Origin of the sequence: Pelomonas nitida (genome assembly GCF_043555975.1) — a bacterium.
Taxonomy (GTDB): Bacteria; Pseudomonadota; Gammaproteobacteria; order Burkholderiales; family Burkholderiaceae_C; genus Pelomonas; species Pelomonas nitida.
In genome coordinates, this window is record NZ_JBIGIA010000024.1 from 1 (window position 1) to 56,045 (window position 56,045).

Here is a 56,045-nt window from a genome sequence, read left to right on the forward strand (position 1 = left end):
TGCAAGGGGGCTGATCCGTCGTTGCAAATGCTCGCTGGACATCGAGTCCAGCTCCGCTTTGCGCCTCGGCTGAGCCCCCTTGCAGGCCCAACGCGCTCCAGGCTCAAAGCCCGACAGCCTCCTAGAATTCGCGCGCTTTCCTGACTCCCTCCAAGCGCGCCATGCCCGTCAATCTTTCCGCCCCCGATCCCGCCTCCCTGTTGCCCGTGCCGGGCGTGCGCCTCGGCGTGACGATGGCTGGCGTGCGCAAGGCCAACCGGCGCGATCTCAGCGTCATTGCGCTGGACGAGGGCGCGGCCGTGGCCGGCGTGTTCACGACCAACCGCTTCTGCGCCGCGCCGGTGCAGGTCTGCCGTGAGCACCTGGCCGCCGGCGCCGGCATCCGCGCGCTGCTGATCAACACCGGCAATGCCAACGCGGGCACCGGCGCCGACGGCCTGGCGCGTGCGCGCCAGACCTGCCAGGCGCTGGCCACGCTGATCGGCTGCACGCCGCAGCAGGTGTTGCCGTTCTCCACCGGCGTCATCATGGAGACGCTGCCGGTGGACCGCATCACTGCCGGCCTGCCCGCCGCGCTGGCGGCCCTGAAGGCCGACAACTGGGCCGAGGCCGCGGCCGGCATCATGACGACGGACACGCTGCCCAAGGCGGCGTCGCGTCGCGTCACGCTGGGCGGCGTGCCGGTCACGCTGTCGGGCATCTCCAAGGGGGCCGGCATGATCCGCCCCAACATGGCCACGATGCTGGGCTTCGTCGCGACCGATGCCAACATCGCCCCCGCGTTGCTGCAGCCGCTGGCGAAGGCCGCGGCCGACGCGTCGTTCAACCGCATCACCATCGACGGCGATACGTCCACGAACGACTGTTTCATGCTCATCGCTTCGCGCCGCGCGGCGCATGCCGAGATCACGACGCTGGACAGCGCGGACGCGAAGACGCTGAGCGACGCGCTGATCTCGCTGGCGCAGGAGCTGGCCCAGGCCATCGTGCGCGACGGCGAAGGGGCGACCAAGTTCATCGCCATCACGGTGGAAGGCGGCCGCGACGAGGCCGAGTGCAAGCTGGCGGCCTACGCCATCGCGCACTCGCCGCTGGTCAAGACGGCGTTCTTCGCCAGCGACCCGAATCTCGGCCGCATCCTGGCCGCCGTCGGCTACGCCGGCATCACCGACCTGGACCAGGGCCTGATCGACCTGCATCTGGACGACGTGCACGTCGTCACCCGCGGGGGCCGGCGCCCCGAGTACCGCGAGGAGGACGGCCAGCGCGTCATGAAGCAGAGCGAGATCACGATCCGTGTCGGGCTCAACCGCGGCACGGCCCAGGCGACGGTCTGGACCTGCGACCTCAGCCACGACTACGTGTCCATCAACGCGGACTACAGAAGCTAGCCAGGCCACGCCCGGCGGCACTGCAGGTGCTGCTGGGTGAAACCCGGGGTGACCATCGGCGAGCTTCGCGGGGGCGTCGAGAATCGGCCGCTTCTTCGACCCCGGGACACGCCCTGATGAAGCTCCCCCTGACCACCCTTGCCGTGGCCGCCGTGCTCGCCACCGGCGCGCAGGCCCAAGGCCTCGACTACCCCGCCACGCGCAAGGTCGAACAGACCGACAGCTACCACGGCACCGCCGTGGCCGACCCCTACCGCTGGCTGGAAGACGACAACAGCGCCGAAACCAAGGCCTGGGTCACGGCGCAGAACGCGGTCACGGACAAGTTCCTCGACGCCATGCCGCAGCGCCTGCCGGCGCGCCGCATCTACACCGAGCTCTACAACTTCGAGCGCTATGGCGTGCCCTTCAAGGAAGGCGGGCGCTATTTCTGGACGCGCAATGACGGCCTGCAGCAGCAGAACGTGCTCTACACGGCGAAGTCGCTGAAGGACACCCCCGTCGTCGCGCTGGACCCCAACGGCTTCTCCAAGGACGGTACCGTCGCGCTCAGCGGCATGGCGCCGTCGCGCGACGGCCGCCTGCTGGCCTACGGCGTGGCGGGCTCGGGCTCCGACTGGCAGACCTGGAAGGTGCGCGACCTCGCCACCGGCCAGGACCTGGAAGACCGGATCGAGTGGGTCAAGTTCAGCAGCGCCTCCTGGACGGCTGACGGCAAGGGCTTCTTCTACGCCCGCTACGACGCGCCGAAGGAAGGCGCCGCGCTGACCGGCGCCAACTACTTCCAGAAGCTCTACTACCACCGCCTGGGCACCCCGCAGTCCGACGACGTGCTGGTGCTCGAGAACCGCGACGACAAGGAATGGGGCTTCGGCACCGAGGTGTCGGACGACGGCCAGCTGCTGCTGATCTCGGTCTGGAAGAGCGCCGGCAGCCGCAACGGCCTGATGGTGCTGCCGCTGCCCAAGGGTGGTTTTGCCGGTGGCAAGCCCCAGGCCATCACGCTGGACTTCGACGCCCAGTACAGCCCCGTGGCCGCGCACGCCGGGCAGCTCATCGTCAAGACCGACCAGGGCGCGCCGCGCGGCAAGCTCATCGCCATCGACCTGAAGAACCCGGCGCCCGCGCGCTGGAAGACGCTGGTGGCCGAAGGCCCCGACGCGATGACCGCCGCCTCGGCCGTGGGCGGCCGGCTGCTGCTGAGCTATCTGCACGACGCCGCGACGCTGGTGCGCGTGCACGCCGCCGATGGCAAGCGGCTGAGCGAGGTGAAGCTGCCGGGCGTCGGCACGGCCAGCGGCTTCGGCGGCCGCTGGGACGAGTCGGAAACCTTCTTCAGCTACACCAGCCTGACGACGCCGGCCGAAGTCCACCGCCTCGACGTGAAGACCGGTCGCATCGAGCTCTTCAAGAAGCCCAAAACCGCATTCGATGCCGATGCCTACGAGACGCGCCGCGAGTTCGTCACCAGCAAGGACGGCACGCGCTTCCCCATCTTCATCGCCGCGAAGAAGGGCCTGAAGCTGGACGGCAGCAACCCCACGCTGCTGTACGGCTATGGCGGCTTCAACATCGCCATCACGCCCAGCTACGGCGTCACCGCAGCCACCTGGCTGAAGATGGGCGGGGTCTACGTCATCGCGTCCATCCGTGGCGGCGGCGAGTACGGCTCGGCCTGGCATGACGCCGGCACCAAGCTGCACAAGCAGAACGTGTTCGACGACTTCATCGCCGCCGGCGAGTGGCTGGTGAAGAACAAGGTGGCGAGCCCCGCGACGCTGGCCATCAACGGCGGCAGCAACGGCGGCCTGCTGGTGGGCGCCGTGACCAACCAGCGCCCCGACCTGTTCGCCGCCGCCGTGCCGCAGGTCGGCGTGATGGACATGCTGCGCTACCAGAACTTCACGATCGGCTGGGCCTGGGCAACCGACTACGGCAAGAGCAGCGACAGCCCGGAGATGTTCAAGGCGCTGTATGCCTACTCGCCCCTGCACAACATCAAGAGCGGCACCCGCTACCCGGCCGTGCTCGTCACGACGGGCGACCACGACGACCGCGTCGTGCCGGCGCACAGCTTCAAGTACGCCGCCACGCTGCAGGCGGCGGCCGACACCGGCCCCGCACCCAAGCTGATCCGCATCGAGACGCAGGCCGGGCACGGTGCCGGCAAGCCGACGTCCAAGATCATCGAGGAGCGCAGCGACATCCTGGCCTTCATCGCCCACACGATGAAGCTCGAGGTGAAGTGAAGTGAAGCGAGGGCCCGGGTCGCGATGCGCGACCGGGGCGTCGGCAGGCCGGCCGATCGATCAGCCGGCGAGTTGCGCCTGCAGCCACCGGCGCCAGTCGTCCACGCGGCCCAGGAAGGGGCCGACGTCGATCAACTGCCAGGGCTCGCCCTGCGCCAACGCCAGCGTCGGAAAGCCCCGGCCGCCCAGGCGGCGCATCAGCGCGCGCGTGTCGGCGACGTGAGCGCGCGTCGTGTCGCCGCTGCAGGCCGCCAGTTCGCGGGCGAAGGCCTCGCCATCCAGCCCGAGGGCTTGGGCCAGGTCGCGCAGCACGTCGGCCTGCGCGACCTGCCGGCCGTCCACGTAATGCGCGCGCTGGATGCTGGCGAGCAGGTCGAGCCCGCGGCCGGCCAGCCGGTCTGCCGCCAGCACGGCGGCAATCGGCGGCTCGGAGTCCAGCCAGGCCGTCGTGTCGTTCAGCAGGCCGTTCTGGTAGGCCGCACCGAAGGGTTGGCCGCTGAGCTGGGCGATGCGCTGGTCGTGCGGCAGCACATAGGCGCGCCATTCGGCGCCCATGGTGCGGCGCCCATCGTCCATGAACAGCCCGCCGCCGTGGGCCCGCACCGGCAGCAGCTCGCGCGCGGCCTGGATCAGCGGCGCCGCCGCCCAGCACCAGCCGCACAGCGGGTCATGGAGGTAGTGCAGTTCGCTCACCACTTCATCTCACCCTTGTTGACCTTGGCGCCGAGTTCCAGCGAGATCGGCAGCCCCGCGTCCGGGTAGGCCTGCTGCATGGTGCGGATCAGCGCGGCGCTGTCAGCCGCCTTGGGCAGTTCGGCTTCGAAGCGGGCCAGGTAGTCCTGCGTCCAGCGCAGCTGGGCTGCATCTTGCGGTGCGCCAGCGCGGCTGTGGCCGGGAATCACGCGCACCGGCTGCAGCGCGGCCATGCTGCCGAGCTTGCTGCGCCAGTCGGCGCGCTCCTTCGCGCTGGGCGTGTCGGCCGTCCACACATGCAGGCCGGCGAACACGTTGACGCCGCCGGCGATGGTGCGCAGCGACGGGATCCAGACGTAGCTGCGGCCCGGCTCGTTGTCGTCCAAGCCGCGCACTTCCAGCTTCTCGCCTTCGAGCGCAATGACCGGCGCGCCGAGCACCTCGGGCAGCGGCACGCCCTGCGGTGCGTTCGCACCGAGCCGGGGGCCCCAGAACTGCAGCTTGCCCGCGAGCTTGGCCTTGATCTCCTTCAGCGTGGGGGCCGTCGCGACGACTTGGGCCTGCGGGAAATACTGCTTCAGCACGCCGATGCCGAAGTAGTAGTCGGGGTCGGCGTGGCTGATGTAGATGGTCTTCAGTGTCTTGCCGCTGTCCAGCACCATGGCGGCAATGCGCAGCGCGTCGGCGCGCGTGAAGCCGGTGTCCAGCAGCACGGCGTCGGTCTTGCCGGCCACGAGCACGGCGTTGACGTGGAAGCTGCCGGCGTCGGCGTTGTAGACCTGCAGCGTCAGCGGTGCCGGCGCGGCGGGCTGGGCACCGGCGTCGGAGAGGTGCAGGCAGAGCGCGGCCAGCGGCAACGCAAGGCGGCGCAGGGTCTTGAGGGCGTTCATGTGGGCGGTCTCGGTGAAGTGGTTGACGATGGGTTCACTCTATTTGCGCCGATTCGATGGATAAACCTCGGTAGAGTGGACTGTTTGTCAACTGGATCGATCAAGTCATGGACCGCCTGATCGCGATGCAAGTCTTCGTCGAGGTGGCCGAGCGCGGCAGCCTCACGCAGGCGGCCGACGTGCTGGACATGTCGCGCGCCATGGTCTCGCGCTATCTGGAGAGCGTGGAGCGCTGGCTGGGCGCGCGGCTGCTGCAGCGCACGACGCGGCGCGTGAGCCTGACCGAAGCCGGCGCCGGCGCGCTGCTGCGCTGCCGCCAGATGCTGGAGCTGGCCCGCGAGGCCGAGGCCGCCGCCGGCGAGCAGCGCCTGGCACCGCGCGGCCGGCTGCGCGTGACGGCCAGCGCCTCGCTGGCCCAGGCCCGCCTCGCGTCGGCGGTGGTGGACTTTCTCGCCCAGCACCCCGACTGCGAGATCGAGCTGGTGGTGCTGGAGCGCGCGGTCAACCTCGTCGAGGAGCGCATCGACCTGGCCGTGCGCATCAGCAACCAGCTCGACGCCAATCTCGTCGCGCGGCCGCTGGGCCGCTTCGGTTCGGTGCTGTGCGCGGCGCCCGCCTACCTGGCCGCCGCTGCGCCGCTGGCAACGCCCGACGACCTGCGCCAGCACCGCTGCGTGACGCACGCCTACGTCAACCGCAACGACTACGCGCTGCAGCAGGGCGGCGAGTGGCTGCGGGTGCCGGTGCGCTCCGTGCTGCAGAGCAACGACGCGGGCGTCATGCACCGCGCGGTGCTGGCCGGCGCGGGCCTGGCCATCCTGCCGGACTACCTCGTCGACGACGACCTGCGCACGGGCCGGCTCGTGCGCGTGCTGCCGGGCTGCGAGCCCGAGTCGCACGCCATCCACGGCGTCTACCTGTCGCGCCAGTACCAGCCGCTGGCGTTGCGGCTGCTGCTGGACTTCCTCGCCGAACGGCTGACGCCTTGATGGCACGGTTCGGCCGCGCAGATCTCCTCGGTGCGCAGGCTGCCGCGCATCAGGCGCAGCCGCTCGCGCAAACGGCCAAGGCCCCGTGTGGCCCACAGCGGCACCCGGTCGATGGCGGGCCGTGGCGTCGGTATTTGCGAGGGCGCTGACCAGACGCCCGGACTGGCATCATGGGCGCCGCCCTGGCGTCAGCGAGCCCTCCTCGAGGACTCATCAGCGCGTGCCGCTTTTGCCAGAAATTCAATGCTGTGTAGAACGACAGCAACGGGAGGGATTTGGATGGTCAATCAAAGGCTTACCGGGGTCCGGACGCGCCGCTCTGGGGCGCGGCTTGACTGCCTAGGTGGCTTTGGCGGTCTCCCGAGAACACGGTAGCCAGCATGCGCCAGAGCCGCTCCTCCATCTCGCGCTCGAAGAAGGCGCTCATCGCCATCGCCGCAGTTGTGGCATTGGCAGCCTCGTATCTGTTCGCGTTCTCACTGATTTCGACGTCTCACCCGATCTCCAAAGCGGCAATTGCGCAATCCCCAGACGTCGCCGCGTCGGTCGGAAAGCTCGCAGGAGTGATCCTCATCGGTAGTCGTCAGAAGCATGTCCCTGGCGGGCTCAGTTGCGGAACCAACACCTACCTAGTGTTTGGCAATGCGGGTTGGGCAGTAGTGACTTCAGCACTGTCTATGCCAGCGCGTCAGCACAATTGGCAGGTCAGCAACTTGTCTCTGGGCTGGTTCAACGGTACTCACTGGAGTTGCTGACCATGAAGCTGGCTAACCGGGCACTGCAGCGGACCTGCGCCAGCTACGCTGGCTGGTCCGCTAAACGTCAACGTTGAGGTACCAAGTGACTGCCTCCCGAATATTCCGAGTGCTCGCCATACTTGTCGCAGCGACCACCGTTGCTGTGGCGAAGGACGAGGTCGCCTATACCGGCGAGTATTTCTACAACTTCGAGTCCGCATACCTGACGCCTGACGGGGTGGGCGAGCAGTGGTGCATCAAGGGCGACATGTCTCGCGCGGAGCGTCCAGATCGTTGGGGAACATCGCGTGTGGTGGTCGAGGGCACGCTCGGGCCAGAAGGGCGTTACGGGAATCTGGGCGTCTGCAAGCGCATCTTGACGGTCACACGGCTGGTTCAGGTGGTCAACATGCGGGGGCGGGAGTAGGTGACCGAGCCCCGGAATCCGGAATCCAGGGGATCTCAGAGCGGACGCGGCGTAGCGGGATCCGGGCTGGCAAGGCGACCGTAGACAGGAAGCCGCGCCGGCTCCGGATTTGCCGTGCCTCGGGCCTGCCCAGCCCGGCCACGAGCGGCTCAGAAGTTCACAGCTTTCGTCTTGAGGCCTCGGGCCACCAGCGTCGCGTTGATGAGCTGGGCCTGCTCGCGGCTGGGGAAGGGCCAGACGGTGGCGCGCCAGCCGTCGGGGGTCTGGATGACGTCGGCCTGCAAGGCTTCGGGGCTGCTGTGCACGCCCTGCAGGCCCTCCTTCATCTTCTTCAACAGCGCTTCGGCGTCGGCCTTGCTGCCCGGCGGGCCGACCAGGGCCACGGCCACGCGGTCCGGCGCGCCGGCCAGGCGAGCCAGCCGCGGGTCAGCGGGGGCCAGCTTGTCGGCCGGGGTGTCGGGCGAGCCGGCGCCGGCCGCCTGCGGGCGTGGGTGCTCTGCGTCGGGCGCTGGCTTGGCGGCAGCGCCAGGGTCGGCGGGAGGCGGCTTGCCGCTGCTGAGCAGCGGCGGGCGCTTGACGCCGTCGCTGCGCTCCACCAGGCGGGGGCGGATGTCCGGTGGCTCGTCGGTGCTAGCACTGGCGGCGTCCTCCGGGGCGGATGCGGGCGCGTCAGCGGAGCCGGATGCCGCGGCCGATGCCGGCATGGCGGCTGACGCCGCCTCCACTGGCGCTGCTGCCGAGGCCGCCGACGCCGGCTCGCTGGGCGCGGAGGCGGCCGTGCCCGGTGCCGGGGCGGTGGGGTCGGCGGCATGGCGAGGCCACAGCAGCCAGGCGGCCAGCGCCAGCAGCAGCGCCAGGGCCGCTGCGGCGCCGCCGGCACGCAGCGGATCCCACAGCCGACGGCCGATGATTTGCGATGGGATGCCTCGTCCACACAGCACGCGCGTGCGCGCGTCGCCCACCTCGATGCCGGCGCTCAGCAGGTAGAGCTCGAACGGCCAGCCGCTGCGGGCGCTGGCGAGCTTGTCGTCGATGAGGATGACGCGCCAGGGGTGTGACTCGGGCGTGCCGGGCGCTTCCGCATAGCCATGGTCCAGCGCGAAGCGCTCGATGCCTGCGGGGCTCAGGCCGGGCAGGAACTTTTCGCTGAACGTCCGCCATTGCTGGGCCGGCGCGCGGCCACGCAGGCCCGGCGGGAGCAGCGCCTTGAGCTGTTGCAGCCAGCCGGCGGCGCGGGAGGTGGCGGGCGTGCCAGGCTGCCCGTCGAAGGTGCTGACCGTGTCTGTCAGCACGGGCTCCACCGCTGCCGACGCCTGCGCCGTGGCCCGCACGAAGGGCAGGGCCACCACGCCGACGGTGTGCACGTCATCCACGCGGATGCGGCGCGCGAGCGGGTGGCGGTTGTGCCAGTCGACGATCTGTTCGGGCAGGCGCTCCATGACTGCTTGATCTTGCATCAGGCGCTGCCGGCCTGGCGGCCGGAACAGCGCCCCGAACTCAGCCCAGTTGCTTCAGCAGCCAGGCATTGATGTGCTGGATCTCTTCGGCGCACACCGAGTGCGGCATCGGGTAGTCGTGCCATTCCACCTTGTGGCCCAGCGCCACCAGCGCGTCGCGGCTGGCAGTGCCGCGCGGCAGCACGACGATGGGGTCTTGCGTGCCGTGGGCCAGGAAGATGGGCAGGTCGGCGTTGGCGGGCGAGCGCTCGGCGGCCGTTGTCGCGGCCAGCGGCAGATAGCCCGACATGCCGATGGCGCCACCCAGCCGCTCGGGGTAGCGCAGCGCCGTCATCAGCGTCAGCGCGCAGCCCTGGCTGAAGCCCATGACGACGATGCGCTCGGCTGGCACGCCGCGCGCGCGTTCGCTGTCGATGAGTTCATTGATCAGCTGCTGCGACTCGCGCAGCCCGGCTTCGTCTTCGCGGCGCACGAGGTCGGTCACGAGGATGTCGTACCAGGCCCGCATGACGTAGCCGTTGTTGATGGTGACCGGCCGTTGCGGCGCATGAGGGAACACATAGCGCACGGGGCCGATGGCGCTCAGGTCCAGCTCGCCGCAGATGGGCACGAAGTCGTAGCCGTCGGCGCCCAGGCCGTGCAGCACGATGACCGTGGTGCGTGGGTTGGGGCCGGTCTCGATGACGTGGGTGTCAAGCATGCGGGTTCCAGTCTTTCTTCAGCAGTTCAAAAAGCTTGTCGCCATGGGCGTCGAGGCCGGCGCTGGTGGGGCGCCAGCCGGCGCGGCGGTAGAAGGCCTCGGCGCGTGAGTCGGGCTGCGTGCCGAGATCCAGGCGTTCATGGCCTTGGTCGAACAGCCAGGCCACCATCACGTCATGCAACCGCCGGCCATGGCCCTGGCCGTGCAGCGACGGGTCGACGAACAGGGCCCAGATGTGGCCGTCGCGGGCGTCGCCGATGGCGAAGCCGGCAATCTTCAGGTTCGGCGCCGGCGCCAGTTCGATGACCCAGCCCCGGCCATGGTCCTCCAGGTAGGCGTGCAGTTCGGCATCGCCGATGCGGCCGGGCGTGAGCCGGTTCTCGGTCACGGCATAGCGCACGCGCCAGAGTTCGGCGGTGTCGGCCCGGGTGGCTTGTCGCAGCAGCATGGGCGTCATTGTCGCGACAGTCGTGGGCGCCGCGCCGGTCGATGATGAGGGCATGGGAAGCCTCTATCTTGTGCGCCACGGCCAGGCCAGTTTTGGCGCGGCCGACTATGACCAGCTCAGCGCCAACGGCCACGAGCAGTGCCGTCTGCTGGGCGCCTACTGGCGCGAGCGTGGCGAGCGATTCGATGCGGTGTTCACCGGCACGCTGCGGCGGCACGGCCAGTCATGGGCCGGCATCAGCGAAGGCCTGGGCGACGCGTTGCCGGCCACGGCGCTGCCGGGCCTGGACGAATACGACAGTGAGGCCGTCGTGCGCGCCATCCATCCGGCGCCGCTGCCGCCACCCACCGACGCCGAGGCGGTGCGCCAGCATTTCCGGCTGCTGCGCGAGGGCCTGCTGGCCTGGATGCGCGGCGAGGTGGCGCCCGAGGGCATGCCGCCGCATGCAGACTTCGCGGCCGGCGTGGCCGATGCGCTGGCCCGCGTGCGCGCGCTGGACGCTGCGAGCCGGGTGCTCATCGTGTCCAGCGGCGGCCCGATCTCGACCGCCATCGGCCAGGTGTTGGCCTGCCCGGCGGAAACGGTCGTCGCGCTGAACCTGCAGCTGCGCAACTCGTCGGTGACGGAGTTCGGCTTCAACCCCAAGCGCCATCACCTCGTCACGTTCAACACGCTGCCGCATCTGGACACGGCCGAGGCGCGTGGCCTCGTCACCCACGCCTGAACCGCGTCTGCGGCAGGCGGGGCGGGCGTTCAGCGGCGATTGGGTTGCAGGCGTCGGGCCTGCGAGGCCGACAGCAGCGCCAGGGCGAAGAGACCCAGCGTGGCCGGTTCGGGCACCGTGCCGCCGCTGCCGCCACCACCCGCGCCACCGCCGCCGCCGCCCCCGCCATTGCCGCCATTGCAGTCGGTCGAGGACGTGCAGGAGGTGTAGATCATGTTCTGCGACAGCAAGTCGCCGCCGATTTCGTAGTGGCCGGGTACGAAGTTCCTCTTTGTCGGGTCGCCCTTGTCAGGCACCCAGTAGGTGAAGCCGATCTTCAGGTGCGGGCCGGTTGCGGGGTCGATCGCCAACGTCGTGCCCAGCAGATCGATCTGGAACATCATGATGTTGGCCAACGCGATGTCGGGGTTCGCGTCCAGGCAGATGCCGCCGGAGTTACCGCCCAGGCAGCCGTTGCCGTTCAGCTCTTGCGTGGAGTACGACCAGACGCTGGCGGAGGCCGGCAGCATGTTGGTGACCGTCGCGTTGGAAATGCCGGTCAGCGGCCCGAGATCTTTGAACCCGAGGAAGCTCAGGTGGGTGTCGCTGGCCCAGTTGCCTGTGGCGTTGTCAGCGTTGGTGATTTTGAACGTGAACGAGTCCGCGTCGAGCTGGTTGAACTCGAAGCTCACGCCCTGTGACGACAACACGTAGCCGGCCTGCGCGGAGGCACAGGCCAGTGAAAGTGCGGCAACGCAGAGCCGGCTGATCAAGGGTTGCGACATGGTGGCCTCCGGATATTGTTGGGTTGGGGTCATTCAAACGGGGTGGAGTCAGCGCCGCACGGTGGCGACGCTGGAAGAGGTGTTGCCCTGTGCGTCGACGGCTCGGGCTTCCAGCGTGTAGGTGCCGCTGGCCAGCTTGGTGGTGTTCCACTTGTAGGTCAGGGTGGCGCCGTTGCTGCTGGCGACCTGGCTGCCGTTGATGCGCAGTTGCAGCTTCAGGCCCGACGTCCCGGCGTTGTCGCTGGCGGCGACGTTGACCGTCACGTTGCCCGACACGCTGACGCCGTTGGCGGGCGCGCTGATGCCGACGACCGGCGGTGTGGTGTCTGGCGCCAGCGCCACGGTATTGCTGACGGTGACTGAGACTGCCGACGAGCTGCCCGCGTTGCCGGCCGCGTCGTAGGCCACCGCTACCAGCGAGGCGCTGCCGTTGGCCAGCTGCGTCGTGTCCACGCTGAAGCTGTAGGGCGACGACGTGTCCGACGCGATCACGACGCCGTTGAGCTTCAACTCCACACGGGTGACGCCGACGTTGTCGCTGGCGGTGACATTGACCGACAGCAGGCCACTGACCGTGCTGCCGCTCGCCGGCGCACCGATGCTGGCGCTGGGCGCCTGCGTGTCGGTCAGCGCGCTGCTGGCGGCGGCTTGTACGGCGGCTGAAGCATTCACGCGACCCCAGCCGTAGTAGCTGTCGCGGCCCGTCGTGCCCAGATCCAGGGCGGTGCCGTAGAGCAGGCTCTCGATCTGCGCGTTGCTCATGGCCGGCCGGGCCGACATCATGAGGCCGACGATGCCGGCCACCACGGGGCTGGCCAGTGACGTGCCCCACCAGGCCTGATAGCCACCACCGCGGGTCGTGGTCCAGATGTCCAGGCCCGGCGCCGCGATGGTGACGAAACTGCCGTAGCTGGACCAGGACGTCTTGGTGTCGGTGGCGTCGGTGGCCGACACGACGGTCATGGTGGTGGTGGGCGTGAGGCCCTCGTCGATGCCGTTGTTGCCGGCCGAGACGACGACCAGACCGCCGCGTGATCGCATGTACTGGGCCGCCGATTGCACCGTGGCGCTGCCGGCCACGCCGACGTAGGAAATGTTGGCCACGCGGGCGCCCATGTCCGAGGCCCAGGTGACGCCCTGCGCCACCGTACTCCAGTAGGCGTAGGCGTTCGCATCGGCGATGCGCACCGGCATGATGGACGACTGCCCGGCCGTGCCCGCAACGCCGGTGCCGTTGTTCGTGGTGGCGGCTGCGGCGCCCGCAACGGCAGTGCCGTGGCCATGCACGTCGGCCGTGTTGTTGTTGTTGTCGTAGAAGTTCCAGCCCGGCACCATGCGGGTGCTCAGGTCGGGGTGGGTACCGTCGACGCCGGTGTCCAGAATGGCGATCGTCACGCCGGCGCCCTGCGCGGTGTCCCAGGCACTGGGCAGGCCCAGCTTGGGGAGGTGCCACTCGCTGCCGACATAGGGATCGTTGGGCGCCATCGCCGGAATGACGAGTTGGTCGAGCTCGGCGAACTTCAGCTGCGGATGCCTGGCCAGCGTGACGGCAACGGCTTTTTCGGACGCCGTGGCCGGCAGGTCCAGCACGTAGACGTCAGGCGGGCCCACGCGGCGCGACGTGCCGCCGTGCACCGAGGCGATCTTGGCTACTTCCTTGGCGTTCAACCCGGCGCGGGCGCCGACCAGCACGCGCCGTGGTGCCCAGACGCTTTGCGGACCGGCGCCCGTCGGCGTGCGCGCCAGCTCGGCGATGGCCAGCCCGACCGGGTCGGTGGGCAGCGGCCGCACGCGGGCGAGATGGCGGCCCCAGGTGGTGACGAGCACGCAATCGTCCTGCTCGCAGAACACCAGCGCGCGTTCGGTGTCGTCCTGGGCCCAACTGCTGCGCGCCACGGTCGCGCACAGCTGCCGACCGAGCCGCATGTCGCGCAGCGTGGACTCGTAGGCCTGGTGGCCGGTGATGCCGTCACGCGCGATGACCACCGTGTCATCGAAGCGCAGTGTCCTCACCTTGCGAGCCAGCGCGGCGCGCCGTGCAGGAGCCATATCCTCAATGCGCTCGACTTGCACCCCCAGGTCGCCATGGTGCGCCGCCGGCTTGCCGCGCTGCCACTCGCAGCTTGCCGGCGGTGCCAGGGCCGCCGAAAGGGCGATAACAGCAAGTGCGGTCATAAATGATTTTGAATGCAATTAAATGACTGAACTTCAGTCTAGGGATGCCGTACCCCGGCGTCACGCCGCGAGTGCGCTAACCCATTCGGGGGGGATCGGGGCGGTTCGTCAGCGTTGTCAAGGTTTAAGGGGGCTGGAAAGCCTTGTTCGACAATCCGGTCCATGTCCGTGCCGCTTTTCACCTCGCTGATCACCCCACCACCCGCCGCCACGGCCGCTGCCGCCGAGCGTTTCCTGCACCTCGTCCGCTTGGCGCTGGCCGGCGGACAGTTCGGCAAGCTGTTGCTGTCCGGCCCGGTGGCGGGTGACGGCGATGACGCCGACGTCGAGCGGCTGACCGTGCGTGCCATCGAACTGCGTGGTGAGCCGGCGCTGAGCTTCCTGTGGAAGCACCGCACCAAGGACATCACGAAGAACCACGCGCCCGAGGCGGGCCTGGCCGAGATCGCCACGCTGCTGGGCGCACGCTTTCGCAATGCTCACCTGCACACGGCGACGGAGGAGGTGCAGTTCGCCGTCAGCCGCAAGGGCCGCGAGACGCTGCGCGTGACGCGCGTCGATGGCGCGGACGCATCGGCGCCGCCTGCCGCCCACGACAAGGCCAAGCACCGGCCGCTGGAGATGGCGCACCCGGTCTGGTCGGCGCTGGGGCTGACGCATCGGGTCAAGGGCGAGCCGGCGCTGGTGCCGGCCATGGCGCGCAAGTGGAAGCAGATCAACCGCTTCGTCGAGATCCTGTCGGCCGCGGTCGACGAGGCGCAGCTCCAAGGCGCGGTGCGCGTGGCCGACTTCGGCTCGGGCAAGGGCTATCTGACCTTTGCCGTGCATGACTGGCTGCAGGCCCACGGCCACTCGCCGCGCGTGACTGGCATCGAGCTGCGCGACGACATGGTCAAGCTGTGCAACGCCGTCATCGACGGCGAGCAGCTCCGTGGCATCCGCTTCGACCAGGGCGACGTGCGCACGCAGGCCGTGCAGCCGCTGGACGTCATGATCGCGCTGCACGCCTGCGACATCGCGACCGACCATGCGCTGCACGTCGGGTTGCAGTCGGGCGCCCGCATCATCATGAGCTCGCCCTGCTGCCACAAGGAGCTGCGCCCGCAGATGACGCTGCCGGCGGTGCTGCGGCCCATGTTGCAGCATGGCATCCACCTGGGCCAGGAGGCCGAGATGGTGACCGACTCGCTGCGCGCATTGCTGCTGGAGAGCCAGGGCTATCGCACGCAGGTGTTCGAGTTCATCGCGCTGGAGCACACCAGCAAGAACAAGATGATCCTGGCCGTGAAGGCCCAGGGGCAGGCGGCCGAGGCGCTGGCGGCGCGCCGGCCGGAACTGCTGGCGCAGATCGCCGAGATCAAGCGCTTCTACGGCCTGCGCGAGCAGCGGCTGGAGCAGCTGCTCGCCGCCTGAGCGCCGGCGGCGTCAGCGTTCGCCGCGACGCAGCAGCTGCTGGATGGCGCGCAGCAGCAGGTGCGGCCGCAGCGGCTTGTTCTGGTGGTCGTCGAAGCCGGCGGCCAGGGCCTGCTGGCGGTCCTCGGCGCGGCCGAAGGCGGTCAGTGCGATGGCGGGCACCGGCCGGGCGTCGCCCCGCCGTGATTCGCGCTGGCGCAACTCGCGGATGAGTTCGTAGCCGTCGCGGTCGGGCATGCCGATGTCGCTGATGACGATGTCGAACCGGCCGGCGGCGAACGCCTGCACGGCCTCGTCGTAGCTGCGGGCCAGCACGACCCGGCCCCCGCGCTCCTGCAGCACGAGGCGCAGCATGGCGGCGGCGTCCGCGTCGTCTTCGACGACGAGGATGCGCACGCCCTCGATGCGCTCGCCACCCGCATCGGCCTGCGCGTCGCCGGCCAGGGGCGGCGCGGAATCGGCGTCGGTCGGCGGGGCCTCGGTGGGCAGCCAGACCTCGAAGGTGGCACCGCGCGCCAGCCCTTCGCTCGCCACGCTTACGCGGCCGCCATGGGCTTCGACGAGGTTCTTCACGATCGCCAGGCCCAGGCCCAGGCCGCCGTGGCGGCGGTTGCTGGCGATGTCACCTTGGGCGAAGCGGTCGAACACCTCGTGGATGAACTCCGGCGCGATGCCCTGGCCCTGGTCCTGGATCTGCAGCGTCACGCCCTCGGCGTGCGGGCGGGCGCGCAGCGTGATTTCGCTGCCCGGGGGCGAGAACTTGGCGGCGTTGCCGAGCAGGTTCCACAACACCTGCTGGATGCGCGCGCCGTCGGCCTGCAGCGGCAGGCGGTCGGGCTCGACGTCGAGCGTCAGGCGCTGCTGGCGGTCGCTGAAGGTGCCGTGCATGGCCTGCACGGTCGCGTCGATGATGTCGCGCAGTTCGACCGCCTCGACGTGCAGCGGCAGCTTGCCGAGGTTCAGCCGCGACATGTCGAGGATGTCGGAAATCATGCGCGCCTGCAGCGTGACGTTGCGGTCGATGGCAGAGGCCGCGCGGGCGATGAGTTCCTCGGAGGGCTGGCGCTGCAGCACGTTGGCCCAGCCCATGATGGCGTTCAGCGGCGTCCGCAGCTCGTGCGACAGCACGGCGATGAGGTCGTCCTTCGGCCGGCTCACGCGCTCGGCCGCGCCGCGTGCGTCGCGCTCGCGGTCCAGCAGCGCCTGGCGTTGGCGGGCCAGCTCGATGCGGGGGCGCACATCCGCGGCCATGGCCAGGCAGATACCGGGCTCGATGTCTGGCACGGTGGACCACTGCAGCATGATCTCCTCGCCCGCAGCGCCCTGCATCGGCAGCTCGGCCGTGGCCTCGCCGGCGGCCAGCGACGCGACGAAGGCCTGCACGTCGGCGCGATCGTGCGGCGCGGCCCAGTCCGCCAGGGCCTGGCCCAGTACCTCGGCCTCGGCGCGCTGCAGCAGGCGCAGCATGGCGGGGTTGGCGTCCAGGATGCGGCCGCTGGCGCTGTCCAGCAGGCACACGCCCACCGGTGCACGGGCGTAGATGGCGCGGAACCGGGCCTCGCTGCGCCGCATGCCGTCCTCGGCCGCGCGCGTTCGCACCAGCGCCTGGATGGTGGACACCAGCACGGCGGGCTCCACCGGATGGGTCAGGTAGGCGTCGGCGCCGGCATCCAGGCCGCGCACCTTGTCTTCGTCGGTCAGGTAGGCCGCCGTGACGTGGACGATGGGCACGCGGCGCGTGTCGTTGCGCGCGCGCAGCCGGCGGCAGACCTCGAAGCCGTCGATGTCGGGCAGGTGGATGTCGAGCACGATGGCGCTCACCGACTCGTCGGCGCGGGCCAGCGCTTCGGCGCCCGAGGCGGCCTCCAGCGTCGGGAAGCCCGCCGCGCTGAGCTGGCGCACGGTGGTGTAGCGGCCCACCGGGTCGTCGTTGACGACCAGCAGCAGGTGCTTGGCGCGCTCGATGGACCGCTGCCCGCCATCCAGTACGTTGAGCACGCTCACGGCGCCGGCTCCGCTTCAAGCCGCAGCGGCAGCGTGACCGAGAAGGTCGAGCCCACGCCGACCTCGCTGGTCAGCGCCACGCTGCCGCCTAACAGCTCGGCCAGCCGGCGGCTGAGCGACAGGCCCAGCCCGGTGCCGCGCAGGCGCTTCTGGATGGGGGAGTTGACCTGCACGAAGTCCTGGAAGATGGCGTCGTGGAACTCCGGCGCGATGCCGATGCCGGTGTCGCTGACGGAGAAGGTGATCGACTCATCGCCGTTGCGCACGGCCGTCACGCGCACCTCGCCACGCGTCGTGAACTTGAGCGCGTTGGAGATGAAGTTGCGCAGGATCTGCGAGAGCTTGGCGTCGTCGGTGAACAACTGCGGCGTGCCCTGCGGGTCTTCGAAGATCAGCTGCACGTCGGGGTTGACGAGCACGGGCTTGAACATGCCGCGCAGCGCCGCGAAGAGGTCGACGAGTTCGAACCACTCGGGCGAGATGTCGATGCGGCCGGCCTCGACCTTGGCCAGGTCCAGCAGGTCGTTGACCATCTCCGCGAACTCTTCGGACGTCGTGCGGATGAAGTTGATCTGCTTTTCCTGCTCGGGCGTCAGCGGGCCGTCCACGCGGTCCAGCAGCAGCCGCGTGAGGCTGCGGATGGACGAGATGGGCGTGCGGAACTCGTGGCTCATGTAGGCCAGGAAGCGGCTCTTCAGCTCGGTGGCCTGGCGCAGTTGCTGCGCCTGCGTGTCGAGCTCGGCGTACAGCGCCAGCACGCCCCGGTTGGTCTCGTCCAGTTCCTCTTGCAGGCTGGCCAGCTGCGCGCGCGCGGTGGCCAGTTCCTGTTCGACGCTACTCATGTCGATTCATCCTCAGTGTTCGCGCCGCTTGACCACCACCACCGTGGCGTCGTCGCGCCCACGGCAATGCTCGCGCAGGATCCACGCGGCGATGACGGTCGGGTCGCATTGCAGCAGGCCGGGGGCGTCGTCCAGCGTCCAGCGCGTGGCGATGCCGTCGGAATGCATGACGAGGATGCCATGGGCCGGCCAGTCGTAGGCCATGTCCTGCAGCCGCCGGATCTGCACGCCCAGCGTGCCGTGCTGGGACATCAGGCTGCGGTCCGACACGCCGGAGATCAGCCGGCCGCAGATGTTGCCCGCGCCCGCGTAGCGCAGGCCCGTGTCGGTGGCGCTGAAGCTGGCCAGCGCGGCGGCGGCGCCGCGAGTGGGGCGCAGCGCGTCGTGCAGTGTCGTCAGTGTGGCGGCAGGGCTGTCGCCGCGCAGGCCGGCGAGGCCCGTCACGGCGGTTTCGGCCGCCACGGCGGCGTCGGGGCCGTGGCCCAGGCCATCGGCGACGAGCAGGCTGACGCGCCCGCCGGCCTCATGCCAGCACCAGCCGTCACCGCTGACCTGCTCGCCGGGCGCGGGCAGGCCGACCATGCCGACCTCGAAGGGCGAGGGCGACACGGTTGGCGCGCGTTGCACGCGCAGCGCGATGACCGAGCCGCGGCCCGGCAGCGAATAGGCCGAGAAGCGGTCCGACGCGCGTTGCACGGCGCCGAGGCCCTCGCCGGCGGTGCCGGCGGTGGAGTAGCCGTCGCGCAGGCAGCGTGCCAGGTCCATGCCGGGGCCGTGGTCCCATGCGACGAGCTCGACGGCGTCGGGCGCGCAGGCGCGCAGCAGCAGGCTGCCGTCCCGCGCGTGGCGAACGAGGTTGGTGCCCAGCTCGGTCGCCGCCAGGCCCAGGCGGCCGCAGGCCACCTCGTCGAAACCCAGCTCGCGGCCGAGCGCCTGCGCGGTGCGGCGTGCTTCACCGACCTGGCTGGTTTCCACGATGCTCAGACGTTGGTGAGCTTGCACGCGGTCACTTCCAGCGCGTCACGGTCACGCGCGTGCCCTGGCCGACCGCGGACACGATGTCGAATTCGTTGACCAGCCGCTTGCTGCCCGACAGGCCCATGCCCATGCCCTTGCCCGAGGTCCAGCCGTCCTTGAGCGCCAGGTCCATGTCCGGGATGCCGGGGCCCTGGTCGACGAAGGCGAGGCGCAGGCCCGTGCGCACACCGGCGCTGACGATCTGCCACTCCATGGCGCCGCCGCCGCCGTAGATCAGCGTGTTGCGGGCCAGTTCGCTGGCGGCCGTGATCATCTTGGTCTGGTCGACGAGCGAGAACTTCAGCTCCTGCGTGAGCTTGCGCACCTGCTGGCGGGCCAGCACGATGTCCTGCTCCAGCAGGATGGGCAGCAGCCCCTCAGTCGGCGTCGTCATGAGGGGCGATCTCTGCGTGGGCGGCGCGCAGCAGGTGCATGCCGCGCTCGACGTTGAGGGCGGTGCGCACACCGTCCAGGGTCAGGCCGAGCTCCACCAGCGTGATGGCCACGGCCGGCTGCATGCCGACGACGACGGTGGTCGCGTCGAGCACGCGTGCGATGCCCGAGATGCCCGCGAGCATGCGGCCGATGAAGGAGTCGACGATCTCCAGCGCGGAGATGTCGATCAGCACGCCACGCGCGCCGGTGGTCTCGATCTTGGCGGCGAGGTCGTCCTGCAGCGCGAGCGCGACCTGGTCCTGCAGGTCGACCTGGATCGTCACCAGCAGGCATGCGCCCATCTGGAGAATCGGGATGCGCTGCATCATGGTCAGGCCGCCGTCTTCGCGGCCCGCGCGACCGTGAAGCCGGCGCGCTTCATCGCCAGCGACAGCGCGTCGGCCAGCGAGGCCTTGGTGGTGATGCCTTGCAGGTCGATGCCCAGGTGCACGATGGTCTGCGCGATCTGCGGGCGGATGCCGCTGATGATGCAGTCCGCGCCCATGAGGCGGATGGCGGTGACGGTCTTCAGCAGATGCTGCGCGACCAGCGTGTCCACGGTGGGCACGCCGGTGATGTCGATGATGGCGATTTCCGAGCCGGTGTCGACGATGCGCTGCAGCAGCGTCTCCATGACCAGCTGCGTGCGCGCGCTGTCCAGCGTGCCGATCATCGGCACGGCCAGCACGCCCTCCCACAGCTTGACCACCGGCGTCGACAGCTCCAGCAGCTCCTGCTGCTGGCGCACGATGATCTCCTCACGCGTGCGCTGGTAGGTCGTGATCGTCAGCAGCGCCATCTTGTCGATGAGCTTGGAGACCTCCCAGACGGCATCCACCATCGTCGTCGGGTCGTCGCGCAGGCGCTCCTGCAGGCCGCTGAACAGCGACTTCTTCAGGGCCTGCACGAAGCGGCTGGTTTCCGCCGCCGTCGAGCCCTGGGCGGCGCGGGTGCGCGACAGACCTTCCAGCACGGCATGCACGGCAGCCCAGCGGCCATCGAGAAAGTTCTCGGCGTCACCGCCGCCGGCGAGGCAGGCAGGCAGCGCGTTCAGCAGGTCGCCAGCGTCCTTGGCGTCGGAACCCAGCGCGCGGGCGCTGTTGCCGGCCTGCAGTTCGGTCAGCCATTCCTTCAGGATTTGCTCGCGGGATTCGCTCAGCAGCGCGGCAAGCGCTGCGATATGCCTGTTCATGCAATTCCTCCGTGGTGGCTGATGCCGACCACATAGCTTGTCAGTGGGGTGTCCGGGGCGGCAATGCTACCTGCCGTCACTCGAGCGACCCGGGGCAAACGGGGTGCCTGACGCGCTGCGTCGAATCACAAAACGAGAGTGATTCTCATTTGCAAATAAAATGGCGAGATCCCAGAGACGCAAGCCCTGACGGTCTTGCCCTCGTTGCCGTCCCGCCGCGCGTTGGCGATGGGCGAATTCCCCCATCTTTGTCAGACCTTTCATGCATTCGCGTCTTCATGCGCTGGCCTGGGCCAGCGTTTGCCTGTTCGGCGGCGCCGCCGTCCGTGCGGAACCTGCGGCTCCCGCCGCGCCGCTGCCCACCGAAGTGCCCGCCGACGGGCGCCAGTCCCTGGAGCAGGTGGTGGTGACCGCCACGCGAGGCGCCAAGGCGCTGGAAAAGATCCCCGGCGCGGTCAGCGTCATCAGCGCCGCCGAGATCGAGGTGCAGGGGCTGGTCAGCGAGGACCCGAGCGCGCTGCTGGCCGTGCAGATCCCCGGTTATGCCCCCGCGCGCCAGAAGCTCAGCAACTTCGGCGAGGGCCTGCGCGGCCGCAATGCGCTGCTGCTGCTGGACGGCATTCCGCAGACCAACCCGCTGCGGCTGGGCGGCCGCGAGGGCTACTTTGCCGACCCGATGATCGTGTCGCGCATCGAGGTCGTCTCGGGCGCGTCGGCGGCGCAGGGGCTGGGCGCTACGGGCGGCATCATCAACACGCTGACGCGCCGCCCGACACAGCCGGGCACGCGCCAGACGGTGGAGATGCGCTACGGCAGCCAGCTCCACGGCGACAGCGACAGCTGGAAGACGGGCTACATGGTCGAGCACAAGAGCGACTTCGACGTGCTGGCCTATGTGGGCGTGCGCAACCAGGACATCGGCGTCGACGGGGCCGGCCGGCCGCTGGCGACGGAGTCGTTGCACCAGGCGGCCGACGGCTTCCTCAAGATCGGCAAGGACTTCGGCGCGCAGCGCGTGCAGCTGATGGTCAACCGCTTCCAGGCCGATGGCTTCGACGATCGCGTCGATGTGCCGGGCAACCGCGCCACGGGCCAGCCGACGACGTCGGCCCCTGGCACGCTGCCCTACGACGCACCGCGCAACGAGGTGCGCTCCGCCAGCCTGGAGTGGACGCATGCGGATCTGGCCCAAGGCGCTGCGTCGGTGCAGCTCTACAAGCAGGACTTCACGGCCAACTACAGCGGCGGTGTCATCGCCACCTTCCAGGACGCCAGCCTCGCGCCGGTGGGCACGCTGGTGGACCAGAGCGAGATCAAGGCCGACAAATGGGGCCTGCGCGCCAGCTGGGTGAGGCCCGACCTGGGCACGCCGGGCCTGGAGCTGACGCTCGGCGCCGACTACCTGAACGACGAGTCGCAGCAGCGGCTCACGCAGACCGGGCGCGTCTGGGTGCCGCCCATGACCTACCGCAGCCTCGCCCCGTTCGCGCAGCTGGAATACGAGCGCGGCCCGTTCACCCTGCGCGGCGGCCTGCGCGACGAGCGCAGCCGCCTGCAGGTCGACGACTTCCGCACGCTGGCCTATTACGGCAACCAATCGGTGCAGGGCGGCGAGCGCACGGCCAGCAAGCTCGTGAAGAGCCTGGGCGGCGTGTGGCGCTTCGGCAGCAGCGGCTGGTCCAGCTTCGTGGCCTACAGCGAGGGCTTTGGCTCGCCCGACGTGGGGCTCATCCTGCGCGCGGTCAACACACCGGGCCGTTCGGTGAACACGCTGGTGGACCTGCAGCCCATCCTGATCGACAACCGTGAACTCGGCATCGCCTGGCGCGGCGCCAAGGGCAGCGTCTCGGCCTCCGTCTACCGCTCGCACTCCGACCTGGGCAGCCAACTGGTGGTGAGCAACGGCATCGGCTCGGTGCAGCGTGTGCCGATCACGGTGCGCGGCTTCGAGATCAGCGGCGAATGGCGCCCGAGCGCCGACTGGCATTTCAACGGCAGCTATGCGCTGACGCGCGGCCGCACGGCCAGCGCGGCCGGTGGCAACCTCGACCTGGACCTGGGCGCGCGCTCGCAGGGGCCGGACAAGCTCGTGCTCGGCGCGCGCTGGGTGCCGGCGCCGGCCTGGTCGGTGCAGTGGACGCAGTCGGTCTACTTCTCGCGTGATGCCAACGAAGGCAAGTTCTCCGGCAAGACCGCGCTGGACGAGCACTTCAAGGGCTACACGGTGGCCGACCTGGCCGTCAGCTGGGACTCGCCCTGGGGCCGGCTGGGCGCGGGCCTGGAGAACCTGTTCAACCGCAGCTACCTGACCTATTACGCGCAGGCCAACTACTCGGGCACGGCCGACGACTATTACGCCGGCCGTGGCCGCACCGTGACGCTGAGTTGGCGCCGCAGCTTCTGAGGCCGACGATGACGCGTCGCGTGCTCACCTGGCTGCATCGCTGGATTTCGCTGTCGGCCGGGCTGCTGCTGGCCGTGATGGGCCTGAGTGGCAGCCTGCTGGTGTGGCAGTCGGAACTCGACGCGGCCTTGAACCCGGATTGGTTCGCGCCGCTGCCGGCCTGCAGCGCGCCGGCCGATGGCGAGCACGGTGCGGAACCGGCCACCGTGGCCCGGGTGCTGGCACTGCTGCAAGGCCATGCGCCGGGGCGCCAGGCGGCCATCGTCGTGGCGCCGCACCTGCCGGGGGCCGCCTACCAGGTCTGGGAGCGGCGCGATGCCGACGGGCTGCGCCGTGAGCATTTCGTCGACGCCGCCTGCGGCCGGTACCTGGGCATGCGCGAGCGCGGCCGGGTCGCCTGGGACGCGCGCCACCTCGTGCCCACCGTCTATGAGTTGCATCGCTATCTGTGGAGCGGCGAGACCGGCGCGCTCGTCGTGGGCTCGGGCGGGCTGGTGCTGCTGGGGCTCGGGGTGAGCGGCCTGGTGCTGGCCTGGCCGCGGCAGGCGCTGCGTTGGTCGTCGTGGGTGCGGGTGCTGGGCATCAAGTGGCAGGCGGCGGCGGTGCGGCGCTGGTATGACGTGCACCGCGCCGTGGGCTTCTGGCTTGCGCCACTGCTGGTGCTGCTGACCGTGACCGGCGCGGCCATGGTGTTCAGCGATTCGGCGCGCACGTGGGTGGCGGCCGTGCTGCCATTCGAAAAACCGGCCAAGGCGCCGCGTGCCGGCGCTAGCGCCGAGGCCGCGCCGGGGCCGGCCCTCGCGCCGGACGAATGGGTGGCGCTGGCCCAGCGCCAGTTCCCGCACGCGCGCTGGAGCCGGCTCACGCTGCCGCGCAGCACGGGCGTCGTCGAGGTCCGGCTGCTGCAGCCCGGCGAGCCGCGCGTCGACACCGGCAACACACGCGTTCGGCTCAGCCCCGCCGGAGCGCTGATCCAGCGCTACGACCCGCTCAACGCGCCGGCCGGCAACGTGGTGATCAACTGGCTGTTCCCGTTGCACAGCGCGGAGGTGTTTGGCCTCGTGGCGCGTGTCGTGTGGAGCGTCTTCGGCCTGGTGCCCGCGCTGCTGTTCGGCACGGGCGCCTGGCTGTGGTGGCGCCGCACGCGCGCGGTGCGCAGTGCTGCTGCCGGCGTGCGCGGCACGGCGCGCGCTTGAGCAGGTTGATGAACGCCGTGCGTGTGTTGGCCCGCCGCGTGCGCTGCCTGGTGTTGCTGGCGCCCTGGCTGCTGGCGTCCTGCGCCACGCTGAGTGCGCCGCCGGCGCCGTTCACGACGGACGGCTGCAGCCTGTTTCCCGATCGCGCGCCGGCCGGCCACGCCGACTGGTGCGACTGCTGCCTGGCCCACGACCTGGCGTACTGGCGCGGCGGCACGGCCGAGCAGCGGCTGGCGGCGGACCAGGCGCTGCGCGCCTGCGTGGCGCGCCGCAGCGGCAGCCACGCGCTCGCTGAGGCGATGTTCGTCGGCGTGCGCGCCGGTGGCGGCCCCGAGTTGCGCACGCCGTTCCGCTGGGGCTACGCCTGGCCGTACGGGCGCGGCTACCGGCCGCTGAGCGAGGCGGAGGGCGTGGCCCTGCAGCGCCTGGAAGACGACTACCGCGCCAGCAACCCGGGGTTGCAGTGCCGGCCCGCCGAGGCGGCGCCTGCCGCGCCAGGCGCCTCGGCTTGCGCGTCGCCGCACCCGGCGCAGGCGACGCCGTCTCCCTAACACCGTTCCGGAGCGGATTGATTTATCCTGGCCACGTGCGCCGGGGTATGCAGCCCGCGTGGCCCACTCGGCTTCGTCCGGCGCCGTCGTCACTGACTGGGAGGTCCGATGCCGCTACCCACACCACTCGATCTCGCGTTGAGGCAGGTTGTCGAGGATGCCGTCGTGCGCATGTTCGTCGCCACCGACGAACGCGACTGGCGAACGCTGGAAGACTGTTTCACCGACCCCTTCGTTCTCGACATGACGTCCATGGGCGGCGGCGAGCCGGTGAGCATTAGCCCGGCGCAGGTGGTTCAGGCCTGGTCCACCGGCTTCGAGCCGCTGGACCATGTGCACCACCAGATCGGCAATCTGCGCACCGAGGCTTCGGCCGACCGGGCGCGCGTGCGTTGCCATGGCGTGGCCTTTCACCACCGGGCGCAGGCGCCGGGCCTGAAGACGCGCGTGTTCGTCGGCACTTACGAGCTGTCGCTGGCCTACGCTGCCGGCAAGTGGCGGGTCGACCGGCTGCAGTTCAAGCTCAAGTTCATCGACGGCAACCTCGAGCTGGAGAAGGCGGCCTGAGCCGGGGCGGGTGGCACGCCCGACTGCCGGATCTAGCCCGGATATCTCGCGAGGTACGCGGGAATTGCGTGGATGCCAGGCGCCGTGGGATGCGCCGAGACGGCCGCAGCCAATGCCCGTAGGCATTGGCGAGGAGTTGAGGTGCAGCCCACAAGCCTGGCGCCGCGCAAGCCCGCGTAGGCCCGTGAAGCCAACGTGGATATCACCTTGAACGGCGGGATCGCCGTGTTCATCGGTGTTGCAGGTCGGCGCGGGCCGGCCTCGCGGAATATCCGGGCTAGGCTCAGAGGGTCACGGCCTTGACGCGGCCGTTGTCGTTGAAGTCCTTGTCCAGCAGGCTGGCGTCGATGCCCAGCACGGTGCCCAGGGTCTTGGCGGCGGCGATGTGGGTGTCGGCGCGGCCCACGCCGCCGATGGGCGCGGCGCCGTAGACGCCATTGGCAATCAGCGCGACGCCGCCGGTGACGCCGGGGGTGACGTTCTTGCCGATCATGACCATGACCGCGTGGTTGCCGTGGTGGTCGCGGCCCTTGCGCGCGGTGACCTTGGCCGAACCGCTCAGCGTCCGGCCGAAGACGTTCATCGTGGCGAAGGTGGCGGCGTCCTGCACCTTGAGTGCCGCCAGCGCGTCCATCACCGCCTGGATGCCCGGCACCCCGGTCTTGCTGCTGCCATGGTCGGTGCCCTGGAACCACTCGCTGTAGAGGTCTGCGTCGTCATGGTTGTCCCCGCCGAAGGGAATTCGCAGCGTGATGGCGGGTGACACCTTGGCAGCGACCAGCGCCGCGGCGGCCAGGGCCTGGCCCTGGACGCCGTTGTCCTTGATCGCCGACAGCGTGGACGCGAGGTCGTCCGCCAGCTTGCGCACCTGGCCCTGGCTCGCGGCCAGCGCATCGAGGAACGCGACCTGCTGACGGGTGCCGCCCTGCTTGAACAGCGCATTGAGTTCGTCGAGGGTGCTGTCCCGCACGCTGCGCAACTGCACCAGCGGGTTGGCCTTGTCGCCGGTCAGCAGCTCCTTGAGCTGCAGCGGGCTGATGCCCGACAGCGTGCGCCCGGCGAAGGACACCTGCTCCAGGCTGTTGCCGCTCACGCCTACGGCGATGGGCTCGCTCTGCACCGTGCCCAGGCAGGCGGCGAGATGCTTGGCGTAGATCGAGGGCAGCATCTCGTTGCTGGCGGTGTTGCCCATGACGCGCATCACCTTGGGGTGATCGCCATGCACCGTGGAGGAGGTGACATGGTGGAAGAAGTTCGTGCGCGACCGCACGCCCGCGCTCAGGCCCGCCCAGACTTGCGCACCTTTCACCACCTTGGCGCCAAGGGCGATGTCGGTCGCGGCGAACTCGGCCTGGCTGGGGTGGATGACGGCGGGGTCGTCGTAGGTGCCGGGTACGTTGCAGTTCAAGGGGCAGCCGGCGCTGGAGGCGCTGACGACGAGGAACTGTGCGCGTCCCTTGTTGGACAGCAGGCAGCTCATGGCCTGTGCGTTGGCGGCCGTCGGGTTGGCCAGCAACCAGGCGGGCAGGCCGCTGGCCAGGGCCCGCAGCCCCACGTGGCCGGTGCCGAAGAGGCCGGTCAACAGCGCGCGGCGTCGATGCATGTCCATGGTGTGGGCCTCAGATGCCAATGCCGAGCGATGACGGCGACAGACAGGCCGCCGTGAACGTCGAGCGCAGCGCGTTGGTCGCGGTGGCGCCCTTCTTCACCGCCGCAGCGTTGTGTGATTGCAGGATGCTCACCGCCGATGCGTGCTTGGGATCGGTGGCCGGCAGGCCCATGACCTTGATCGCCATGTCCGTGATGGCCGCATTCACGTTCGAGCTGGCAAACACGGCCGTGCTGCCGTCGACCACCTGCGCCGCGATGGACTCGCACAGCATCTCGCTGGCGCCGCGATAGAACACATTGGGGTCGGCGGGCACCACCGGCTCCGCCACGCCGCGGCTGAAGGTGTCGTAGGGCAGCGCCCCCGCCAGCGTGGCCACGCGCGACTGCTTGGCCGGCGCCGGCAGCGCGAGCTGGCAGATGTCCGGCACGGCCAGGCGGTTGGACAGCGCCTGGCAGAGCTGGTCGCGGCGCGAGATGCTGATCGTCACGCCCACTGTGGTGAAGGTCTTGGTCGTGGCGCTGGCGGAGATCAGCGGCGACGAGAACAGCTCGAGCACCAGGCTCTTGAAGCGGTAGCCGCTGTTCTGGAAGGCCAGGGCCACGCGGCGCATCTCGGGGTCGGTCTCGTCGCAGCGCGCCGAGTTGGCGAAGTAGCAGAGCTTCTGCGTCATCTCCAGCGCGAAACGATTCACCGGGGTGGCGGCCACCAGCGCGTCCTCGATCTGCTTCAGGTAGCCGCCGAAGTCGGCCAGGCTCTGGCCGTTGCCCGTCACGTTGCCAAAGCCGAAGCTCGGCTGCGCGCCGGTGCCGGTGCCGCCCTTGGGCTTGTCGGTCTCGTGGTACCAGTTCTGGAAGAACTGGCGCATCGGGTCCAGGCTCTTGTGGCAGGCATAGCACTCGCTGCTGTTCACGGCGTGGGCGCCGCCCACGGCCGCCGTGTCGGGCGGGAGCGGGATGCTCTGCGACGCATTCGTGAAGCCCTGGCCCAGCGCTGCCAGCAAGGCCTGGTTGACCGTCACGCGGTGGGCGTTGCTGTCGTTCGTGTTCCAGGTCGCCATGAAGGCCGGGGTGCTGAAGAAGCTGATGCGCGGCGCGGCCGACGGCAGCGTCCCGCCGGAGGCTCTGAGCTTGATCAGGTCCCAGGGCTCGATGCGCGTGCCCTTGACGATGCGCACCATCTGCCAGTCGCTCAAGTCGCTGGCGGTGAAGTAAGGCTTGGTGGCGCGCTCCCAGCAGCCCGTGCCGGTCAGCCCGGGGCCGGTGCCGGTGTCGCGGTTCACGCTGCCCAGCAGCAGCTGGAACAGGTAGACGTTGCCCGGGAACTGCGCGGTCAGCTGCGCATTGCCGCTGCAGGTGTCAGTGAAGGTGCGCGAGCCGGTGGTGAGGGCCGGCGCCTCGTGGCCGAACACCAGGTAGTCGGGCGAGCTGGGATCCAGGCTGTCGGCCAGCGCCGGTCGGCGGCCGTAGTTGAAGCGCCACTTCATCACCTTGGCGTCCGACGCGGTGTCGTAGTTCGCCTCGATCTGCATGTAGAGGCTCTTGAGCGCCGTCGTCATCATGAAACGGTCGGTGCTGAGCAAGTCCAACATCGATGCATTCGTCTGCACGAAGTTCAGGGCCGTGCGGGCGAAGCTCTCGTTGAGATTGCGCACCAGCTGCGGGAAGGCGGTGTCGCCGTGCAGACCGTAAGGCAGGTTGAACGCGCCCGGGTTGTTGCGCAGCTGGAACTGGAAATCCGCCAGCGAGAAGGCGTTCTGCTGGAAGCTGTTGGCGAAGAAGCGCAGCATCTTCTCCTCGAACTGCGGCGTTGCCATCCACTGGGCCACCAGCTTCTGCAGCGATGCCTTGCTGGCGCCGGCCGCCAGTTCGGCATCCGTGGGCGCCAGCCCCGTCAGCACGTTCTTGATCTTGCGCAGCTCGCTGGTCACCGGCAGCGGCGTGAAGCTGCCTGCGGGTGTGGTGCTGCTGCCGTCGCCACCGTCGGCATCGCGGTAGCTGTTGCGGATGAAGGCCGTGATCGCGTCGGCGCAGGTCTTGTCGCACGCCGCCGGATTGCCCTTGGGCATGGTGCGCTCGATGTAGCTGGACAGCGCCGCCGCCGAGTCGAAGTTCGCCAGCTTGATGGGCGTCAAGCCTTGCCCGTCGAGGCCGCTGATGCTGGCGCTGTCGTGGCAGTCCGCGCACTGGGCGGCGTACTGCTTCAGGCCCAGCGCGAGCTGGTCGGCCGTCGGGGCGGGCGATGGCGCAGGTGCCGGTGAGGGCGCTGGCGACGGTGAAGGTGCCGGCGCCGAGGAAGCGGGCGCCGACGGCGTGGCGCTGCCGTCGGCCGCCTGGCCACCGCCGCAGCCCGCCAGGGCGGTCAACAGGATCGCCAACATCCATCGTTGAGCTGGTTGTCGCTTCATCCCATTCCCTGCCAGATAAGCCCTCCGTGAAGCCGGGTGAACTCCGGTCACGGAGCCGCCCCTTGTTGGGGCGCTGCAGTGTAGGAACGGCCCGGGGCCCGAGCGCGGTCTGTGACATCGGCTTACGCAAGCAGTCGTTACGGCGCCGGCCGCCCAGAACAAAAGCGCCCCGACGGCAGAGCCATCGGGGCGCAAAGGCGCCTCACACCGCCCGGGACACACCGCTGGCGGTGCGTAGGGCTGCGGTGTTGATCACAGCGCAGGCAGGCGACGCGGGCGACACCGGGGTGACGCGGGCGGGCCGGAACGTTTGTGCTTTCGAGGTCGCGGGCGGGCTCGAGCTCCGCCTCGCCAGGGGCCGCAACGTTGCCGGGGGCCGTGCACTGGTGACGGGATGAATCATCCAGCCTGTCGGCCGTGAATAAAGCCGCGATCAGCCGGGGTCGGCCCCGCTTTTTCCGGTTCAGCGCGCGTCAGTCCCCCACGGTCATGCCGCTTGACGGTGGCGTACGGACCATGCAGCGGTTTCCAGCGCCAGCATCGCGAGCAGGCTCCAGCCAAACACCGGCAGGGCCCAGGCCAGCGCCGCCATCAGCGGCCACAGCCACCGTGGCACCTGCCGCAGCTGCCGGGCCTGCAACGCGGGCGCGCCGAGCTTGCCGCGCGGGCGGCGCTGCCACCACATGACGACGCCGGAAACGACGGAGAAGACGGTGGTCAGCGCGGCCAGCGCCAGCACCCCCTGGTTCCAGACACCGAACTCGCCACGGTGAAACGGGATGCCCACGGCGGTGGCGCGCGCCAGCGCGGGCAGGCGCTCCCAGCCGCTGTTGAACAGCACGGCGCCGCTGCGTGCGTCCAGCGCGAGGTTGAAGCGGCCCTTGGGCTGGGTGCGGTCGAAGTTCTCGATGCGCCACACGCCGCCGGCGTCGGCCGGTGGCGTGATCTGCATCGCGATGTCGGGCGCCTGCGCGCGGCTGCGTTCCAGCACGGCCTGCCAGCTCAGCAGCGGGCCGTCGCCGGGCGACGAGCGCAGCGATTTCGGCGGCCGGGGCGCGTCCTGACCCAGCGTGGCTTGCAGGGTTCGGAAGCGCTCGCCGCTGTATTCCGCCCAGGTCAGGCCGGTGACCAGCACGACGGCCAGCACCAGCCCCAGCGCGATGGCGACGACGGCGTGCAGGTCGCGCCAGGTGGTGCGGCCACGGCCCCAGCGCGGCAGCAGCGCGCGCCAGCCCGGCCCGCCTTGGGCCTGCGAGCGCGGCCACCACATGACCAGCCCGGTCGCGAACAGCACCAGCATCCAGCTCGCGCCCAGCTCCACGAGCCAGCGCCAGCCGGCGCCCTGCAGCGCGGTGGAGTGCAGCTTCTTGGCCCAGGTCTTGAAGCGGGCCATCTCCTGCAACTGGCCCAGCACCTGGCCGGTGTAGGGGTTCACGTAGACGATGCTGCCGGACGGCAAGCCGTGGTCGTGCTCCGCCGCACCGTGGTGGGCGTGCGGCGCACGCAGCCAGACCTGCGTGCTGTCGTCAGCCGCATGCGCGGGCACGACGAAGCGCAGCGCCGCCTCGGGGGCTGCGGCCATGGCGGCGGCCACCTGCGCGTCCAGCGGCAGGCGCTCAGCCCCCACGCTGACACGGTCCACGTCGGCATGCCGCCAGGCCTCGATCTGCGGCGTGAAGACGTAGAGCAGGCCGGTCAGCGCGGCGAACAGGATGATGGGGCTGGCCACCAGCCCGGCCCAGAAGTGCAGGCGCCAGCACAGCCGGTTCAGCGCGGACGAAGGTGAGGGTTGGGCGCTCATGGGCTCTCCTTCAGCGGTTGAAGTGCAGTTCGGCGAACAGCGTGCGGCCGGGGTAGGGGTGGCTCTGGTAGGCGTGCTGGTCGGTCAGGTTGTTGACGCCCAGCGCCAGCTCCAGCTGCGGCGTGAACTTGTGGGCGCCGCGCACGTCGAGCTGGTTGAGCTTGGAGACACCGCCGTAGACGTTGGGGTTCACGTCGAGGTTGTAGGTGTCGTTGTAGGCCCGGCCCTGATGCCGAAAGCCAGCGGCAAACAGCCATTGCCGGTCCGGCCGGTAGCTGGCCTGCAGCGTGGCGCGGGTGCGCGGCACGCGCAGCCACCACTTGCCCACCATCGCCGGGTCGCGGCGGTTGGCGGTGACTTCGCTCCTGAAGGTGTAGGCCGCGCTAGCCTCCAGCGCCAGACCTTTGACACCCAGGTCCTGCGCCTGCCAGGCCAGCTCGACGCCGCTCGTCTTCACGCGGTCCACGTTCTGCACGCAGGTGTAGTTGCCGGCGCCGGTGGCCGTGGTCTTGCAGACCGCGGCGTCGGTGGTGGTCTGGCGCAGGATGGCGTCGTGCACGTCGTCGGCGTAGAGCGACACGCGCAGGCGCTGGCGGTCCCATTCCTGCTCGGCGCTGAGCTCGATGGCGTCGGCGGTCTCGGCCCTCAGCGTCGGGTCGGACAGCGTGACGCTGCCGGACGTGACGGTGCCGTTGTAGAGCTCCTCCACGTTGGGAAAGCGCACACCCCGGCCCAGGCTGGCCTTCAGCGTGAGCCGATCCGTGGCGGCCCAGGCGAGGGCTGCCTTGGGCGAGCTGCCGGTCAGCGTGCGGCGGTCGTAGTTGACGGTCACGCCGCCGCCGAGCTGGCGGCCGTCGTCGGTCGTGAAGCGCTCCTCGCGCCAGCCCAGCGTCAGCAGCCAGTCCTCGCTCATGCGCCAGGCGTCCTGGGCGTACAGCGCGGTGAGCGCGGTCTTGCCGCCGTAGAACTGGCTTGGCGTGCCGGTGTCGTGGCGCCAGTCCGCCGCCGTGTTGACGGCGTTCTCCAGCCGGTAGCCGTTGCGGTGCAGGCCCAGCGCCAGCGTGTGGCGGCCGTTGCCCCAGTCGTCGTCGCGGGGCGTGTAGCTGGCCTGCACCTCGGCGGTGTTCCAGCCGGTGCCGTCGCGCAGCGTCAGGCTGCCGGCGCCGCCGTTGGCGGCCACCGGGTCGGGGTTGTTGGCCTGGCGGGCGGCGTCCTTCAGCAGCCGGTAGTCCGACACCACCAGCGAGCCGTTCCAGCCCGGGCCGCGCTTGGTCTTGAGCGTGGCGCCGAGTTGCTGGTGCGTCTCCAGCCGCGTGGCCGGCGCAAAGCCGCTGGCCGGGATGGTGAAGGTGTTCGTGCCGTCGGTCACCGTGCCGGACCAGACCGTGTTGCCGGCGGCGTCGCGCAGCCAGCTGTCGTTGCGCGTCTGGGTGTCGTTATGCCACCACGAGGCCATGGCGCTGGCTTCCAGCCGGGGCGTCAGCATCGCGCCGCCGCGCAAGTTGAGTGTGTCCTGCACGGTGTGGTCGATGGCACCGCCGTTGGCGCCGAACACGGCGCGCTTCAGGCCTTTGGCGTCGGTGTCGTAGACGATGCCGGTGACGCGTGTGGCCGTGCCCGTGGTGGCGGGGAAGGCGCCGGCCGCGCTGGCCGTCACCGTCTGGTATTGCATGGGCTGGCCGGTGGCGTCCTGGTGGTTCAGGTCGGCGCTCAGCCACAGGCCGCTGTCAAAGCGCGTGGCCACGTGCAGCGAGGCTTGGCCGCTGTTGAAGCGCTCGGCCTGGCCGTATGGCTTGAAGTTCTGGCTGCTGGCCGTGGCGCGGCCCGACAGCTCGAAGCCCTGCGGCACGCGCTGGCTCACGGCCACCGTGGTGCCGATGGAGTTGCCGGGGAACAGCGCCGAGAACGGGCCGTAGAGCAGGTCCACCCGGGCGATGGCCTCGGGCGAGATCATGTTCCAGCGCGGCGCGTCGAAGCGGCCGAGGAAGTTGCTGATCAGATAGCCGTCCAGGTAGACCAGCGCGCGCGAGGGCTGCAGCGTGCCGAAGCTGCGGCCGGCCAGCAGCGCGTTGCGGTCGCCGAGGTAGCGCTTGCGCACCGTGGTGCCGGGGGCGTAGTTCAGCGCGTCCTCGGGGTTGAAGAGGTTTTGCTCACGCAGTTGCTCGGCCGTCTTGCTGGCCGTGGTGCCGGGCACGGTGGCGGGCAGGCCGCTCTTGATGGCGGTGCCGAGCACGAGGACGGGGGCGAGCTGCGCATCGGTGGCCACGCCCTGGGCGCGGGCGGCGGTGGTGATGCAGGCGAGGCAGGCGAGCGCGAGAGGCGCCAGAGGCGCGAGGGGGAATAGAGGGTTCACGTCGGGCAGGGATGCACGCGGCAGGCCGCCGCCCACGCAGGGCGGCGGCCGCCAGAAAAGAGGGCGCGCCGGGCGCGATGGCGCGGCGCAGGGCGGGCGGGTCAGGCCCGCGCCGGGGGCGCGTGCAGGCGCAACGTGAGCCAGCGCCGCGCGGCGTCGTGCGGTGACGCGGCGGGCTGGGCGGTGGGGGCCACGTGCGAGGCCCCGGGCCCGGCGGCGGCCAGCGTGGGCGGCAGCGCGGGCAGCGGGGCGGCGCCCAGCAGCGGCGCGAGCACGCAGCCGAGGTGGTGGGCGGTGTGCGGGCCGGTGCCGGGTGGCGGCTCGTCGGCCGGCAGCGTGCGCACACCGTAGGCCGAGCAGATGTCGGCCACAGTCACGCCGCGCGCCTGTGCCGCCGCCGCAGCCAGCCATGGCACGGCTGCGCGCAGCAACACGGCCAGCAGCAGCGCCGCCACCCACGCGGCGCGAGCCGTGCGGGCGAGGTGGCGGCAGGGCAGGCCGGCCGGCGTCATCGATCAGTGGGCGTCGCAGCCGTGGCCGACCTTGAAGGTGGCGCGGTGGCTGCTGCCGGCGGTGGCCTCGGGCTGGTCGAGCGTGACATGGGCCTGGGCCGCGACGGCCGCGAGAGCCAGGGTGGTGGCGATGAAGGCTTTCATGGGAGGCGTCCTCACAGATCGAACTTCAGCTCGGCCGAGTAGCTGCGCTGCGGGTAGTTGTGGAAGTTCCAGTAGCGGTCGTTGTTCAGGTTGTCGACGCCGAACGCCGCCGTCCACTGGCGATCGATCTTCCAGCGCACGCGCAGGTCGGCCGTCAGGAACTTGCCGACGCCCATGTAGGCGTCGCCGTTCACGTCGGCGTTGTTCAGCGTGCGGTACTGGCGGCCGCTGTAGCGCGTGGCGAGGCTGGCGCTCCACCGCTCGCTGAAGCGGTAGGCGGCCAGCGCGGTGGCGCGCCAGCGCGGGATGTTGGGCTGCCACTTGCCCACGGTGTCGCCCGGCGTTGTGACGAAGCCGGCGTTGGCCTTGATCTTGGAGTCGGTGTAGGTGAGGCTGCCCGACAGGTCCAGCCCCTTGAGCCCCCAGTCGGCCGCGGCCAGCGTGGCTTCCAGGCCGGTGGTGGCTATCTTGTCGATGTTCTGCACGCGGGTGACGTTCTTGTTCAGCACGGCGTCGACGATGGTCTGCGAGTACAGCGAGTCGCGCGTGGTCTCGGCAAACAGCGTCACGCGGGACTGCAGCGCGCCCCAGCCTTGCTCGGCGCTCAGCTCGGCTGTCCAGGACTTCTCGGGCTTGAGGTTGGGGTCGTTGATGTACTGCGAGTTGGTCGTCGACGTGGCGCCGTACAGCTCGCTGACGGTGGGCATGCGCACGGCCCGGCCCACGGAGGCTTTCAGCACCGTCTCCGGCGCGGCCTGCCACGACAGCGCGGCCTTGGGCGACAGGAAGTTCTCGCTGCGTGCGGCGTAGGCCTGGCCGGACGTGGCCGAGAAGTCGGTGCGCCCGTCCGAGGCCCGCCAGTGCTCGGCCCGCAGGCCCAGCACGGCCTTCCAGTCGGGGCTCAGCAGCCAGGCGTCCTGCGCGTAGGCAGACTGCAGCCGGGTCTTGCCGGTGACCTTGTTGAGCAGGTCACCCGGGCCATCGGTGAGGTAGTTGCCGGTGATGCCCGAGGTCAGGTAGCTGAGCTTGTAGCTGTCCTGCTGCAGGCCGAAGTCCACCACGTGATCGGTGCCGGCCGGCCGCCAGATGCCCTTGGCGGCCAGCGTGTTCCAGCCGGTGCCGCTGCCGTCGGCCAGCGTGCCGGCGCCGCCGCTCAGGGCGGCGGGCTGCGGGTTGCTGGCGGCGTTCTGGCGCTTGTCGTCGCGGCTGTAGTCGTAGAGGCTGGCGGCGACTTCCCAGTCCCACTCGCCGCCCGTGCGGCTCTTCACGGACAGGCCGTGCATCGTGTGGCGCAGTTGCTCGCGGGTGACGGCGAAGTCCGCGCCGGTCGGGCCGGCAAACTGCTGGCCGTTGATGTTGATGTATTCCTTGCCATCGGCGGCCTTGGTGCCCGTGTAGACCGGCTGGCCGTTCGCGTCCCGCAGCCAGCTCACGGCGTTGCCGTCGGCGTCGTTGCGCCACAGGCCCAGCACATAGCTGGCGCGCAGCGTGGGGCTGATGTCGTAGGCCAGCTTGAGTTTGAGGTGGTCCTGCACCGTGGCGTACTGCGTGCCCGCGCCGATCAGCAGCCAGGGCTGGTTGGCGCTGTTCAGCCCGGCCACGGCGCCCGTGACGGGGGTGCCCGCCGTGCCCGCGGTGCCGGCAGACACCAGCCGTTGGGCGAAGGTCAGTGGCTGGCCAACGCTGTCGGTGCGGTTGACGTTGATCCACCAGCTCCAGCTCCCTTCGCGGCTGCCGACCGATGCGCTGGCTGCCCAAGCGCGGTAGGTGTTCGTGTGGCCGTACAACTCCGACGACTGGCTGCCGTAGCCCACCTTGGCGTGGGCCTCGAACTTGGTCGGCATGCGGGTCTGGTAGTCCACCACGGCGCCCACCGAGTTGCCCGGGTAGGTGGCCGAGAACGGGCCGTACATGACGTCCACGCGCTCGATCTCCTCGGGCGTCACCAGCCCCCAGCGTGGCGGGAACGACAGGCCGCCCACGCCGTTGCCCAGGTAGTTGGACAGCAGGATGCCGTCCGCGTAGACGGCCGAGCGCGCGCTGTTGCCGGTGCCCGAGGCGCGGCTGGACAGGATGGCGTGGTTGTAGTCGCCGATGTAGCGCTTGCGCACCAGCAGGCTGGGCAGGTATTTCAGCGCGTCTTCCGAGTCGGTCGCGTTGACATGGCGCTCGATGTCCTCGCGCGTGACGGTCTCGCGCGTGGTGGGGATGTTGGTGGGCAGCGAACTGGGCGCTCCGCCTTGCACCCGCACCAGGCCCAGCTTCGTGCGCGGGGCGGGCGTGGCGCCGTCGCCACCGCTCGCGGTGACCTCGGTGGCCGAGGAGGTGACGTCGGGCGTCGACGCATCGGTGCCGGCCGCGCAGGCCGGGGCGGTTGTCAGCGCGAGGCCGGACACGGCGGCGCAGGCCGCAGCCGCGCGCGCAAGAGCAGTCTTGTTCATGAAATTCGCAGAGATCAGGTCGGGCCGTCGGCAATCAGGCGACGGCAGGCGCCACCCGGCGCGTGGGCCGGTGGCGAAGCAGCGGGACTCAGATCTCGGCGGGCGGCGCGCGGGCGCTGGCCGGCCGCCAGGCGTGGGCGGTGACCGGTGCGGTCCAGAAGCGCTCGGGGGCCTCGAAGCCCAGGTGGGCTTGCAGCGGCGCCGCCGGCAGGGCAGGGGGCGGCGCCAGGTCGGCGCTCGTGATGTGGCAGGCTGCGCAGTGGCCCTGCGTCAGCAGCGTGAGCGCCTTGTCGATGGGCCGGGGCTCGGCGGCCTTGCCAGCCACGCTCGGTGCGCGGCAGATGTCCTGCCAGGCCGAGAAATCACCGCGCGCATGCGCCATCGCCGCGCTGATGCCCGGCGCCAGCAGCCCCAGCACGAACACGGCCAGTAGCCACCACGCCTGGCGGCGGGCGGTGCGCTGGGTGAACGGCAGATGCTGCATGGCCGTCAGTGTAGGGGCGAGGCCGCCGCTGGCGACTGATGCAGCGCAAGCCCGGTGGCGTTGTGGCGCATCACCGGGGCAGCAACCTCACTGCGGCTGCAGCAGCTCCGCCAGCGCGTGCGCCACCACCTGCGTGGCGCGCTGCAGGTCGGCCAGGTCCAGGTGCTCGTCGGCACGCTTGGCATTGCTCTCCAGCACCGTGCGTGGCCCGGCGCCGTAGATGGCGGCCGGGACGCCCTGCGCGGTGTAGAGGCGCACGTCGGTGTAGAGCGGCGTGCCCGAGGTTGGGATGGGTTCGCCGAACACCGCCTCACCGTGCTTCTGCAGTGCGGCGACCAGCGGCGCCGCGCCGGGCAGCGGCGTCATCGGGTGGGCCAGCAGCAGGCGCTTGATCTCCAGCCGGATGCCGGGGGACCGCGCGACCGTGCTCTCGATCAGCACGCGCACCTCGGCTTCCACTTCGGCCGGGTTCTCCTCGGGGATCATGCGGCGGTCCAGCTTCAGCACCACCTTTCCGGGCACGACGTTGGTGTTGCTGCCGCCTTCGATGCGGCCGACGTTCAGGTAGGGGTGGGTGATGCCTGGCACCGCGGAGCGGCGCGTTTTCAGCACGTCGTTGTACGCGTACAGCGCCGTCAGCAGCTTGTTGGCGGCCTGCAGCGCGTCCACGCCCGTGGTCGGGTAGGCGGCGTGCGAGGCCAGGCCGTGCAGCGTGACCTCCATCTGCAGGCAGCCGTTGTGCGCGGTGACCACCTGGTAGCTGAAGCCTGCGGCGATCAGGAAGTCGGGCTTCGTCAGGCCTTGCGCCAGCAACCAGCCCGGGCCCAGCTCGCCGCCGAACTCCTCGTCGTAGGTGAAGTGCAGCTCGACGGCGCCGCGCAGCGGCAGGCCGGAATTCTTCAACGCCAGCAGCGCGAAGGTGTAGGTCGCGAAGTCGCTCTTGCTGACGGCCGACGCGCGGCCGTAGAGCTTGCCGTTATCAATCTCTGCGCCGTAGGGATCGTGGGTCCAGCCCTCGCCGGGTGGCACCACGTCGCCGTGGGCGTTCAGCGCGATGGTCGGGCCGTCTTCGGAGAAGCGGTGGCGAACGATCAGGTTGGTGATGGACTGCATGCCGGCGGCCTGCACGTCGGCGGCCGGCACAGCGTGCTTCTCCGCCTCGAAGCCCAGTTGAGTCAGCAGCTCGGCCGTGCGGTCGGCATGCGGCGTGTTGTTGCCGGGCGGGGTGTCGGTGGGGATGCGGACGAGTTGCTGGAGGAAGCGGACCTCGTCGTCGAAGTGGTCGGCAATCCAGGTGTCGGTTGAAATCATGCTCAGCAGGCCAATTTGAAGTCGGCAACGATCTGACCGTTCGAGAGAGCCATGCACGCCATGAACTCAAGACGAGAATCGTGGGCGAGTTGACCTTCAGTCAGATGGATAGGTTCGGGCAAAGCTTGGCTCTTCCGATGAAGTGCTGCAACTTCGTCGAGACGTTGCTTGAAGTAGGCACGGTAGTCCTCGGAGAGCGTACTTGCGAACGCGACAGCATTGAGGTAGCCGCCGACCGCTTGGAACGCAGCTTCCCCTGATAGGACAAAGCGCTCACCAACGGCAATCGCCAAGTGAGGATGGAGACGACGCAACTCCTCGCGCCGGGCGTTGAGTTCAGGCGATTCATCGGGTTTGCAGTGGTAAATCGCGAAGAAATATCGCGCGAAGTTCTCTTCGTCGCCGTCTAGCGTTTCCTCCAATGCATTCGTGGATGCAAATCTCAGACGCAAACGTTGATCCATCATGTGCCTCTAGATTGGGCGACTAGGTTTTGACAGAGCAATTCGAAAGCTCTGACAGCCAGCTCCGCATCATCCACCGTCACCGACTCCAGCGGGTTGTGGCTGATGCCGCCATTGCCGCCGCGCACGAACAGCATGGCTTGCGGCAGCAGCTCGTGCATCTTCATCGCGTCATGGCCGGCGCCGGAGGGCAGGCGGTGGAGGGGCAGGCCCAGTTCGGTGACCGCAGCTTCCCAGCGGGATTGCCAGGCCGCATCACTCGGCGCCGCGTTGGCGGCCAGTGTGGGTTGCAACGTGTGGCTCAGGCCGCGGCGCTGGCAGATCTCGTCGAGCTTGGCGCGCACGTCGGTGTCCAGCGCGTCGCGGGCGGCGTCGGTCGTGGCGCGCAGGTCCAGGCTGAAGCGGCAGCGGCCGGGGATGACGTTGATGGAACCCGACGGCACCTCCAGCATGCCCACGGTGCCCACCACATCGGGCACGGCGGCAGCACGCTGCTCCACAAAGAGGATCAGCTCTGCCACGCCCGCCGCGGCGTCGCGGCGCTGGCCCATGGGCGTGGTGCCGGCGTGGCTGGCCAGGCCGACGATCTCGCCGGTGTAGCGCCGGCTGCCGTTGATGCTGGTGACCAGTCCCAACGGCAGGTCCAGGCTGTCCAGCACCGGGCCTTGCTCGATGTGCACCTCGACAAAGCCGAGGTAGCGCGACGGGTCGCGCCGGAGCGCTGCGATGGATTCAAAAGTGCCGGGCAGGCCGGCGGCCTGCATCGCGTCGCGCAGCGTGACGCCGGCGGCGTCGGTGCCGTCCAGCCAGGTGGGGTCGAAGCGGCCGATGAGGGCGCTGGACGCGAGGAAGTCGGCCGGGAAGCGCTGGCATTCCTCTTCCGAGAAGCCCACCACTTCGATGCCGAACGGCAGCCGCCTGGTCGCTCGGTGCAGCTCGCGCACGGCCAGCATGGGCACGAAGATGCCCAGGCGCCCGTCGAAGCGGCCGGCGCGGCGCACGGTGTCGTAGTGGCTGCCGGTCAGCAGGCGCTGCTGCGTGGAGACCTCGCCGGTGCCGTGGTACACGCCGACGACATTGCCCACCGCGTCGCGCGTGACGTCGTCAAAGCCGCAGTCGCGCATCCAGGCCATCAGCTGCGCGGCGACGGCCGTGTGTGCGGGCGTCGCGTAGGTGCAGGTCAGGAAGTCCTCGGTGTCGCTGTGCGCGGCCAACTCGGCGGCCCAGTCCCACAGCTGCTGGCCGAGCTTCGGTTCCACGCCGAACTTGTCGTTCAGGCGGATCTCGGCGATGCGGTGGATCTGGCGCAGGCATTCGGCACGTTCCACCTCCGGGTGGGCGCGCAGCCGGCGCTCGAAGGTGGCGATGATGTCCTGGCGCGTGAAGCCCGTCCCGCGCGGGCCGCGCACGGCCAGGATGAAGGGAAAGCCGAAGCGCGCGTTGTAGTCGGCGTTGAGCTTGTGCAGCTTGGCGAACTCCTCCGGCGTGCAGGCCGTCAGCCCGGCCTTCTGCTGCTCGTTCGTCGACTCGGCCGTCAGCTCGCCGGCCACGGCAGCCTTGCCGGCCAGCTCGGGGTGGGCGCGGATCAGGCCCAGCTGTTCGTCGACCGTGGCCTCGCGCACGACGCGGGCCAGCGCGACCTTCAGTGCGGCCAGGCTTTTGAAGGGGCGGGCCGCCGCAGCGCGCTCGGCAATCCACGGCGAGTGTTCATAGGTACCGTCCAGCAGCGCGACGAAGTCCGCGGCGCTGGCGTGGTTCAGTTGATCGACAGTGAGTGGCATGGGCGAAAGGACAGTCGGCGTGTCGCCGGTCTTGAGTGTGACTCAGCGGGCACCGTCGATCCGGCTTTGCCGGGCGACTGGTGACGCCTCCTTGAGGGGGCGCGCGAAGCGCGTAGGGGGTGGGCTATGTCTCCCAGACGAAAGCCGTCTTGGCGTCAAAGGGGTGAACCGTTTTCCAGTGCCGGGCGATGTCCAGCCGGCGGCAGACCCACACGCGGTCATGAGACTCGATGTGGTCCAAAAACTTCTGCAGCGCACGCATGCGCCCCGGGCGGCCCAGCAGCCGGCAGTGCATGCCGATGCTCATCATCTTCGGGCTGTCGGCGCCCTCGGCGTAGAGCACGTCGAACGTGTCCTTCAGGTACTCGAAGAACGGCTCGCCGTGGCTGAAGCCCTGCGGCAGCGCGAAGCGCATGTCATTGCAGTCCAGCGTGTAGGGCACGACGAGGTGCGGGGCGAGTTCGCCATTCGTCTTGCGCACCTGCAGCCAGAAGGGCAGGTCGTCGCCGTAGTAGTCGCTGTCGTACTCGAAGCCGCCGAAGTCGGCCACGAGGCGGCGCGTGTTGGGGCTGTCGCGGCCGGTGTACCAGCCCAGGCCGTGCAGGCCGTCGGCCGGGCGGCCCAGCGTGAGGCGCTGCAGCGAGGCCATGGCCTGCGCCATGTGCGCGCGCTCGGTGCCTTCGTCCATGCCCTGGTAGTGAATCCAGCGCCAGCCGTGCGAGGCGATCTCGTGGTTCAGCTCGACGAAGGCCTGTGTCACCTCCGGGCAGCGCTCCAGGGCCATGCCCACGCCGAAGACGGTCAGCGGCAGCGCACGCTGCTCGAACTCCTTCAAGAGCCGCCACACGCCCACGCGCGAGCCGTATTCGTAGATGCCCTCCATGCTCAGGTGCCGGGCAGGGTAGCTGGCCGGGTTGAACATCTCGGACAGGAACTGCTCGCTGCCGGCGTCGCCATGCAGCACGGAGTTTTCGCCACCCTCTTCGTAGTTCAGCACGAACTGCACGGCCACGCGGGCCTGGCCCGGCCATTGCGCATGGGGTGGGTTCTCGCCGTAGCCGATCAGGTCGCGGGGATAGCGTGCTGTGCTCATCCCTACACTTTGCATCAAGCCGCAGCACCGAACAGGCACTGGAACCACGATGGGCAAACTGACAACACATGTACTCGACACCGCCAACGGCTGCCCTGCCGCCGGCATGGGCGTGCGCCTTTACCGTTTTGAGGCGGAAGGCCCCAAATGGTTGCGCAGCCTGCACCTGAACGGGGATGGTCGTGCCGACGGCCCGCTGCTGGAGGGCGCCGCCCTCGCGGCTGGCCGCTACCGCCTCGTGTTCGAGGTGGCCGCCTATTTCCGCGCCCGCGGCGCCGAGCTGCCCGAGCCGGCTTTCCTCGACGAAGTGCCGCTGGACTTCGGCATCGCCGACGCCGACTCGCATTACCACGTGCCGTTGCTGGCGTCGCCTTGGTCCTACTCGACCTACCGAGGAAGCTGATCGTGGAGCAGCCCACGCCGAAGCCTCTTCGCGAGCGCGCGAAGGGCACGATGCTGGACGGCATCGACGTGCTCGGCGTCGCCGCGTTCGGCAGCGGAGCCGTTGTGGGTGTGGCGTTCGCCAAGTTCATGCTGGGTGGTTTCCTGGCCGTTTTGGCGCTGGGCGTATTCGTGCGCCTCACGCGGCGGCGGGCGCGATGACGCTGCCGTTGATCCTGGTCACCGTCTCCCGTACCAGCGGCAGCGTGCCGCGTGAGGTGGGTGCGTGGATGACGGTTACCGCCCACGCCTCCACGGGTACCGTGGGCGGCGGGCATCTGGAGTTCGATGCCATTGCGCGGGCCCGCGCGGCGCTGGCCGGTGGTGAGCTCGAAGACGAGGTGCGTTATCCGCTGGGGCCGTCGCTCGGCCAGTGCTGCGGCGGCGTCGTGTGGCTGCGCTTCGAGCGCGTGGCGGCGGGTGAGGACCTGGCGGCGCGCCTGCCCTGCGAAGCACAGCGCCCGCTGGCCCTGTTCGGTGCCGGCCATGTGGGCCAGGCCATCGCCCGCATCGCGCGCGATCTGCCGCTGGCGCTGCACTGGATCGACAGCCGTGCCGAGCAGTTCCCTGCCGACCCGCCCGCGCGCGGCTGGCGGCAGGAGGCCGTTGATCCGCCGGCCGATGCAGTGCCGGACATCGCGCCGGGCGCGGCGGTGCTGGTGCTGACGCACAACCACGCGGAAGACTTCGACATCATTGCGGCCTGCCTGCGGCGCCAGCGCGAGCGGGGCGACCTGGGCTTCATCGGCATGATCGGCAGCAAGACGAAATGGGCGAGCTTTCGTCAGCGGCTGGAGGCGCGCGGCTTCGACGCGGCCGACCTGGCCCGCGTGACCTGCCCCATCGGCGTGCCCGGCGTGGCCGGCAAGCAGCCGGCCGTCATCGCGGTGGCGGTGTTAGCGCAAATCCTGGCGTTGCCATGAACAAAGTCGCGCCGCGCCTGTTCTGAGGCGCGGTGAGCGGTGCTACAAGACGCGCCGGCAAATTTGCCGATCAATTTCATGATTAGAACGCCGACCCGTGCTGCGCCAGCCCGGTGGTGATTTGTTGTGTGGCGCGACAGGCAAGGAGAGAAAAGATGTCCCAGTTCAGCCCGCCGGGCATGCTGCCGCGTGGCACCGACCGACTCGCGCAAGGGGGCGGTCGCGGGGCCGCGCAGAAGTTGCTGCTGGCATTTGGCTGGCTGACCTTGCTGACGGTCGCCATGGGCGGCGCGGCCCTTCAGGCGCTGGGCGCTGCGGGCGAAGGCCAGGCGGCGGCGCGGTGGGTGATCTGGGGCCTGCTCATCGTCAGCGTGCTGTCCGGCGGCTTGCTGGCGACGCTGCTGTTGCGTTCGACGGCGCGTGACCTGGGGGGCGAGCCGCGTGAGGTGGCCCGCCATCTGCGCCGCATTGCCGAGGGCAACCTGACCGGCCATCTGCCGGTGCGCCCGGGTGACGACGCCAGCGTGATGGCGGGCCTGGCGCAGATGCAGCAACGCTGGATCACGGTGGTGGCGCAGGTGCGCGAGGGCGCCGAGGGCGTGGCCATGGCCAGCGCCGAGATCGCCACGGGCAACATGGACCTGTCCCATCGCACCGAGTTGCAGGCCGCTGCCTTGCAGCGCACGGCGGCGGCGATGGGTGCGCTGCGGCAGCAGGTGACGTTCAGCGCCGATCACGCCAGCGACGCCAGCGGCGTGGCGACACAGGCCAGCACCGTGGCCGCACAGGGGGGCGCCGCGGTGGGCGGCGTGGTGGAGACGATGCGTGGCATCAGCACCAGTTCGTCGCGCATCGCGGAGATCATCGGCGTCATCGACAGCATCGCCTTCCAGACCAACATCCTGGCGTTGAACGCCGCCGTCGAGGCGGCGCGGGCGGGCGAGCAGGGGCGGGGCTTCGCGGTGGTGGCCGGCGAGGTGCGCAGCCTCGCGCAGCGCAGCAGCGAGGCTGCCCGCGAGATCAAGCAGCTCATCACCGACAGTGGTGAGCGGGTGCAGGCTGGCTCGCGCCAGGTGGACGGCGCAGGCGAGACCATGCAGCAGGTGGTGGACGCCATCACCCGGGTGGACCGCATCGTCAACGAGATCAGCGCGGCCAGCACCGAGCAGGCCCGCCAGGTGGGTGACGTGGGCGAGGCCGTCACCGAGATGGACCGGACCACGCAGCAGAACGCCGCGTTGGTGGAGCAGAGCGCCGCCGCCGCGGCCAGCCTGCGCGAGCAGGCGCAGCAACTGGTCGACGCGGTGGCCTTTTTCCGGCTGCACGAGGCCGGCGACCCGGCGCGTGTGGTGGCCGAGATGGAGGGCCGGCTCGCGCAATTGGGCACGCCCCGGCTGCAGGGCAGCGAGCGTGTCGGCGACCGCGACGTGCCGGGCCTGTATTTCGGTGGCCACAAGCTCACCAAGAATTACGCGCTGGTGGACGACATCAAGCGGTCGGTCGGTGCCACGGCGACGCTGTTCGTGAAGGTGGGGGACGATTTCGTGCGCGTCAGCACCAATGTGCTGACCCCCGAGGGCACGCGCGGCGTGGGCACGCTGCTGGCGCGGGCCCAGGCCTACGAGGCCGTCCGCCGCGGCCAGGCGTTCCGTGGTGAGGTGGACGTGCTCGGCACGCGGTTCGACGCCTGCTACAGCCCGATCAAGGACGGGCGTGGCAGCGTCATCGGCGTGACCTACGTCGGCTTCAAGAAGCGCTGAGCTGCCGGCAGCGCACGCGGCGGCCCGGCGCGCCGCAGCCGCATGGCTGGCACGGGGGCTGCATACACTTTGCCTCCAGTCGCAGCGGTGTCGGGGGTGCTCAGCTCCTGCGGACGCGACGCTTGGGCCTCACAGCACCCGCCGTGGTGAGGCCATCGAGATCACCACCGCTCATGGACATCTATCTGCTCGACTGGGCCAACCTGCTGCTGCGTTGGCTACACGTCATCACCGTCATCGCCTGGATCGGCGCGTCGTTCTATTTCGTCTGGCTGGACAACCACCTCGTCAAGCCGCTGGCGGCGGACCTGCAGGCAAAAGGCGTCGACGGCGAACTGTGGGCCGTGCACGGCGGCGGCTTCTACAACCCGCAGAAGTACATGGTGGCGCCGGCGAACCTTCCGAAAGACCTGCACTGGTTCTACTGGGAGAGCTACTGGACGTGGATGAGCGGCTTCGCGCTGTTCGTCGTGCTCTACCTCTTCAACGCCAGCCAGATGCTGATCGACCCGCGCGTGTACGCCTGGGGCGCGCCGTGGCAGGCGGTGTGTGCGGCGCTGGGCTTCCTCGTGGTGGGCACGGCGGTGTATGACATCGCCTGCCAGACGCTGGGGCGCACGAAGGACGGCGGCATCGGCCACGACGGCCGCGTGATGGCGGTCGTCGCGGTGTTCATCGTGTTCGCGAGCTGGCTGGCCAGCCATCTGTTCGCCGGCCGCGCCGCATTCCTGCTGATCGGCGCGACGCTCGCGACCATGATGACGGCCAACGTGGCGCACTGGATCATCCCGGGGCAGAAGAAGGTCATCGCCCAGATGCGCGCCGGCCAGAAGCCCGACCCCATCTACGGCCAGCGCGGCAAGCAGCGCAGCGTGCACAACACCTACTTCGGCCTGCCGGTGCTCATCGCCATGCTGAGCAACCACTACGGCATGCTGCACCAGCACCCGCACAACTGGGCGGTGCTGTGCGTGCTGATGGCGGCGGGCGTGGCGATCCGGGTCTTCTTCGTGAAACGCCACAAGGGCGTCAACAGCCCGGGCGCGGTAGTCGTGGCGCTGGTGCTGCTGGGCGGCCTGATCGCCTGGATGGCGCCCCGCCCGCAGGCCAGCGCCGCCGCCGCCCAACCCGTGACGCTGGCACAGGTGCAGGCCATCGAGGCGCAGCGCTGCGCGCTCTGCCATACCGGCGAGGCGGCGCAGAAGGGCGTGCGGCTGGACAGCGCCGAAGGGCTGGCGGCCCACAAGGCGCAGATCTACCAGCAGGTCGTCGTGCAGCGCGCGATGCCGCTGAACAATGCGACCGGCATGACCGACGACGAGCGCGCACTGGTCGCGCGCTGGGCCCTGCAACCCTGAAGCGCCGACGATGGCCCTCGACCCCCGCGCGCTGCTGCGCCAGCTCTACGACGTCGCCGTGGCGCGCGCGCTGCCGGGCGAGGTGCTGAAGGCGCATCTGCCCGCACCGCCCGATCCCGAGAAAGGCCGCACGCTGGTGCTTGGTGCCGGCAAGGCGGGTGGGTCCATGGCGCGGGCGCTGGAGGCTGCGTGGCCGGCCGACGCCCCGCTGTCGGGCCTCGTCATCACGCGCTACGGGCATGTGCCGCCGGGCTACCGGCCGCGCCGGCTGGAGGTGGTCGAAGCCGCCCACCCCGTGCCCGACGCGAGCGGGCTGGCTGCCAGCGAACGGCTGCTGGCGCTGACGCAGGGCCTGACGGCCGACGACCTCGTCATCTGCCTGATCTCCGGCGGCGGCTCGGCGCTGCTGAGCCTGCCGGCGCCCGGCCTCACGCTGGCCGACAAGCAGGCCGTCAACCGCGCGCTGCTGAACAGCGGCGCGGCCATCGGCGAGATGAACTGCGTGCGCAAGCACCTGTCGGCCATCAAGGGCGGGCGGCTGGCGGCGGCCTGCGCGCCCGCGCGCGTGCTGACGCTGACCATCAGCGACGTGCCCGGCGACGACCCGGCCGTCATCGCCTCCGGGCCGACGGTGGCCGACCCGAGCACCTGCGCCGACGCGCTGGCCATCTGCCAGCGCTATCGCATCGATCTGCCCGATGCCGCCCGCGCCGGGCTCGCGTCGGGCGCGTTCGAAACCCCCAAGCCCGGCGACCCGCGCCTGGCCGGCCACGAGCTGGTGATGCTGGCCACGCCGCAGATGAGCCTGCAGGCTGCCGCCGAGGCGGCGCGCGCGCAGGGGCTGGCGGCGCACATCCTCAGCGACGAGATCGAGGGCGAGTCCCGCGTCATCGGCGGCATGCATGCGGCGCTGGCGCGCGCGGTGCGGCGGTACGGCCAGCCGTTCGCGCCGCCTTGCGTGATCCTGTCGGGCGGCGAAACCACCGTGACGGTCGCGCCCGGCGCGCGCGCCGGGCAGGGCGGGCGCGCCACCGAGTTCCTGCTCGGCTGTGCGCTGGCGCTGCAGGGCGAGCCCGGCATCTGGGCGCTGGCGGCCGACACCGACGGCATCGACGGCGTGGGCCCGCATGCTGGCGCGCTGCTGACGCCCACCAGCCTGGCCCGCGCCCGCGCGCTGGGCCTGAGCGCCCAGGCCTTGCTGGACGGGCACGACAGCGCCAGTTTCTTCGCGCCGCTGGGCGATTTGCTGAACCCTGGCCCGAGCTTCACCAACGTGAACGATTTCCGCGCGATGCTCGTGATGGGGCCCTAGACTGGGTCGCCCATCGACCGAGACAAGGAGTCCACGATGACCGCAGCTGCCGAGCGTTTCTTCGTCAAGCACAGCGCCCTGCCCACCATGCCCGAAGTGGCCTCCCGGCTGCTGAAGAGCTTCGATGACGACAACGTCGGGCTGGCGCAGGTGGCGGCCCTCATCGAGAAAGACTCCACCTTGTCGGCCAAGGTGCTGCGGCTGGCCAACTCGGCGCATTACAGCCCGTCGCACCAGATCGCCACGGTCATGGACGCGGCCCACGCGCTGGGGCTGGAGACGCTGCGCAACCTTGCGATGGCCGCCTGCCTCAGCGGCGCCTTCCCCAAGGTGCAGGGGCTGGACCGCACGACGTTCTGGCGGCACAGCATCGCCACGGCCAACTATTCGCGCATCCTCGCCCGCATGCTGGGCGCCGATGGCGCCACCACCGACACGGCCTACCTCGCCGGGCTGATGCTGCGCACCGGCCAGCTGCTGATGGCGATGGACGACCCCAAACTCGTGGCCGATGTGGAAAGCCATGCGAACGAGCCCGGCAGCCGCTTCTCGCTGGAGGAGCACCGCTTCGGCTGCACGCATGCCGACGTGACGGCGGTGCTGGCCGCGCATTGGCATTTCCCGCAGCGCATGGTGGAAGCGTTCAAGGACACCAACACGCCGCTGGAGATTCGCCCGTTCTCGCTGATCGCCGCCGTGCTCCACCTGGCCGAGGTGCTGGCCGATGCTGCACAGCATCACGACGAACCCGCGCAGGCGCTCAAGGTCGCGGTGCCCGAACTGATCGACCACCTGCGGCTGGACCTGGACCTGCTGGCCGCCAAGCTCACCGCCGCCGGCGACCCGGCGGCTGAGGTCGAGCAGATGCTGCACTGACGCGCTCGCCGCTCTCCGTGGCGACGGCGGCGCTGTCAGCGAGGACGCCGCCGGTCTGGCAGACGAGGGCGGGCTGCGGGTGCGGTCATGGGCTGGCGCCGTTCTGGCAGCGCCCCGCCAGTTACCATCCCGGCCCCATGCAGTCTGCCTTCGTACCGCCCCATGCCCTTGCCGTTTGAACTCCAGGTCGGGCTGCGCTACGTCCGCGCCGGCCGCGGCGGGCGGCGCAACCGCTTCATCAGCTTCATCTCCGGCGCGTCCATGGTGGGCATCGCGCTGGGCGTGATGGCACTGATCGTCGTGCTGTCGGTCATGAACGGCTTCCAGAAGGAAGTGCGCGACCGCATGCTCAATGTCATCGCCCACGTGGAGCTGCTGGACTATGCCGGCCAGGCGCTGCCCGACTGGCAGGCCACCGCTGCGCAGGCGCGGCGCAATCCCGAGGTCATCGGGGCGGCGCCCTTCGTCGCCAGCCAAAGTCTCATCGCGCGCGGCGAAGACATGCGCGGCGCCGTCATCCGCGGCATCTCGCCAGCCGAGGAGGCCACGGTCACCGGCCTGGGCGCGCAGCTCAAGGACACCGTGCTGGCCAAACTGGCGCCGGGTGCCTGGAACATCGTGCTGGGGGCCGAGCTGGCGCGCCAGCTGGCGGTGGGCGAGGGCGACAAGATCACCGTGGTAGCGCCGGGCGGCCAGGTCACGCCGGCCGGCGTCGTGCCGCGGCTCAAGAGCTTCAACGTCGTCGGCATCTTCAACTCGGGCCACTACGAGTACGACTCCAGCCTGGCGCTCGTGCATGTGGACGACGCCGCCAAGCTCTTCCGCACCGGCGGCCCGACGGGCGTGCAGCTCAAGCTGCGTGATGTGCACGAGGCCCGCCGCGTGGCCGGCGAACTGTCCAACGCCATGGGCCCGCAGATCCGCGTGCGCGACTGGACGCGGGCCAACGCCGTGTGGTTTGACGCCGTGCAGATCGAGAAGCGCATGATGAGCATCGTGCTGACGCTGATCGTCGCCGTGGCGGCGTTCAACCTGCTGTCGACGCTGATCATGACGGTCACCGACAAGCAAAGCGACATCGCCATCCTGCGCACGCTGGGTGCCAGCCCGCGCTCCATCATGGGCATCTTCATCGTGCAGGGCGCCGTGTCCGGCGTCATCGGCACGCTGGCCGGCGTCGTGTTCGGCCTGCTCATCGCCTTCAACATCGACGTCATCGTGCCGGCCATCGAACACTTGCTCAACACCAGCTTCCTGCCCGGCAGCGTCTACCTCATCAGCCAGATGCCCAGCGATCCGCAGTGGGGCGACATCGCGCCCATCGTCGTCGTGGCGCTGCTGCTGTCGCTGATCTTCACGCTCTACCCGAGCTGGCGCGCCAGCCGCGTGCAGCCGGCGGAGGCGCTGCGCTATGAGTGACCTCATTCTTCAAGCCACCGGCATCACGCGCCGCTTCGAGGAAGGCGGCCTGGACGTCACCGTGCTGCGCGGTGTGGACTTGGCCGTGAAGCGCGGCGAGACGCTGGCCATCATTGGCGCGTCGGGCTCGGGCAAGTCCACGCTGCTGCACCTGCTGGGCGGGCTGGACCAGCCCACCGTCGGCAACGTCACGTTGATGGGCCAGTCGTTTGCGTCCATGGACGAGGCCGAGCGCGGCCGCTGGCGCAACCAGCACCTGGGCTTCGTCTACCAGTTCCATCACCTGCTGCCGGAGTTCTCGGCGCTGGACAACGTGGCCATGCCGCTGCGCATCCGCCGCCAGACGCCCGCCCAGGCGCAGGCCGCTGCCGCGCAGATGCTGGCGCGCGTGGGCCTGAAGGAGCGTGTGCAGCACCGGCCGGCGGAGCTGTCCGGCGGCGAGCGCCAGCGTGTGGCCATTGCGCGGGCGCTGGTCACGCGGCCCGCCTGCGTGCTGGCCGACGAGCCCACCGGCAACCTCGACCGCGACACCGCGGATGCCGTCTTCGCGCTGATGCTGGAGCAGGCGCGCGAGCTGGGCACCGCCTTCGTCCTCGTCACCCACGACCGCGACCTCGCGGCGCGCTGCGACCGGCAGCTGCGCCTGGTTGCCGGCCAGTTCTCTGCCTGATCTGCTCGCATGACCACCCCTCGCTTCATCCTCAAGCTCTCCTGCCCCGACCGCGCCGGCATCGTGCACGCCGTCACCGGCGTGCTGCTGCAGCAGGGCGGCAACATCCTCACGTCCCACCAGCACGGTGACGCGGACCATGCGCGCTTTTTCATGCGCATCGAGTTCGAGGCGGTCGCTGAAGAGCAGGCACTGCAGGCCGCGTTCCAGCCGCTGGCGCAAGAGTTCGGCATGGACTGGGAGCTGGTTTCGCGCGCCCGCAAGACGCGCGTGCTGCTGCTGGTGTCCAAGCTGGGCCACTGCCTGAACGACCTGCTGTTCCGCGTGCAGACGGGGCATCTGCCGATCGAGATCCCGGCCATCGTGTCCAACCACCGCGACTTCTACCAGCTCGCGGCCTCGCACAACATTCCCTTCCACCACTTCCCGCTGCTGGGCGCCACCGACGCGCAAAAGCAGGCGCAGGAAGCCAAGATCCGCGAGGTCGTCGCCGAGAACCAGATCGACCTCGTCGTGCTGGCGCGCTACATGCAGATCCTGTCGCCCGAGCTGTGCCGCGACCTGAGCGGCCGCGCGATCAACATCCACCACAGCTTCTTGCCCAGCTTCAAGGGCGCCAAGCCCTACCACCAGGCCTACGAGCGCGGCGTGAAGCTCATCGGCGCCACGGCCCACTACGTGACCAGCGACCTCGACGAAGGTCCGATCATCGAGCAGGAGGTCGCCCGCATCGACCACAGCATGCCGCCGGAGCAGCTCGTCGGCATCGGCCGCGACATGGAATGCGTCGCGCTGGCGCGGGCCATCCAGTGGCATGCCGAGCACCGCGTGCTGTTGAACGGCAACCGGACGGTGGTGTTCCGCTGAGGCGGGGCCTGCGAACGCCATGGCAGCGGGTCGCGAAGGCCAGGCGGCAGTGTGGATCGACACCCACTGCCACCTCGACGCGGCCGAGTTCGACACCGACCGTGACGCCGTCGTCGCGCGTGCCCGCGCTGCGGGTGTCACGCAGATCGTCATCCCCGCCGTCGATGCGCACAGCCTGGCGCGCGTGCGCGAGCTGGCGCACGAGCATGGCTTCACGTACGCGTTGGGCATCCATCCGCTGTACGTGATGAACGCCAGCGAAGGCGACCTGGGCCGCGTGGCCGAGGCGTTGGAGCAGCACCGCGACGACCCGCGGCTCGTCGCCGTCGGCGAGATCGGGCTGGACTTCTTCGTGCCGGGCCTGGACGCCGACACCCAGCAGCGCTTCTATGTCGAACAGCTCAAGTTGGCGAAGCGCGCCGGCCTGCCGGTGCTGCTGCATGTGCGCCGCAGCGCCGATCAGCTGCTGGCCGGCCTGCGCCGCGTCGGCTTTGCGCACGGCGGCATCGCCCACGCGTTCAACGGCAGCGAGCAGCAGGCGCGGGCCTTCATCGCGCTGGGTTTCAAGCTAGGCTTCGGCGGCACGCTGACCTTCGAGCGCTCGCTGCAGATCCGCCGCCTCGCCGCCGAGCTGCCGGAGACCGCGCTGGTGTTGGAGACCGATGCGCCGGACATCCCGCCGCAGTGGCTCTACAAGACGGCCGAGGCGCGGGAAGCCGAGCCGGGGCAGGGGCAGGGGCGCAACGAGCCGGCGGAACTGCCACACATCGCAGAGAGCCTGGCTGAGCTGCGTGGCTGGACGTTGGCTCAGACCGAGGAGATCACCAGCGCGAACGCCTGCGCCGCTTTGCCCAGGTTGGTAGCGCAGGAAGCCCAGTGACTTGCCGACGGCAATGCAGGCCCTCGGTTCGACGGGGCGTCGCCGTTGTCTCCAGCCTCTCTTTCAGCGGAAGTGGACATTCCGTTTGCTTCAGAACGCGCAGCCGGGCGCAAGCTTTCGGATCGCGGCGAGCAAACTATGGAAGGCGTCAGAGGTGGCTTCCGAGCCGCTGGGACGTCCATCAAAGTCTGGATATTCGTTCGAGCCGGCGCTAGACACGGCAGCATCTGCGTACTTGATGCTCAAACTCCATCGCGTCCCGTCGTAGACGAGCGAAGTCGGAGAGTAGGACCCCTCCCAGCGCCACACCTTCAAGCGATCCAACTCTGTGCGGAAATCCTGCCAGGCAGTCCTGGAAGGGGGCGGAAGTTTGAAGCGCTTGACTCCGCTCGGCTTCCGCACTTCGCAATAGAGGTTTGCTCGGCTCAGGTGAAGTGACGGGCCGTATCCCATGCTACTTACCGAAAGATCCAAAACGTTGGGGCGCTGGTCTGCATGGACGTTGGCCGAAGCAACAAGTGGGATCAGCAGCGAGCCGACGAGCTTGGCGGTATTCATCAAAGCAATTTTGGCGCGAGGCGGCGGGAAATCGGCCGCGCATACAGCGCTTGCTGCAAGCAAGAGCCCTGTGCCTCTGCTCGCGGCAACAACGAGCCTCAGCTCTACCCGGTCGCTGGCGCCGAGGCGCCCGCATCCATCCCGAACAGCACTGGGCCAAGCAGGTCGACGGGCTCACCGATTCCGCGGCGCCAGCGGCGTCTCCGGCACCGGGTAGCCGGCCGCGCCGAAGGTCGCGACGACGGCCTTGTGCGTGTCGAAGTAGACCTGCCAGTAGTGGTCCGTGTGGCAGTAGGGCCGCACGGCCAGCAGCGGGCCTTCCGGGGTGAACTGCAGGATCTCGATGTCGGGTGCCGGCGTTGTCATCACGTTCGGGATGGCGGCGATGGCGGGCTTGAGCCGCGCGATGGCGTCCAGCGGGTCCACGCTGTTGGCGACCTTGGCCGTGCAGTCGACGCGGCGGTGCGGCAGCGTCGAGTAGTTCTGGATGGCGCTGTTGAAAACAGTGTTGTTGCCGATGATGGTGTGGACGTTGTCGGGGCTGGTGATGGTGGTGCCGAACAGGCCGATCTCGGTGACGGTGCCGGTCACGCCGCCGGCCTGCACGAAGTCGCCGACCTTGAACGGCCGCAGCACCTGCATGAACACGCCTGCGGCGAAGTGGGTCAGCAGCCCGCCCCAGGCGGTGCCGATGGCCAGGCCGGCGCCGGCCAGCAGCGCGGCGAAGGAGGTGGTCTTGACGCCGAAAATGTCCAGGATGGACAGGATCAGCACGATGTTCAGCAGCACGCTGAGGATGGAGCGCAGGTAGGTGACCAGCGTCGAGTCGATGTGCTTGCCGCGCAGCAACGCGGCGGAGAACAGCCGCAGCGCCAGCGAGATGAGCCAGCGGCCCACGACCCAGGCGGCGATGGCCGCCAGCACCTTGAGGCCGAAGTCGGCCCCCTGGGTGCTGAGAAACTGCCAGATGGCTTCGGTGTTCAGCATGTGCCTCTCCCATTGAAAACGCCTCCGTCATCGTCTCAGCCCCCGATCCGCAGCGGCAATCCGGCAAACCCCGAGACCGAACGGCGGCTCACCGGCCTGGCGCCGGTGTTCGACGCGCGCGCCCGCTTGCTGTTGCTGGGCAGCTTTCCCGGTGCGGCGTCGCTGCAGGCGGCGCAGTACTACGCCCACCCGCGCAACGCGTTCTGGCCGGTGATGGCGGCGCTGACTGGTGTGTCTGACCTCGCGCAGCGGCCCTACGCCGAGCGCCTGCAGCAGCTGCGCGGTCACCGCATCGCGCTGTGGGACGCGGTGGCCGCCTGCCGGCGCGAGGGCAGCCTGGACACCGCCATCGAGGCCGCCGAGCCCAGCGACCTGCGCGAGCTGCTGGCGCGGTTGCCTGCGCTGCGTGCCATCGGCTGCAACGGTGCGCTGGCGCATCGGCAGACGTTGCTGGCGCTGGGTGACGTGCCGCTGCCGGTGCTGCGCCTGCCGTCCACCAGCCCGGCGCATGCGGGCGTGCCGCTGGTGGGCAAGGTCACGGCATGGCGGGCGGCGCTGCAGCCGTACGTGGGCGGTGACTGATGGAAACGAGTGACCCGCTCGCGTTGGCCTAGGATTCGCTGCCCATGAGATCAAAGACACCCACCTGGGGCCCTGCGACGTTGAGTGAATTCGACGGCGTGCGCTTCCTGCACCTGGATTCCATCTGGGTTCAGGGGGCCATGCGCATCCGCAAGCCCGACCAGCTCGAACTCGAATACATCCAGCGCATGTGCGCCTGGATGCTGTGGCGCGACGAAGCCCAGCTGTGCGACGGCCATGCCGTGCAGCTGGGCCTTGGCGCCGCCGCGCTGACCCGCTTTTGCCACGGCCAGCTGAAGATGCAGACGACGGCCGTGGAGATCAACCCGGAAGTCATTGCCGCCTGCCGGCAGTGGTTTCGCCTGCCCGCCAACGACGCGCGCCTGGAGGTCGTCAACGACGACGCCGGCCGCTGGGTACTGGACGACAGCCGCCTGCAGACAGTCGACGTGCTCAACGTCGATGTCTATGACCACGACGCTGCGTCGCCGGTGCTTGACGACGAAGCCTTCTATGCCGCCTGCCGCGGCGTGTTGGTGGAGGGCGGCCTGATGACCGTCAACCTGTTCGGCCGCAGCGCCAGCTTCGCGCGCAGCGCGGCACGCATCGCCCGCGCTTTCGGGTCGGACCAGGTGTGGAGCCTGGCCCCGACGAAGGAAGGCAACACCGTGGTCGTCGCTGCGCGCGGCGTGGTGGTGCCGAGCCGCGAGGTGCTGGAGCAGCGGGCGGCTACGATCGAGTCGCGCTTCAAGCTGCCGGCGCGCAAATGGTTGCGCCTCGTGAGGCCACTGGCCCAGAACATCCTGCAAGCGCTTTGACATCGACGACGATGAATTCCAAGTCCCGACCGCCTTCCTCCGCCAAGCCCGAGGGGCGCATCGAGTGGCGCCATTTGCTCAAGTGGATGCTGCGCGATGGCGTCATCGACGAGGCCCAGGCGCTTCGCACGGAGCAGCGTTTTGCTGCCGGTGACAGTTCACTGCACCCGCTGGTGCGTCTGGGTAACGCGGGCCTCGTCCACCTGGTCAGCGGCAAGTCGCTGGATGTGGACGCGCTGTCCGAATGGATGGCCAAGCGCGTGGGCCTGCCTTACCTGCGCATCGACCCGCTGAAGGTGGACGTGGGCCGCGTGGGCGACGTGATGTCCGTCGGCTATGCCGAGGCCAATCGCTGCCTGCCGGTGCAGTTCGGCCTGACGGACGTGACGATCGCGACCTGTGAGCCCTTCGATACGCGGTGGGTCGCGCAGATCGAGTCGCATGTGCGCAAGCCCATCAAGCTCGTCATCGCCAACCCGCTGGACATTGCCCGTTACACGACCGAGTTCTTCACGCTCGCGCGGTCGGTTCGCCAGGCCGCCAAGGCCGGCGAGCAGAGCCAGGTGGCGAGCTTCGAGCAGCTTGTCGAGCTGGGCAAGAACAACAAGCAGCTGGACGCCAACGACCAGGGCGTCGTGCAGGTCGTCGACTGGCTGTGGCAGTACGCGTTCGACCAGCGCGCGTCTGACATCCACCTGGAGCCGCGCCGCGAGATGGGCGTGATCCGCTTCCGCATCGACGGCGTGCTGCACACGGTCTACCAGTTGCCACCGACGGTGATGGCGGCGATGACGTCGCGCATCAAGTTGCTGGGCCGCATGGACGTCGTTGAGAAGCGTCGCCCGCTGGACGGCCGCATCAAGACGCGCAACCCGGCGGGCGACGAAGTCGAAATGCGGTTGTCCACGCTGCCCACGGCCTTCGGCGAG

At 69.8% G+C, this 56,045-nt stretch carries 52 protein-coding genes (1 of these 52 running past the window's edge); 25 read left to right on the forward strand and 27 right to left on the reverse strand.

Features of this window, described 5'->3' with window-relative positions:
- The first annotated feature begins 161 nt into the window (after positions 1-161).
- Together argJ and ACG00X_RS22015 are read left to right on the forward strand one after the other, a co-directional pair.
- Complete coding sequence (argJ, locus tag ACG00X_RS22010; RefSeq protein WP_394491594.1) at positions 162-1,391, forward strand: bifunctional glutamate N-acetyltransferase/amino-acid acetyltransferase ArgJ; 1,230 nt, start codon at positions 162-164, stop codon at positions 1,389-1,391.
- Between the two features lie 116 nt (positions 1,392-1,507).
- A complete protein-coding gene (locus ACG00X_RS22015; RefSeq protein ID WP_394491596.1) occupies positions 1,508-3,640 on the forward strand; it encodes a prolyl oligopeptidase family serine peptidase in 2,133 nt (710 codons plus the stop codon).
- A gap of 60 nt (positions 3,641-3,700) precedes the next feature.
- On the opposite strand, the gene ACG00X_RS22020 is transcribed toward ACG00X_RS22015, so the two are convergent.
- Both ACG00X_RS22020 and ACG00X_RS22025 read right to left on the reverse strand, forming a co-directional pair.
- A complete protein-coding gene (locus ACG00X_RS22020) occupies positions 3,701-4,333 on the reverse strand; it encodes a DsbA family protein (RefSeq protein WP_394491598.1) in 633 nt (210 codons plus the stop codon).
- Positions 4,330-5,223, reverse strand: a complete 894-nt coding sequence (locus tag ACG00X_RS22025; RefSeq protein WP_394491600.1) for an MBL fold metallo-hydrolase — start codon at positions 5,221-5,223, stop codon at positions 4,330-4,332. Before ACG00X_RS22025 ends, ACG00X_RS22020 begins: the two co-directional genes overlap by 4 nt.
- A gap of 107 nt (positions 5,224-5,330) precedes the next feature.
- Here ACG00X_RS22025 and ACG00X_RS22030 point away from each other — a divergent pair, with 107 nt between their 5' ends.
- The 3 genes from ACG00X_RS22030 to ACG00X_RS22040 all read left to right on the forward strand — a co-directional run bounded on the left by ACG00X_RS22030 (position 5,331) and on the right by ACG00X_RS22040 (position 7,376).
- Positions 5,331-6,212: a LysR family transcriptional regulator gene (locus tag ACG00X_RS22030; RefSeq protein WP_394491602.1), complete on the forward strand. Its 882-nt coding sequence runs from the start codon at positions 5,331-5,333 to the stop codon at positions 6,210-6,212.
- A 380-nt stretch (positions 6,213-6,592) separates the two neighbouring features.
- Entirely contained in the window at positions 6,593-6,967 is a 375-nt protein-coding gene (locus ACG00X_RS22035; RefSeq protein ID WP_394491604.1) for a hypothetical protein, read from the forward strand.
- A 109-nt stretch (positions 6,968-7,076) separates the two neighbouring features.
- Positions 7,077-7,376 (forward strand): hypothetical protein, encoded by a 300-nt coding sequence (locus ACG00X_RS22040; protein ID WP_394491606.1) that lies wholly within the window; start codon positions 7,077-7,079, stop codon positions 7,374-7,376.
- 149 nt (positions 7,377-7,525) lie between these two features.
- Here ACG00X_RS22040 and ACG00X_RS22045 read toward each other — a convergent pair whose 3' ends face one another.
- From ACG00X_RS22045 to ACG00X_RS22055, 3 genes are read right to left on the reverse strand one after another with little or no spacing between them, the layout of a single operon-like run.
- On the reverse strand, positions 7,526-8,833 hold the full coding sequence (locus tag ACG00X_RS22045) for a hypothetical protein (protein ID WP_394491608.1): 1,308 nt from the start codon (positions 8,831-8,833) through the stop codon (positions 7,526-7,528).
- A 40-nt stretch (positions 8,834-8,873) separates the two neighbouring features.
- Complete coding sequence (locus ACG00X_RS22050; RefSeq protein WP_394491610.1) at positions 8,874-9,533, reverse strand: alpha/beta hydrolase; 660 nt, start codon at positions 9,531-9,533, stop codon at positions 8,874-8,876.
- Positions 9,526-9,981 carry a GNAT family N-acetyltransferase gene (locus ACG00X_RS22055; protein ID WP_394491612.1) on the reverse strand — a complete coding sequence of 152 codons (456 nt, stop codon included), beginning with the start codon at positions 9,979-9,981 and terminating at the stop codon, positions 9,526-9,528. The genes ACG00X_RS22050 and ACG00X_RS22055 overlap by 8 nt, the downstream gene beginning before the upstream one ends.
- A gap of 52 nt (positions 9,982-10,033) precedes the next feature.
- Here ACG00X_RS22055 and ACG00X_RS22060 point away from each other — a divergent pair, with 52 nt between their 5' ends.
- The gene (locus ACG00X_RS22060; protein ID WP_394491614.1) at positions 10,034-10,705 is read left to right on the forward strand and encodes a histidine phosphatase family protein; all 672 of its coding nucleotides are present in this window, start codon (positions 10,034-10,036) and stop codon (positions 10,703-10,705) included.
- Between the two features lie 29 nt (positions 10,706-10,734).
- Here the strand turns inward: ACG00X_RS22060 and ACG00X_RS22065 are convergent, their stop codons facing one another.
- Complete coding sequence (locus ACG00X_RS22065; RefSeq protein WP_394491616.1) at positions 10,735-11,469, reverse strand: PEP-CTERM sorting domain-containing protein; 735 nt, start codon at positions 11,467-11,469, stop codon at positions 10,735-10,737.
- 48 nt (positions 11,470-11,517) lie between these two features.
- A complete protein-coding gene (locus tag ACG00X_RS22070; protein ID WP_394491618.1) occupies positions 11,518-13,644 on the reverse strand; it encodes an MHFG family PEP-CTERM protein in 2,127 nt (708 codons plus the stop codon).
- A 162-nt stretch (positions 13,645-13,806) separates the two neighbouring features.
- Between ACG00X_RS22070 and ACG00X_RS22075 the strand changes: the two genes are divergently transcribed.
- Complete coding sequence (locus ACG00X_RS22075; protein WP_394491620.1) at positions 13,807-15,057, forward strand: class I SAM-dependent methyltransferase; 1,251 nt, start codon at positions 13,807-13,809, stop codon at positions 15,055-15,057.
- Between the two features lie 12 nt (positions 15,058-15,069).
- On the opposite strand, the gene ACG00X_RS22080 is transcribed toward ACG00X_RS22075, so the two are convergent.
- The 6 genes from ACG00X_RS22080 to ACG00X_RS22105 are packed head-to-tail and all read right to left on the reverse strand — an operon-like array spanning position 15,070 to position 20,547.
- Positions 15,070-17,061, reverse strand: coding sequence for a hybrid sensor histidine kinase/response regulator (locus ACG00X_RS22080; protein WP_394491622.1), 1,992 nt, complete (start codon positions 17,059-17,061; stop codon positions 15,070-15,072).
- Positions 17,058-17,903, reverse strand: a complete 846-nt coding sequence (locus ACG00X_RS22085; protein ID WP_394491624.1) for a sensor histidine kinase — start codon at positions 17,901-17,903, stop codon at positions 17,058-17,060. Before ACG00X_RS22085 ends, ACG00X_RS22080 begins: the two co-directional genes overlap by 4 nt.
- Before the next feature lie 12 nt (positions 17,904-17,915).
- Positions 17,916-18,905 (reverse strand): ATP-binding protein, encoded by a 990-nt coding sequence (locus ACG00X_RS22090; protein ID WP_394491626.1) that lies wholly within the window; start codon positions 18,903-18,905, stop codon positions 17,916-17,918.
- Positions 18,906-18,909: 4 nt separating this feature from the next.
- The gene (locus ACG00X_RS22095; protein WP_394491628.1) at positions 18,910-19,314 is read right to left on the reverse strand and encodes an anti-sigma regulatory factor; all 405 of its coding nucleotides are present in this window, start codon (positions 19,312-19,314) and stop codon (positions 18,910-18,912) included.
- Positions 19,298-19,681 carry an STAS domain-containing protein gene (locus ACG00X_RS22100; RefSeq protein WP_394491697.1) on the reverse strand — a complete coding sequence of 128 codons (384 nt, stop codon included), beginning with the start codon at positions 19,679-19,681 and terminating at the stop codon, positions 19,298-19,300. The genes ACG00X_RS22095 and ACG00X_RS22100 overlap by 17 nt, the downstream gene beginning before the upstream one ends.
- A 5-nt stretch (positions 19,682-19,686) precedes the next feature.
- Positions 19,687-20,547: an STAS domain-containing protein gene (locus tag ACG00X_RS22105; protein WP_394491630.1), complete on the reverse strand. Its 861-nt coding sequence runs from the start codon at positions 20,545-20,547 to the stop codon at positions 19,687-19,689.
- Positions 20,548-20,809: 262 nt separating this feature from the next.
- Between ACG00X_RS22105 and ACG00X_RS22110 the strand changes: the two genes are divergently transcribed.
- The 4 genes from ACG00X_RS22110 (at position 20,810) to ACG00X_RS22125 (ending at position 25,265) form a co-directional block, all read left to right on the forward strand.
- Positions 20,810-22,951 carry a TonB-dependent receptor gene (locus tag ACG00X_RS22110; RefSeq protein WP_394491632.1) on the forward strand — a complete coding sequence of 714 codons (2,142 nt, stop codon included), beginning with the start codon at positions 20,810-20,812 and terminating at the stop codon, positions 22,949-22,951.
- Positions 22,952-22,959: 8 nt separating this feature from the next.
- Positions 22,960-24,147 carry a PepSY-associated TM helix domain-containing protein gene (locus ACG00X_RS22115; RefSeq protein ID WP_394491634.1) on the forward strand — a complete coding sequence of 396 codons (1,188 nt, stop codon included), beginning with the start codon at positions 22,960-22,962 and terminating at the stop codon, positions 24,145-24,147.
- 8 nt (positions 24,148-24,155) lie between these two features.
- Complete coding sequence (locus tag ACG00X_RS22120; protein WP_394491636.1) at positions 24,156-24,698, forward strand: hypothetical protein; 543 nt, start codon at positions 24,156-24,158, stop codon at positions 24,696-24,698.
- Positions 24,699-24,806: 108 nt separating this feature from the next.
- Positions 24,807-25,265: a nuclear transport factor 2 family protein gene (locus tag ACG00X_RS22125; protein WP_394491638.1), complete on the forward strand. Its 459-nt coding sequence runs from the start codon at positions 24,807-24,809 to the stop codon at positions 25,263-25,265.
- Between the two features lie 283 nt (positions 25,266-25,548).
- On the opposite strand, the gene ACG00X_RS22130 is transcribed toward ACG00X_RS22125, so the two are convergent.
- From ACG00X_RS22130 to puuE, 12 genes are all read right to left on the reverse strand, one after another.
- A complete protein-coding gene (locus ACG00X_RS22130; protein WP_394491640.1) occupies positions 25,549-26,874 on the reverse strand; it encodes a hypothetical protein in 1,326 nt (441 codons plus the stop codon).
- A 10-nt stretch (positions 26,875-26,884) separates the two neighbouring features.
- Complete coding sequence (locus tag ACG00X_RS22135; protein ID WP_394491642.1) at positions 26,885-29,251, reverse strand: c-type cytochrome; 2,367 nt, start codon at positions 29,249-29,251, stop codon at positions 26,885-26,887.
- Positions 29,252-29,768: 517 nt separating this feature from the next.
- A complete protein-coding gene (locus ACG00X_RS22140) occupies positions 29,769-31,082 on the reverse strand; it encodes a PepSY-associated TM helix domain-containing protein (RefSeq protein WP_394491644.1) in 1,314 nt (437 codons plus the stop codon).
- Between the two features lie 10 nt (positions 31,083-31,092).
- Positions 31,093-33,435 carry a TonB-dependent receptor gene (locus tag ACG00X_RS22145; RefSeq protein WP_394491646.1) on the reverse strand — a complete coding sequence of 781 codons (2,343 nt, stop codon included), beginning with the start codon at positions 33,433-33,435 and terminating at the stop codon, positions 31,093-31,095.
- 101 nt (positions 33,436-33,536) lie between these two features.
- Positions 33,537-33,947, reverse strand: a complete 411-nt coding sequence (locus tag ACG00X_RS22150) for a hypothetical protein (RefSeq protein WP_394491648.1) — start codon at positions 33,945-33,947, stop codon at positions 33,537-33,539.
- A 3-nt stretch (positions 33,948-33,950) separates the two neighbouring features.
- Positions 33,951-34,091 carry a hypothetical protein gene (locus tag ACG00X_RS22155; RefSeq protein ID WP_394491650.1) on the reverse strand — a complete coding sequence of 47 codons (141 nt, stop codon included), beginning with the start codon at positions 34,089-34,091 and terminating at the stop codon, positions 33,951-33,953.
- Positions 34,092-34,102: 11 nt separating this feature from the next.
- Positions 34,103-36,532: a TonB-dependent receptor gene (locus ACG00X_RS22160; RefSeq protein WP_394491652.1), complete on the reverse strand. Its 2,430-nt coding sequence runs from the start codon at positions 36,530-36,532 to the stop codon at positions 34,103-34,105.
- An 88-nt stretch (positions 36,533-36,620) separates the two neighbouring features.
- A complete protein-coding gene (locus tag ACG00X_RS22165; RefSeq protein WP_394491654.1) occupies positions 36,621-37,016 on the reverse strand; it encodes a DUF2946 family protein in 396 nt (131 codons plus the stop codon).
- Between the two features lie 87 nt (positions 37,017-37,103).
- Positions 37,104-38,327, reverse strand: coding sequence for an ArgE/DapE family deacylase (locus ACG00X_RS22170; RefSeq protein ID WP_394491656.1), 1,224 nt, complete (start codon positions 38,325-38,327; stop codon positions 37,104-37,106).
- 2 nt (positions 38,328-38,329) lie between these two features.
- On the reverse strand, positions 38,330-38,791 hold the full coding sequence (locus ACG00X_RS22175) for a hypothetical protein (protein WP_394491658.1): 462 nt from the start codon (positions 38,789-38,791) through the stop codon (positions 38,330-38,332).
- Positions 38,791-40,572, reverse strand: coding sequence for a 2-oxo-4-hydroxy-4-carboxy-5-ureidoimidazoline decarboxylase (gene uraD / locus ACG00X_RS22180; RefSeq protein WP_394491660.1), 1,782 nt, complete (start codon positions 40,570-40,572; stop codon positions 38,791-38,793). The genes ACG00X_RS22175 and uraD overlap by 1 nt, the downstream gene beginning before the upstream one ends.
- Positions 40,573-40,696: 124 nt before the next feature.
- Positions 40,697-41,665, reverse strand: coding sequence for an allantoinase PuuE (gene puuE / locus ACG00X_RS22185; RefSeq protein WP_394491662.1), 969 nt, complete (start codon positions 41,663-41,665; stop codon positions 40,697-40,699).
- 49 nt (positions 41,666-41,714) lie between these two features.
- On the opposite strand from puuE, the gene uraH reads away from it, so the two are divergent.
- From uraH to ACG00X_RS22240, 11 genes are all read left to right on the forward strand, one after another.
- Positions 41,715-42,068 (forward strand): hydroxyisourate hydrolase, encoded by a 354-nt coding sequence (gene uraH / locus ACG00X_RS22190; protein WP_394491664.1) that lies wholly within the window; start codon positions 41,715-41,717, stop codon positions 42,066-42,068.
- Between the two features lie 2 nt (positions 42,069-42,070).
- On the forward strand, positions 42,071-42,268 hold the full coding sequence (locus ACG00X_RS22195; protein WP_394491666.1) for a hypothetical protein: 198 nt from the start codon (positions 42,071-42,073) through the stop codon (positions 42,266-42,268).
- The gene (gene xdhC / locus ACG00X_RS22200; protein ID WP_394491668.1) at positions 42,265-43,029 is read left to right on the forward strand and encodes a xanthine dehydrogenase accessory protein XdhC; all 765 of its coding nucleotides are present in this window, start codon (positions 42,265-42,267) and stop codon (positions 43,027-43,029) included. Before ACG00X_RS22195 ends, xdhC begins: the two co-directional genes overlap by 4 nt.
- 155 nt (positions 43,030-43,184) lie before the next feature.
- Positions 43,185-44,789 carry a methyl-accepting chemotaxis protein gene (locus ACG00X_RS22205; RefSeq protein ID WP_394491670.1) on the forward strand — a complete coding sequence of 535 codons (1,605 nt, stop codon included), beginning with the start codon at positions 43,185-43,187 and terminating at the stop codon, positions 44,787-44,789.
- Between the two features lie 173 nt (positions 44,790-44,962).
- Positions 44,963-46,147, forward strand: a complete 1,185-nt coding sequence (locus ACG00X_RS22210) for a urate hydroxylase PuuD (protein ID WP_394491672.1) — start codon at positions 44,963-44,965, stop codon at positions 46,145-46,147.
- A 10-nt stretch (positions 46,148-46,157) separates the two neighbouring features.
- Positions 46,158-47,459, forward strand: a complete 1,302-nt coding sequence (locus ACG00X_RS22215; protein ID WP_394491674.1) for a glycerate kinase type-2 family protein — start codon at positions 46,158-46,160, stop codon at positions 47,457-47,459.
- 36 nt (positions 47,460-47,495) lie between these two features.
- Positions 47,496-48,335 (forward strand): HDOD domain-containing protein, encoded by an 840-nt coding sequence (locus ACG00X_RS22220; protein ID WP_394491676.1) that lies wholly within the window; start codon positions 47,496-47,498, stop codon positions 48,333-48,335.
- A gap of 162 nt (positions 48,336-48,497) precedes the next feature.
- Positions 48,498-49,754, forward strand: coding sequence for a lipoprotein-releasing ABC transporter permease subunit (locus ACG00X_RS22225; protein WP_394491678.1), 1,257 nt, complete (start codon positions 48,498-48,500; stop codon positions 49,752-49,754).
- Positions 49,747-50,424 carry a lipoprotein-releasing ABC transporter ATP-binding protein LolD gene (gene lolD / locus ACG00X_RS22230; protein WP_394491680.1) on the forward strand — a complete coding sequence of 226 codons (678 nt, stop codon included), beginning with the start codon at positions 49,747-49,749 and terminating at the stop codon, positions 50,422-50,424. Before ACG00X_RS22225 ends, lolD begins: the two co-directional genes overlap by 8 nt.
- Before the next feature lie 9 nt (positions 50,425-50,433).
- Positions 50,434-51,291, forward strand: coding sequence for a formyltetrahydrofolate deformylase (gene purU / locus ACG00X_RS22235; RefSeq protein ID WP_394491682.1), 858 nt, complete (start codon positions 50,434-50,436; stop codon positions 51,289-51,291).
- Positions 51,292-51,310: 19 nt separating this feature from the next.
- Positions 51,311-52,171, forward strand: coding sequence for a TatD family hydrolase (locus ACG00X_RS22240; RefSeq protein WP_394491684.1), 861 nt, complete (start codon positions 51,311-51,313; stop codon positions 52,169-52,171).
- Positions 52,172-52,261: 90 nt separating this feature from the next.
- On the opposite strand, the gene ACG00X_RS22245 is transcribed toward ACG00X_RS22240, so the two are convergent.
- Together ACG00X_RS22245 and ACG00X_RS22250 are read right to left on the reverse strand one after the other, a co-directional pair.
- Positions 52,262-52,729 (reverse strand): hypothetical protein, encoded by a 468-nt coding sequence (locus ACG00X_RS22245; protein WP_394491686.1) that lies wholly within the window; start codon positions 52,727-52,729, stop codon positions 52,262-52,264.
- Between the two features lie 174 nt (positions 52,730-52,903).
- Positions 52,904-53,713: a mechanosensitive ion channel family protein gene (locus tag ACG00X_RS22250; RefSeq protein ID WP_394491699.1), complete on the reverse strand. Its 810-nt coding sequence runs from the start codon at positions 53,711-53,713 to the stop codon at positions 52,904-52,906.
- A 15-nt stretch (positions 53,714-53,728) separates the two neighbouring features.
- Here ACG00X_RS22250 and ACG00X_RS22255 point away from each other — a divergent pair, with 15 nt between their 5' ends.
- The 3 genes in view from ACG00X_RS22255 to tfpB are tightly spaced (at most 44 nt apart) and all read left to right on the forward strand, a layout consistent with a single transcriptional unit that may run on beyond the window.
- Complete coding sequence (locus ACG00X_RS22255; RefSeq protein WP_394491688.1) at positions 53,729-54,298, forward strand: DNA-deoxyinosine glycosylase; 570 nt, start codon at positions 53,729-53,731, stop codon at positions 54,296-54,298.
- Positions 54,299-54,342: 44 nt separating this feature from the next.
- A complete protein-coding gene (locus tag ACG00X_RS22260; protein ID WP_394491690.1) occupies positions 54,343-55,116 on the forward strand; it encodes a spermine/spermidine synthase domain-containing protein in 774 nt (257 codons plus the stop codon).
- Positions 55,117-55,127: 11 nt separating this feature from the next.
- On the forward strand, positions 55,128-56,045 hold the 5' portion of the coding sequence (tfpB, locus tag ACG00X_RS22265; RefSeq protein ID WP_394491691.1) for a type IV pilus assembly ATPase TfpB. The gene runs 861 nt beyond the window's last position; 918 of the gene's 1,779 nt are visible here — the first part of the coding sequence; its start codon is at positions 55,128-55,130; the stop codon falls past the right edge of the window.

Coding starts and splice junctions, on each gene's coding strand:
- argJ (WP_394491594.1), top strand. CDS start 162: ATGCCCGTCAATCTTTCCGCCCCCGATCCCGCCTCCCTGTTGCCCGTG.
- ACG00X_RS22015 (WP_394491596.1), top strand. CDS start 1,508: ATGAAGCTCCCCCTGACCACCCTTGCCGTGGCCGCCGTGCTCGCCACC.
- ACG00X_RS22025 (WP_394491600.1), bottom strand. CDS start 5,223: ATGAACGCCCTCAAGACCCTGCGCCGCCTTGCGTTGCCGCTGGCCGCG.
- ACG00X_RS22030 (WP_394491602.1), top strand. CDS start 5,331: ATGGACCGCCTGATCGCGATGCAAGTCTTCGTCGAGGTGGCCGAGCGC.
- ACG00X_RS22035 (WP_394491604.1), top strand. CDS start 6,593: ATGCGCCAGAGCCGCTCCTCCATCTCGCGCTCGAAGAAGGCGCTCATC.
- ACG00X_RS22045 (WP_394491608.1), bottom strand. CDS start 8,833: ATGCAAGATCAAGCAGTCATGGAGCGCCTGCCCGAACAGATCGTCGAC.
- ACG00X_RS22050 (WP_394491610.1), bottom strand. CDS start 9,533: ATGCTTGACACCCACGTCATCGAGACCGGCCCCAACCCACGCACCACG.
- ACG00X_RS22055 (WP_394491612.1), bottom strand. CDS start 9,981: ATGCTGCTGCGACAAGCCACCCGGGCCGACACCGCCGAACTCTGGCGC.
- ACG00X_RS22060 (WP_394491614.1), top strand. CDS start 10,034: ATGGGAAGCCTCTATCTTGTGCGCCACGGCCAGGCCAGTTTTGGCGCG.
- ACG00X_RS22065 (WP_394491616.1), bottom strand. CDS start 11,469: ATGTCGCAACCCTTGATCAGCCGGCTCTGCGTTGCCGCACTTTCACTG.
- ACG00X_RS22070 (WP_394491618.1), bottom strand. CDS start 13,644: ATGACCGCACTTGCTGTTATCGCCCTTTCGGCGGCCCTGGCACCGCCG.
- ACG00X_RS22075 (WP_394491620.1), top strand. CDS start 13,807: ATGTCCGTGCCGCTTTTCACCTCGCTGATCACCCCACCACCCGCCGCC.
- ACG00X_RS22085 (WP_394491624.1), bottom strand. CDS start 17,903: ATGAGTAGCGTCGAACAGGAACTGGCCACCGCGCGCGCGCAGCTGGCC.
- ACG00X_RS22095 (WP_394491628.1), bottom strand. CDS start 19,314: ATGACGACGCCGACTGAGGGGCTGCTGCCCATCCTGCTGGAGCAGGAC.
- ACG00X_RS22100 (WP_394491697.1), bottom strand. CDS start 19,681: ATGCAGCGCATCCCGATTCTCCAGATGGGCGCATGCCTGCTGGTGACG.
- ACG00X_RS22105 (WP_394491630.1), bottom strand. CDS start 20,547: ATGAACAGGCATATCGCAGCGCTTGCCGCGCTGCTGAGCGAATCCCGC.
- ACG00X_RS22110 (WP_394491632.1), top strand. CDS start 20,810: ATGCATTCGCGTCTTCATGCGCTGGCCTGGGCCAGCGTTTGCCTGTTC.
- ACG00X_RS22115 (WP_394491634.1), top strand. CDS start 22,960: ATGACGCGTCGCGTGCTCACCTGGCTGCATCGCTGGATTTCGCTGTCG.
- ACG00X_RS22120 (WP_394491636.1), top strand. CDS start 24,156: ATGAACGCCGTGCGTGTGTTGGCCCGCCGCGTGCGCTGCCTGGTGTTG.
- ACG00X_RS22125 (WP_394491638.1), top strand. CDS start 24,807: ATGCCGCTACCCACACCACTCGATCTCGCGTTGAGGCAGGTTGTCGAG.
- ACG00X_RS22130 (WP_394491640.1), bottom strand. CDS start 26,874: ATGGACATGCATCGACGCCGCGCGCTGTTGACCGGCCTCTTCGGCACC.
- ACG00X_RS22140 (WP_394491644.1), bottom strand. CDS start 31,082: ATGAGCGCCCAACCCTCACCTTCGTCCGCGCTGAACCGGCTGTGCTGG.
- ACG00X_RS22150 (WP_394491648.1), bottom strand. CDS start 33,947: ATGACGCCGGCCGGCCTGCCCTGCCGCCACCTCGCCCGCACGGCTCGC.
- ACG00X_RS22155 (WP_394491650.1), bottom strand. CDS start 34,091: ATGAAAGCCTTCATCGCCACCACCCTGGCTCTCGCGGCCGTCGCGGCC.
- ACG00X_RS22160 (WP_394491652.1), bottom strand. CDS start 36,532: ATGAACAAGACTGCTCTTGCGCGCGCGGCTGCGGCCTGCGCCGCCGTG.
- ACG00X_RS22165 (WP_394491654.1), bottom strand. CDS start 37,016: ATGCAGCATCTGCCGTTCACCCAGCGCACCGCCCGCCGCCAGGCGTGG.
- ACG00X_RS22170 (WP_394491656.1), bottom strand. CDS start 38,327: ATGATTTCAACCGACACCTGGATTGCCGACCACTTCGACGACGAGGTC.
- ACG00X_RS22175 (WP_394491658.1), bottom strand. CDS start 38,791: ATGGATCAACGTTTGCGTCTGAGATTTGCATCCACGAATGCATTGGAG.
- uraD (WP_394491660.1), bottom strand. CDS start 40,572: ATGCCACTCACTGTCGATCAACTGAACCACGCCAGCGCCGCGGACTTC.
- puuE (WP_394491662.1), bottom strand. CDS start 41,665: ATGAGCACAGCACGCTATCCCCGCGACCTGATCGGCTACGGCGAGAAC.
- uraH (WP_394491664.1), top strand. CDS start 41,715: ATGGGCAAACTGACAACACATGTACTCGACACCGCCAACGGCTGCCCT.
- xdhC (WP_394491668.1), top strand. CDS start 42,265: ATGACGCTGCCGTTGATCCTGGTCACCGTCTCCCGTACCAGCGGCAGC.
- ACG00X_RS22205 (WP_394491670.1), top strand. CDS start 43,185: ATGTCCCAGTTCAGCCCGCCGGGCATGCTGCCGCGTGGCACCGACCGA.
- ACG00X_RS22210 (WP_394491672.1), top strand. CDS start 44,963: ATGGACATCTATCTGCTCGACTGGGCCAACCTGCTGCTGCGTTGGCTA.
- ACG00X_RS22215 (WP_394491674.1), top strand. CDS start 46,158: ATGGCCCTCGACCCCCGCGCGCTGCTGCGCCAGCTCTACGACGTCGCC.
- ACG00X_RS22220 (WP_394491676.1), top strand. CDS start 47,496: ATGACCGCAGCTGCCGAGCGTTTCTTCGTCAAGCACAGCGCCCTGCCC.
- ACG00X_RS22225 (WP_394491678.1), top strand. CDS start 48,498: ATGCCCTTGCCGTTTGAACTCCAGGTCGGGCTGCGCTACGTCCGCGCC.
- lolD (WP_394491680.1), top strand. CDS start 49,747: ATGAGTGACCTCATTCTTCAAGCCACCGGCATCACGCGCCGCTTCGAG.
- purU (WP_394491682.1), top strand. CDS start 50,434: ATGACCACCCCTCGCTTCATCCTCAAGCTCTCCTGCCCCGACCGCGCC.
- ACG00X_RS22240 (WP_394491684.1), top strand. CDS start 51,311: ATGGCAGCGGGTCGCGAAGGCCAGGCGGCAGTGTGGATCGACACCCAC.
- ACG00X_RS22245 (WP_394491686.1), bottom strand. CDS start 52,729: ATGAATACCGCCAAGCTCGTCGGCTCGCTGCTGATCCCACTTGTTGCT.
- ACG00X_RS22260 (WP_394491690.1), top strand. CDS start 54,343: ATGAGATCAAAGACACCCACCTGGGGCCCTGCGACGTTGAGTGAATTC.